A 57,671-nucleotide genomic window follows, 5' to 3' on the forward strand; every position below is an offset into this window, starting at 1 on the left:
CAGGGGGGACCCTGTGGGAGAGTAGGACGCCGCCGAACAATCATTGCGAAGAGCCCCGTGCCGGGGATACCGGTACGGGGCTTTTCTGCGTTTACGGGTCTGTGTTCACGGAGAGGTTACTGCGGACACTGCCCCTGCTCGCGAGCCTGCCGAGGCCAGACCGAGCCAGGAGTGCGGGTTGCCCTCCCAGCACCAACCGAGCTTGGGAGCGCCCTTGCTGATCCACAGCGCCGGCACGCGCTTGTCCTTCTCGCCGAGGCGGGTTCCGGAGAGGGAATAGCACTTGTTCTTGGCAAGGGAGGCGGGGAAGTGGGTGAGGAGGGCGATGCCTTCCTCCATGGTGAGGCCGGTGCGGTGGCGTGCGGCGACTGCTGCCATGGCGTCCAGCGGGACCACGCCGCAGAACTCCTCGCCACGGTCGACGTCGAAGACGACGTACACCGCCTCGTCGGGCAGGGAGAGTGACTTCAACGCGACGAACTGGTCCAGTTCGCCCGGCTTGTAGTAGCGCTCAATGACGCCGGGCTTTTGTTTCCCCGCGAGGGTGGTCAGGGGGACGGACTCCTCGATCGGTACGAGGGCGCGCGTGACGACCAGGACGAACGGAACCCGGTCCTCGGTCGGTGCGGTCATGGTCGACGCCCGCTCCAGCACCGGCTTGCGCAGCGGTTCCAGCAGCTCGCGGAACCGAAGACCGCTCTGGTCGGCCAGAGTGGAGTAGCCCTTGCTCAGCAGCGTCTGGACCTGGCGGTCGAACTCGGTGTCTGCGTCGAACTCGTTCACGTATGGACGGCCTCTCCCTCGAAAATTACTACCGACGTAACATAGCCTCGACAATTTATTTAGGTCAAGGGTAGTGTTACGTCGAGGGTAAAAATACCTGCGCTCGCGCGACACCACAGTCGAGCGGTCGTCGGACGCGGCCTGTGGACGAGTCGTCGACTCGATGAGTCAGAGAGAAGGGGATCGGGACAGTGACAGCAGTGGCGACGGGGCTGCGCGAGTCCAAGAAGCAGGAGACGCGGCAGCTCATCTCCGACCATGCGACCAGGCTCTTCATCGAGAACGGTTTCGAGGAGACCACCATCGCGGACATCGCGGCGGCCTCCCGCGTCGCGAAGAAGACGGTGACCAACTACTTCGCCCGCAAGGAGGACCTGGCGTTCGATCACCAGGAGGAGTTCGTCGAGGGGCTTGCCCGTACGGTCGCGGGGCGGCGGGAGGGCGAGTCCGCGCTGGAGGCGCTGCGGCGGGCGTTCCTGACCGGGGTGGAGCGGAAGGACCCGGTGATCGGGTTCGCGGGGGAGACGTTCACGCGGATGATCACGGAGAGTCCCACTCTCACGGCCCGGCTGCGGGACCTTCATGACCGGCGTGAGGAGGCGCTCTTCCGTGTGCTGGCGGCGGAGATGGGGGCGGCCGAGGGGGATCTCGGTCCGCGAGCCGTGGCGGCCCAGCTGGGTTCCACGGAGCGTGTGTTGTTCCAGCGGATCATGGAGCTGACGCTGGACGGCCAGCCGGACGACCGCATTGCCGCGATGATCGCCGACGACGCCCGGCAGGTGTTCGGGCTCCTGGAGAGGGCACTCGGCGACTACGCGGTCAGGTGCGGCCTACCGGCACGGGAGTAGCGCGGGACGAGCGGCAGGGCCATCGGACCGGACGTGTGTCCTGTCCGCACCGCTCGCCACGGGACGGCCGCCCGGCGTGGCCGCCGGAAACGACGTGGTCGGTCAGGCGGCCGAGTGCGGACTGCCTCGGGCTCGTGGGAGCGGCGCGCGCCGGTCACGAAGTGCACGGCGGACGGCAGAACCTGGTGCTGCTCGGCAGGCTGTTCTCCGGTTCGCGCGCATTCGGCTTATGGCGGTTCGTGTGCCACGGGGGCGGACGTGGTGTCGCGGCGACTCTCTGTTGCTGCCCGTACGGCGTTGCTGCCACCTCAAGTGCCGAACTCCGTCGGCCAGGCAACATCTCCGTCCCTCAGCTGGTGAGCACGAGGAAGACGGCGAGGGCGAGGAGGAGGGAGTCGATCCGGTCGAGCAGGCCTCCGGAACCGGCCAGCCACTGGCCGGAGTCCTTCGCCTTCGTGCCGCGCTTGACCATGGATTCGAAGAGGTCTCCGGCCGGTCCGCCGACCGCGACCGCGACGGCTGCGGGCCAGCTCAGTGCGGACAAGGCGGCCAGTACCCCGAGGCCCGCTCCGGCCCCGGCGATCGTGCCGCTCCACCGCTTGGCCGGGGAGAGCGGCGACAGCCCAGGCCCACCCAGCCGTTGACCGGCGAAGTACGCGGTGATGTCGGCCACCGACACCGCCAGGAACAGTACGAGCGCGGCCGTCCCGAGCGGCACCAGCGCGGCCAGGACGCCCAGCCAGACCAGACCCAGCAGCCCGGCCCCGAACCGCCGCAGTCCGTCCTCGGAGTCCCCTGTCAGGAGCGGCACCGCCGCCAGCGCGAGTGCAGCGACCGCGGCTGCCCGGAGCTCCTGGCCGGGCGCGAGCCAGGCGGTCAGTACCACCCCCGCCACCGCCAGGGCCAGCACCGTCCGGTCCGTCCTGCCCAGGCGCAGCAGGGCGCCGAACTCCACGACCGCGATCGCCGACACCACGAGCGCGAGGAGTGCGGTCCCGGGCCGCCCCCACCAGAACGCGGCGGTGACCAGGGGCACCCCGCACGCCCAGCAGCACCAGCGGAGCATCAGCTCACGCCGACGGGAGGCCGCCGCCGCGATGCCGCCGACGAGCAACGCACCGCCGAGAAGGGGCGCGAGGGACGCTACGGTGATCACCGGGCCGACTCGCCGGCAGGGGCTTCGCCGTGCGGAGGTGCCGGTACCAGAGCGGGCCGCGTCGGCCGCAGTGTTTCCAGGGCCGCCGCGTACGCGGCGACGATGCGCGCGTTCTCCGCCGCACCCCTGACCGCGATGCGCACGGTGCGCCCCTCGTACTGGGGCGACAGCGGGGACAGGTCGCGCAGGTAGACGTCGTGGCGGCGGCACTCGTGGACGAGCTGCGCTGCGCTCGGCCCGGAGGGCGGCAGCGTGACGTTGAGGAAGTTCGCCACCCCCTCCTCGATCGCCGCCCGCGCGTCCACCGCGCCCAGAGCGAGGGCCAGTTGATGACGGAGCGAGTGGGTGACGCGCCAGCTCTCCGCGTAGTGCGCGGGGTCGCGAAGCGCCGCGACGGCCGCGAGCTGGGCCGGGAGGCCGACCGTCCACGGCGGTGTCCATCTGCGCAACTCCGCGGCGGTGGCGGGCTCGGCCACCAGGTAGGCCGCCCGGACGCCGGACAGTGCGTACATCTTGGAAAGTGACGTGCAAACCACCACGCGTGGGTGCGAAGCGGCCAGAGGGGCCAGTGATTCGGTGAGGTCGACGTAACCGAGATAGGCCTCGTCGATCCACCAGCGGGTCCGGGCGGGCGCGGCGGCGATCAGCGCGCGCAGGACGGCGGCGGGTGCGTGCCGTCCGGTCGGGTTGTTCGGGTTGACGACCACCACCAGGTCGTAGGGGGCCGAGGCGACCGCGGCGGCGAGGAGGGCCGGATCGATCCGCCAGCCGTCCTGGCGGTGCAGCCGGAACCGGTCCACCCGGCAGCCGATGACCTTCTCGGTGACATGGGCGTATTCGCCGTAGCCCGGGTCGAGCAGCAGCACCCGGCTCGACGGGGTCAGCCACCGGCCGAACGCCCGGAAGATCAGGTCGGAGGAGCCCGCGCCCGTGACGACGGTGTCCTCCGGCAGTCCCCGTACCCGCGCGATCTCCGAGCGCAGCCCCTCCGCACCGGTCGGCGGCGAGGTCCGGGCGATCCAGCCGGGGTCCTCCGCGAGCACGGCCCGTACTCCGGGGGCGGGAGGGAACCAGGCGTCCAGCACGTCCGCCGCGACGACCTCGTGACGCCGGTGCAGGGTGCGGAAGTCCGTACCGATGGCGGTGAAGGACGCACCGCCGTGCTCGCAGCCGTCCGGGCCCGGCGCGAAGTCCGTGTCCAGCCGCCAGTCCACCTGCGCGCGCAGGCGCGCCAGTGCGGTGCCGTACCGGGTCGTCGCGGCCCTCGTCAGTGCGGACACCTCGCCGGACAGCACCTCGAAGGTGACGGCCCCGCTGCGGACCGTGCGCCCGACGGGACGCAGGCCGGCGGCCATGTACATGCCGAGCAGCTCGGTGCGACCCATCGCGACCACGCGTCGGCCGCCCCGGGAGGCGATCCAGCGCAGCGCCGCGTACATCAGCAGCGCCGCCGCGGCGCCGGACCGCGCGCGTGGTTCGACGGTGAGGATGCGGACCTCGAAGACGCCCCCCTCGTCCAGCATGGGCAACTGGTCGCGGGTCAGGTACTTGTCCAGTCCGTAGCGGCCGAGCCAGGGCGGCGTCAGGCTGACGAAACCGACGCGGTTCCGGCCGTGGGCCGCGACGAGGTAGACGTTGTCGCCGTCCAGCGCGTCGTGCAGCCGGCCGCCGGGCTGCGGCGCGTGCTGGCCGAGTTCCCCGGCGTAGACGCGGTGCCGCAGTTCATGGATCCAGTCGAGGTCCTCGGGCAGGGCGGGGCGCAGTTGCAGCCGGACGGCAGGGGCGGTTGGTGTCATGCACGCATCGTGCGCTGCGGCATGCGACGCGTGCATGAGTACGGCTACTCAACTGGCCCGGAGGTATCCACAGTTCGGCCCGGCGTTCCCTGGACGAGGCTCGGAGTGCCCTGCGCGGGCCCGGGAGCAGGCCGGCCTGCCCGAGCCGTCCGGTGCTTCCCGGACACCGCGCTCAGCGCCCCGGAGGACGCCTCGCGCACCCGCGGCCGGGGCTCTGCGCGAGGCGACGGGTGATTCCGCTTCTCAGCACTCGATGACGTTGACCGCCAGCCCGCCCCGCGCCGTCTCCTTGTACTTGACCTTCATGTCGGCGCCGGTCTCCTTCATGGTCTTGATGACCTTGTCGAGGGAGACCTTGTGGCTGCCGTCGCCGCGCATGGCCATCTTCGCCGCGGTGACGGCCTTGACCGCGGCCATGCCGTTGCGTTCGATGCAGGGGATCTGGACCAGGCCGCCGACGGGGTCGCAGGTGAGGCCGAGGTTGTGTTCCATGCCGATCTCGGCGGCGTTCTCGACCTGCTCCGGGGTGCCGCCGAGGACCTCGGCGAGCGCGCCGGCCGCCATGGAGCAGGCGGAGCCGACCTCGCCCTGGCAGCCGACCTCGGCGCCGGAGATGGAGGCGTTCTCCTTGAACAGCATGCCGATGGCACCCGCCGCGAGGAGGAAGCGGACGACGCCGTCCTCGTCGGCGTTGGGCACGAAGTTCATGTAGAAGTGCAGGACGGCGGGGATGATGCCGGCCGCGCCGTTGGTGGGGGCGGTGACGACCCGGCCGCCGGCGGCGTTCTCCTCGTTGACGGCCATGGCGTACAGGGTGACCCACTCCATGGCGTGGGTCTTGGGGTCGCCGTCGGCGCGGAGCTGGCGGGCGGAGTTGGCGGCGCGGCGGCGGACCTTGAGGCCGCCCGGCAGGATGCCCTCGCGGGACATGCCGCGCGAGACGCAGGCCTGCATGACGCGCCAGATTTCCAGGAGGCCCTCGCGGATCTCCTCCTCGGTGCGCCAGGCCTTCTCGTTCTCCAGCATCAGGGAGGAGATGGACAGGCCGGTGTCGTGCGCGAGGCGCAGCAGCTCGTCTCCGGTGCGGAAGGGGTACTTGAGGGCCGTGTCCTCGGGGACGATCGGGTTCTCGCCCGCGACCGCGTCCTCGTCGACGACGAAGCCGCCGCCGACCGAGTAGTAGGTCTTCTCCAGCAGGGGGGCACCGGCCGAGTCGTACGCGAAGAGGGTCATCCCGTTCGCGTGGTACGGCAGGGAGCGGCGGCGGTGCAGGATCAGCTGGCTGGGCTCGTCGAAGTCGATCTCGTGGGCCTGGCCGATCTCCGTGCCGAGCAGGCGCAGGCGGCCGGAGGTGCGGATCCTCTCGACCTCGGCGTCGGCGTTCTCGACGTCGACGGTGCGCGGGGAGTGGCCCTCCAGTCCGAGGAGCACGGCCTTGGGGGTGCCGTGGCCGTGGCCGGTGGCGCCGAGGGAGCCGAAGAGCTCGGCCCGTACGGACGTGGTCTGGGCGAGCAGGCCGTCCTTCTTCAGGCGTCCCACGAACATGCGGGCGGCCCGCATGGGGCCCACCGTGTGGGAGCTGGACGGGCCTATGCCGATCGAGAACAGGTCGAAGACCGAGATGGCCACAGCAGAACTCCTCAGAAGGGTGGCGGACGCCGTTGTCCGTCGGGCGGAACAGGTGCGCTCTTCGTGTTCCCCGCGCGCCTCGGACAATGAGGCGCAAGGGACGGGGCACCGCACTCACTGTCCAGTGTGCGCGGTGCCCCGTTTTTACGTATTGCTGGATTTGGGCGTACAGGTGAAGCCTACGGAACTGTTCCGTGCGGCTTCGGCCCGGGTTACTTCAGGCCCGGGTAGAGCGGGTGCTTGTCCGCCAGCGCGGAGACCCGGGCGGAGAGCGCCTTGACGTCGTACGAGGGCTTCAGCGCCTCCGCGATGATGTCGGCGACCTCGGTGAAGTCCTCGTTCCGGAAGCCGCGGGTGGCGAGGGCGGGGGTGCCGATGCGCAGGCCCGAGGTGACCATCGGGGGACGGGGGTCGTTCGGGATGGCGTTGCGGTTGACCGTGATGCCGACCTCGTGGAGGCGGTCCTCGGCCTGCTGGCCGTCCAGCTCCGAGTTGCGCAGGTCCACCAGGACCAGGTGCACGTCGGTGCCGCCGGACAGGACGGACACGCCGTGCTCGGTGACGTCCGGCTGCACCAGGCGTTCGGCGAGGATGCGGGCGCCGTCCAGGGTGCGCTGCTGGCGCTCCTTGAACTCGGGCGTGGCGGCGACCTTGAAGGAGACGGCCTTGGCCGCGATGACGTGCTCCAGCGGGCCGCCCTGCTGGCCGGGGAAGACCGCCGAGTTGATCTTCTTGGCGAGTTCCTGGGTGGAGAGGATCACGCCGCCGCGCGGGCCGCCGAGGGTCTTGTGCGTCGTGGTGGTGACCACGTGGGCGTGCGGGACCGGGTTCGGGTGCAGACCGGCCGCGACGAGGCCCGCGAAGTGCGCCATGTCGACCATCAGGTACGCGCCGACCTCGTCCGCGATCTCACGGAACCTGGCGAAGTCCAGCTGGCGCGGGTACGCGGACCAGCCGGCCACGATCAGCTTCGGCTGGTTCTCCTTGGCGAGGCGGGCGACCTCCTCCATGTCCACGACGCCGGACTCGTCGACGTGGTAGGGCACCACGTTGTAGAGCTTGCCGGAGAAGTTGATCTTCATGCCGTGGGTCAGGTGACCACCGTGGGCCAGGTTCAGGCCCATGATCGTGTCGCCCGGCTTGAGCAGTGCGAACATCGCGGCGGCGTTGGCCTGCGCACCCGAGTGCGGCTGGACGTTCGCGTGCTCGGCGCCGAAGAGCGCCTTGATGCGGTCGATGGCGATCTGCTCGACGACATCGACGTGCTCGCAGCCGCCGTAGTAGCGGCGGCCCGGATAGCCCTCGGCGTACTTGTTGGTGAGGACCGAGCCCTGGGCCTCCATGACCGCGACCGGGGCGAAGTTCTCCGAGGCGATCATTTCGAGGGTGGACTGCTGGCGGTGGAGCTCGGCGTCGACTGCGGCGGCGACGTCCGGGTCCAGCTCGTGGAGGGAGGAGTTCAGAAGCGACATCAGACGAGTCCCTAAGGGTTCGGGCGTTTCAGGTGCCGGCGTTCTCAGTTGCCGGAAAGCGCGGTGTACTCGTCGGCGGAGAGCAGGTCCTTGGGCTCCTCCGTGACGCGCACCTTGAACAGCCAGCCGCCCTCGAACGGGGCGGTGTTCACCAGCGACGGGTCGTCCACGACGTCCTGGTTGGCCTCCGTGACCTCGCCGGTCACCGGGGCGTACAGGTCGCTGACGGACTTCGTCGACTCCAGCTCGCCACAGGTCTCGCCCGCGGTGACCGTGTCGCCGACCTCGGGGAGCTGGGCGTAGACGACGTCACCGAGCGCGTTGGCCGCGAACTCCGTGATGCCGACCGTCGCGACGCCGTCCTCGGACGTCGCGACCCACTCGTGCTCCTTGCTGTAACGCAGCTGCTGGGGGTTGCTCATGGCTGAATTCTCCTGGATGCGGGGGGGTGCTGAGGAACAGGGTCTTACGTGATGAGACGGGCGTACGCCTCCGACGATGCGGCGTGCGTCACTTCTGGCGCTTGTAGAACGGCAGCGCCACGACCTCGTACGGCTCGTGCGTGCCACGGATGTCGACGCCGACGCCCGTCGTGCCGGGAGCCGCGTGCGCGGCGTCGACGTACGCCATCGCGATCGGCTTGCCCAGGGTCGGGGAGGGCGCGCCCGAGGTCACCTCGCCGACGACGCGGCCGTCGGCGACGACCTGGTAGCCGGAGCGCGGGACGCGGCGGCCCTCGGCGATCAGGCCCACCAGCTTGCGCGGCGGCGCGGACTCGGCCCGCTCGGCGGCCGCCTCCAGGGCGCCGCGGCCGACGAAGTCGCCGTCCTTCTCGAACTTGACGACCCGGCCCAGGCCCGCGTCGAAGGGGGTGAGCTTTGTCGTGAGTTCGTTGCCGTACAGCGGCATGCCCGCTTCCAGGCGCAGCGTGTCGCGGCAGGAGAGACCGCAGGGGATCAGGCCGGCGCCCGCGCCCGCCTCGGTCAGCGCCTGCCACAGCTTCTCCGCGTGCTGCGGCTCGACGAACAGCTCGAAGCCGTCCTCGCCGGTGTAGCCCGTACGGGCGATCAGCGCGGGGACGCCGGCCACGGTGCCGGGCAGGCCCGCGTAGTACTTGAGGCCGTCGAGGTCGGCGTCGGTGACGGACTTCAGGATCCCGGGGGACTCGGGTCCCTGGACGGCGAGCAGGGCGTACGCGTCGCGGTCGTCCCGTACGACGGCGTCGAAGCCCTCGGCGCGGGCCGTCAGGGCGTCCAGCACGATCTGGGCGTTGCCGGCGTTGGCGACGACCATGTACTCGGCGTCGGCGAGGCGGTAGACGATCAGGTCGTCGATGATGCCGCCGTCCTCCTGGCAGATCATCGTGTACCGGGCGCGGCCGGGGCCCACGGTGCCGATGTTGCCGACGAGGGCGAAGTTCAGCAGCTCGACGGCCTGCGCGCCGGTCACCGTGATCTCGCCCATGTGGGACAGGTCGAAGAGCCCGGCCTTGGTACGGACGGCGTTGTGCTCGTCGCGCTCCGAGGCGTACCGCAGCGGCATGTCCCAGCCCGCGAAGTCGGTCATGGTCGCACCCAGGGAGCGGTGCAGGGCGTCGAGGGCGGTCTTGCGAGGGGCAGCGGTGCTCATGAGGAAAGACTCCCAGGGCATGACGACGAGGACTGTCCTCCCCATCTGTCATCGGAACCTGAGAGGTTCGCCGCCGCATCCGCGTGCGTCCGGCTTGCACCTTGGGTGGGGCCGCCCGGGGCGGCCCGCTTTTCAGATCTGCCTCGCCCGCGCGGTACGGGGCCTGAGAGATTCAAGGGAGGAGCTTGCTCCTTCGGCGTCCGGGGCACTGCTGCCCCGAACTCTCCCGCGCGGGTTCATTCGGCCGTTGTGAAGTTGGGTGGTGCGCAGGGGGTGCCTGGCGCGCACATCATTGCACGCCCCCCCACGTCGGCAAATCGCTTGTCCCGCATTGCCTTTTCTTTACACTTCATGGGCAAGGGTGAGGGTGTACCCGGCAGGGGGAGGGGTGAGGGCGTTGCAGCAGTCCAGCGGTCTGGCATGCGGGGTCGCCACGGCGGGGGTGGAGGCCGGCCTGCCGGCGGGAGCGAGGACGGTGCGGCCGGGCCCGGCCCCGGTGGTCCGCGATCTCAGGGAACGGTCGGGGCGCAGCCCGCGCCGGCTGATGTTCACGACGGGTGACGTGGTGGTGGTGTCCGGGCTGCCAGGCAGCGGCAAGTCCACCCTGATCCGGCGCGCGGCGACCGGCGTGCGGACGATCGACTCGCAGGACGTGCGGGAGCGCTGGGCCGAGCGGGTGCCGGGACGGATTCCCTACGCCCTCTACCGGCCGCTGGTGCGGCTCGCGCACTACGCGGGGCTGCGGAGCGTGCTGCGCTCCGGTGCGAGCGTCGTCGTGCACGACTGCGGTACGCAGGCCTGGGTGCGGCGGTGGCTGGCGCGCGAGGCGCGGCGGCGGGGCCGCGGGCTGCGTCTGGTCCTGCTGGACGTGGCTCCCGAGGTGGCCAGGGACGGACAGCGCGAGCGCGGACGCGGAGTGTCCGGCTACGCCTTCGCCCGGCACCGCAAGGCCGTCGGCGCCCTGGTGCGCGACGCTGAGAGCCAACGGCTGCCCGCGGGGTGCGCCTCGGCCGTCCTGCTGGACCGGGAGGCGGCGGCAGCCCTGCGGGAGATCGGCTTCGAGGGGGCCTGAGGGGTGCGGGGCCGGGGGCGGCCGGGCCCCGGCTAGGCTCGTTCGCGCAGCATGGCAGCGGGTGGAAGCCGAGAAGGGGAACGGTCCGTGGAGATACCGGAGACGAACGGCGCGTACGACGGAGCGGGGACGGGCCCGTACGGCGCGTCCGGCCCGCACGGGACACCTGGCTCGTACGACGTGCCCGGCCCGTACGGGGCACCGGATCCGTACGGCGTGCCGGGGGCGGGCGGAGCACAGGACGCGCACCGTCCGGACGCGGGCCGGCCCGGCAACGAGCTCGAAGAGGTGCTCCTCGCCTCCCTGGGCAGTCCCACCGCCGGCGCCCGCATCGTCGAGGTCCTGGCCCGCAGCTCCCTGTGGGTCCCGCTGCCCAACGGCGGCGGTCCCGACAGCGGCCCCCTCGACCTGCCCACCACGGAACTCGACGGCCAGGCGTACGTCCCCGTCTTCAGCTCCGAGCAGCAGTTCCGCCAGGTCGCCGGCCCTCACATGCCGTTCGCGGTCGCGCCCGCCGTGCAGTTCGCCCGCGGGCTGCCGCCGCAGCTGGGCATCGTGGTGAACCCCGAGGGCGCCGTCGGCGTGCCGCTGCCACCGCCCGCCGTCGCCGAACTGTGCAGGGCGGGACGTACGCCGCTGGACGGGCCGGCCACCGGGGGCCGGGTGCGGCTCTTCGAACCGGACTGGCAGGACGAACCGGTCGACTTCCTGGCCGCCGCGGCCGGCGAGTTCCAGCAGAGTGGCACCGTCGTGACCGCGCGCCGGACGCTCGCCAGCGTGGAGGGCGGCGAGCCGGAGCTGTTCGTCGGCGTACAGCTGTCGTCGTGGGAGGCCGCGGACCGCAACGCGCCGATGGACGCGCTGGGCCGGGCGCTGGGACGCGAGTCCGTGCCGTGGCCCGTGCACCTGCTGCTGCTCGACATGGCGCAGGACCCGGTGGCCGACTGGATGCTGGAGCGGGTGCGGCCCTTCTACCAGAGGGAGAACTGAGCCGGGACCGGGAAAACGGCCGCCGGCGCGCGGAGAGCGCCGAGCCGGGGCCGGGGGGCCGCGTGCCGGCCGGGAAAGCACCGGGCCCGCCGCGCGGGAGCACCGCCTCCGCCCCGGTTCACGGAGAGGACCGAAGACTTCGGTGCGGACAACGGCCCGGTGTCAGCGCTGCCGCTTAAGCTGGTTGGATGACCTCGCCACACGGGGGCGATCCGTTCGAGTGTGGCCGGTGTCGACACGGTGAATCGAAGAGGGGCGGGACCCAGGGTGAGCGCGTCAGGCACCGCGGCGGCCGGACAGGTCGAGCACATGCTGCGCCAGGTGACCCCCGGGCGGTTCGACGCGTACGAGGCGCTGCTGCACGCCCTCGGTGACGGCAAGCTGTGGATGCTGCTCTGGCACGGCACCGCCGGATCCCCCGACGCCCAGTACGGGAACATGGAGGTCGACGGCTTCGGTTACGCGCCCTGCGTCACCTCCGCCCAGGAGCTCGCCGCGAGCGGCTGGAACCGGGCGTACGAAGTGTCCACCGGCATCGACCTGGCCCGCGCGCTCTACCCCGACCGCTGGGGCGTCTGGCTCAACCCGCATGCCCCCGGCGGCGGCGTCGGCATCCCCTGGCTCGACCTGCGGCGTATCGCCACCGGTCTCGACCGGATGCCCGCCGGCCCCCTGCGGATCTCCGAACCCGCCCTGGACATCCCGCAGTTCTACGCCCAGCTGTCGCAGCACGCCCATCGCACCCCGGCGGTCCGGGCGCTCAGCCGCGCCTGGGTGCAGCCGGCGCTCGGCGCCCCGTACCTCGCCATCGGCCTCGATCTGTACGACACCGGGCGGCAGTCGGTGGAGGCGGTGCGGGCGATGATGCAGCAGTCCATCGGCGTCGTCCCGGACGGGCTGCCGGTGTCCACCGTCGCGATGACCGACGAGCACGACCCGGTCGGCATGTGGCTGCGCGCCAACGCCCGCCCGTTCTACGACCGCGACGCGCACGCCCCGGCCCCGACCGGGGCGCCGGGGTACGGCTACCCGCCCGTACGCAACTACTGAGCCGCCGCAGCACGATGGCCGCCGGGCCGTCCGTACGGGACGGCGCCGTCACCCTCCGTGCACCACCGGGACCGGGCCAGTCGCAGCTCAACCCCGGTGCCTACCCAATCAGTTGGCGCGGATGTCCCGTATCGATGCGGTTTGGCGAGTGTCCGGGTCTCAGCTCGGTATCACCGCTATGCGGACTGTTCTCCCCCTAGTAAGTCGTCTGTAGTGTTCGGCCGGTCAAGACCTCTTCTCCATATGGCGGATCCCGGGGTGGGCCCATGCGAATAATGAATTCCCGAGGCGTTCGGACGATCACGGCGGCCGTTGCGGTCGCCCTGATCGCGACGGGTTGCTCCAGCGAACGCGGCAATACCGGTGACGACAAGGGCAAGAAGGACACCTTCGTGTTCGGTGCCCCCGGCGACCCTGCCTCCCTCGACCCGGCGCTCGCGTCCGACGGTGAGAGCTTCCGGGTCACCCGCCAGGCGTTCGAAGCGCTGCTGGAACACGAGTCGGGCGGCAGCAAGCTGGTCGGCGGCCTCGCCGAGAAGTGGGAGAGCGACGCGGACGGCAAGGTGTGGACCTTCAGCCTCCGCAAGGGCGTGAAGTTCCACGACGGCGAGGTGCTGAACGCCAAGGCGGTCTGCGCGAACTACGACCACTGGTTCAACTGGAAGGGCACCTACCAGTCGAGCGCGGTCACGTACTACTGGCAGACGATCATGGGCGGCTTCGCGAAGAACGAGGACAAGGAGACGCCGAAGCCGAACTACAAGTCCTGCACCGCGAAGGACGAGAACACCGCCGTCATCGAGGTCAACGAGCCCTCCGCACAGCTCCCCGGCGGCTTCTCCCTCCAGGCCCTCGCCATCCACTCCCCCAAGGCCATCGAGGCCTACAAGAGCCAGGAAGCAACCGCCAAGGGCGACGCGATCACCTACCCCAAGTACAGCCAGGAGGCCGGCACGGTCGCCGGTACCGGCCCGTACAAGATCACGAAGTGGAACAAGGGCAACAAGGAAGTCTCCCTCGAAGCCTTCGACGGCTACTGGGGTGAGAAGGCGAAGGTGAAGAACCTCGTCTTCCGTACGCTCGACACCGACGACGCGCGCCGCCAGGCGCTGCAGGCCGGTGACATCGACGGCTACGACCTGGTCGCACCCGCCGACATCAAGACGCTGGAGAGCGCGGGCTTCCAGGTGCCGACCCGTGACGTCTTCAACATCCTTTACCTGGGCATGAGTCAGGGCAAGAACCCGGCGCTCAAGAAGCCCGAGGTGCGCCAGGCCATCGCGCACGCCATCGACAGGGAGAACCTGGTCAAGACCCAGCTTCCCGAGGGCGGCAAGGCGGCGACCCAGTTCATGCCCGACACGGTGGCCGGATTCTCCGAGGGCGTGAAGAAGTATCCCAAGGACACCGCGAAGGCCAAGGAACTGCTGGCCAAGGCCGGTGCGAGCAACCTGAGCATCGAGTTCTGCTACCCGACCGAGGTCACCCGGCCGTACATGCCGAACCCGCAGGACCTCTTCGAGCTGATGAAGGCCGACCTCGAAAAGGTCGGCATGAAGATCACCCCGAAGCCGATGAAGTGGAACCCGGACTACACGGATGCCGTCGAGGCCGGCGGCTGCGCCCTCCACCTCTTCGGCTGGACCGGTGACTTCAACGACGGCTACAACTTCATCGGCACCTGGTTCGCCGAGCCCGACGCGCAGTGGGGCGTCAAGGAGGACAAGGTCTTCAGTGCGGTGAAGGCCGCCTCGCTGGAGCCGGACATCTCCAAGCGCTCGGACCTCTACAAGAAGGCCAACGAAGTGATCATGGACTACCTCCCGGGTGTCCCCATCGCCTCGTCCCCGCCGGCCATCGCGTTCGGCAAGAACGTCAACCCCCCGAAGGTCTCCCCGCTGACGCAGGAGAACTTCGCGGAGCTCTCCTTCAAGTAGCACTCTCCGCAGTTACGAAGATCCGCCCGGCCACAGCACCCAGGTGGCCGGGCGGACCCACCTCCCACGCAGTGCTCCCGCCCGCCGCGCGGTGACTCTCCGCGACCCGTCGGCCCCCACCACGGATCGCCGAGAACCACCGCGCCGGGCGGCGAGTGCTGCACCGACTCACGCAAGAAAGGGGCACGCGGGGTGCTGCGACTCGTCGTACGAAGACTGCTACAACTCATACCCACCCTGCTCGGCCTGTCGATTCTGCTGTTCATCTGGCTGAACCGACTGCCCGGCGGACCCGCCTCAGCGATCCTGGGCGAGCGGGCCACCGCTGCCGACGTGGCACGCATCAACAGAGCACTGGGACTCGACCAGCCGATCTACGTCCAGTACGGCCGCTTCATCAAGCGGCTCCTCGAACTCGACCTCGGTACGTCCGTACAGACCGGACAGCCGGTGTGGGACGAATTCGTACTGCGCTTCCCGGCCACCGTCGAACTCAGCGTCGCGGCGATGATCATCGCGATCCTGGTCGGCATCCCGCTCGGATATCTCGCCGCCCGCCGGCGCGGTGGCTGGCTCGACGTCGCCTCGGTCTCCGGATCCCTGATCGGCATCTGCGTTCCGGTCTTCTTCCTCGCACTGCTCCTCAAGGGCATCTTCGCGGTCAACCTCGGGATGTTCCCCAGCTACGGACGGCTGTCCACGGGGCTCGACGCCACCCACGTCACCGGATTCGCCGTTCTCGACGGCCTCCTCACCGGTGAACTGGACGCCAGCGGCGACGCGTTGATGCACCTGGTGCTGCCCGCGGTCACGCTCTCCTCCATCCCGCTCGCCATCATCGTCCGGATGACCCGCGCCAGCGTCCTGGAAGTGGTCGGCGAGGACTACATCCGTACCGCCGAGTCCAAGGGCCTGGAGCAGAAGACGGTCCGCGGCCGGCACATCCTGCGCAATGCCCTGCTGCCCGTGGTCACCGCCATCGGCCTGCTCACCGGCGGCCTGTTGTCGGGAGCGGTGCTCACGGAGTCGGTGTTCGCGTTCGGTGGCATCGGCTCCTTCATCCGTACCGCCATCGACGCCCGTGACTACCCGGTGCTCGTCGGCTTCATCCTGTTCATCGCGATGGTGTACGTCCTGATCAACCTGCTGGTCGACCTCGCGTACAGCGTCATCGACCCGAGAGTGCGGGTGCATTGATGAGCCTGCAAGCAACCACCAAGGCCAACAAGGTCGACCGGCTCGCGGAACTCACCGCCCAGTCCGAGACCAGTGCCGGTGTCAGCCTGTGGCGCGAGGCCTACCGGCGGCTCAAGCGAAGCAAGATGGCGATCATCGGCCTCGTGATCATCGCGTTGTTCGTGCTCGTCGCGGTGGTCGGCCCCTGGGTCGCGCCGCACTCGCCGTCCGCCCAGCTGTGGCGCGGCGAGGTCTTCCCCAACAAGGGCCTGTTCGTCGGCCCCCGCGCCGGGAACTGGTTCGGCCTGGACAACCTGGGCCGCGACGAGTTCTCCCGTGTCATCGTCGGTGCCCGTCAGACCCTGCTGGTCGGCGTCATCTCGATGCTGATCGGTCTCGTCATCGGCGCGGCGGTCGGCGCCCTGTCCGGCGCGGCCGCCACCCTCGGCGGCAAGGTCGGCCAGCGCGTCGACACCGTCATCATGCGCTTCACGGACATCATGCTGGCGCTGCCCTCGCTGCTGCTCGCCGTGTCCATCGCCGCGGTGATGGGACAGTCGCTCACCACCGTCATGGTCGCCGTCGGTGTCGTACAGATCCCCACCTTCGCCCGCCTGCTGCGCGGTTCGATGCTCGCCCAGGGCGGCAGCGACTACGTCCTGGCGGCCAAGGCGCTGGGCGTGCGCAAGCGGCGGATCGCGCTGACGCAGATCATGCCCAACTCGCTCAGCCCGGTGATCGTGCAGGCCACCCTCAGCCTCGCCACCGCCATCATCGAGGCCGCGGCACTGTCGTACCTCGGTCTCGGCAACCCGGACCCCTCCGTACCCGAATGGGGTGTCATGCTCGCCCAGGCGCAGAGGTTCTTCGACAACGCGCCGATGATGTCGGTCTATCCGGCGGTCGGGATCATCATCACCGCGCTCGGCTTCACCCTCCTCGGCGAGGCCATGCGCGAAGCGCTCGACCCGAAGCTGCGAGGTTGATGGCATGCCACTGCTCTCCGTGGACGAACTGACCGTCACCTTCGGCGGTCAGGGCCGCAAGTCCAACGCGGTCAACGGCGTCTCCTTCGACGTCGACCAGGGCCAGGTCATCGGCCTGGTCGGCGAGTCGGGCTGCGGCAAGTCCGTCACCTCGCTCGCCCTCATGGGGCTGCTGCCCCGCAAGGGCGTGGAGGTGGGCGGGCGCGCCGACTTCGACGGCGTCAACCTGCTCACCATGAGCCAGAACGAGATCCGCGACATGCGCGGCAGCCAGCTGGCGATGATCTTCCAGGACCCGCTGTCCTCGCTGAACCCGGTGATCCCCATCGGCATCCAGGTCACCGAGATCCTCCAGCGCCACCGCGGGCTCAAGGGCGAACCGGCCCGCAAGGAGGCCGCGGCCCTGCTGGAGAAGGTCGGCATCCCCGACCCGACCCGGCGGCTCAAGGAGTACCCGCACCAGATGTCCGGCGGCATGCGCCAGCGCGCGCTGATCGCCATGGCCGTGGCCTGCGCGCCCCGGCTGCTGATCGCCGACGAGCCGACCACCGCGCTCGACGTGACGATCCAGGCGCAGATCCTGGAGCTCCTCAAGGAGCTCGTCGACCAGGAGGGCACCGCCCTGCTGATGATCACCCACGACCTGGGCGTGGTCGCCGGACTCTGCGACCAGGTCAACGTGCTGTACGCGGGCAAGGTCGTCGAATCGGCCGGGCGGCGCGAGCTGTTCAAGCACCCCACGCACCCGTACACCCACGGCCTTCTCGGCTCCATCCCGCGGCTGGACGCCCCGCGCGGCGAGGCGCTCAGCCCCATCCGCGGGTCCATCAACGACCGGATCGCCTGGGCCGACGGCTGCGCGTTCGCCCCGCGCTGCGACCGGTACGAACTGGACTGCCTGTCCGGTCCGCCGGGCCTGTCCCACCCCCGCGCGGCGGACCACCAGGTGCGCTGCCTCCACCCCGTGCCGCAGAGCACGCAGCCCACCGAGGAGGTCCCGGCATGAGCCTGCTCGAAGTCGACGGGGTGAAGGTCCACTTCCCCGTCAAGAAGGGCATCCTCTTCGACCGCACGGTCGGGCACGTCTACGCCGTGGACGGCGTCTCCTTCCAGGTCGAGGCCGGTCAGACGTACGGCCTGGTCGGTGAGTCGGGCTGCGGCAAGACGACGCTCGGGCGGGCCGTGCTGCGGCTCGTGGACATCACCGAGGGCTCCGTCGTCCTGGACGGTACGGATCTGGCGAAGCTGCCGGAGGAGGAGATGCGGACGTTCCGGCGCCGCCTCCAGATGGTCTTCCAGGACCCGCTGGGCAGCCTGAACCCCCGGCAGAACATCGAGTCGATCCTCTCCGAGGGCATGGCCGCCCACGGCATCGGCAGCAACCAGGACGAGCGCCGGGAGAAGATCAAGACGATCCTCGCCAAGGTGGGACTGCCCGCCAACTCCCTCGCCCGCTACCCGCACGAGTTCTCCGGCGGCCAGCGCCAGCGCATCGGCATCGCCCGCGCGCTGGTCCTGGAACCCGACGTGATCATCTGCGACGAGCCGGTCTCCGCGCTCGACGTGTCGATCCAGGCCCAGGTCATCAACCTGCTGGAAGAACTCCAGGAGTCGCTGGGGCTCACCTACGTCGTCATCGCGCACGACCTCGCGGTGGTGCGCCACATCTCCGACGTCATCGGGGTCATGTACCTCGGCGCGCTGGTCGAGGAGGCGGCGAGCGACAAGCTGTACGAGGCGCCGCGGCACCCGTACACCAAGGCGCTGATGTCGGCGGTGCCGGTGCCCGACCCCGAGGTGGAGGACCTGCGGGCGCGCATCCTGCTCACCGGCGATCTGCCCTCGCCGGCCAACCCGCCCGCGGGCTGCCGCTTCCACACCCGCTGCCCGTGGAAGCAGGAGACCAGGTGCGCCACCGAGCGCCCCGAACTGACGGACGACGGCACCGGGCACAAGGTGGCCTGCCACTGGACGGCGGAGATCGAGGCCGGGACGGTCTCCCGTACCGGCGGCGAGGTCGTCGGGGCGGTCCGTGAGGAGCTGGACGACCGGCTGCCGGTGGAGCCGACGCTGTAGGTCGCGTGCGCGGGAGGGGAGGGGCACGCGCTCGGGCGCGTGCCCCTCCTTTTCTTCTCCCGCACGCCGCTTCCCCCTGCCCGGCACCGGACTTCTCCGCCTGCGCGCCGGTCCGGAGGTCTCGCTGTCCGGCCCGGGTGCGGGCGCGGGTAACAATGTCGGGTGCTCCAGGAACTCTTCAACCCTTCCGTCCAACACGTGACCGACCTCGTCGGGATCTTCGTCTTCGCGATTTCCGGCGCCCTGCTCGCCGTGCGGAAGAACTTCGACGTCTTCGGCATGGCGGTACTCGCCGAGGTCACCGCGCTCGGCGGCGGGCTGTTCCGCGACCTCATCATCGGCGCGGTGCCGCCCGCCGCCTTCACCAACCTCGGGTACTTCGTGACCCCGTTGGTGGCGACCGTGCTGGTCTTCTTCCTGCATCCGCAGGTCGAGCGGATCCAGCGCGGCGTGAACGTCTTCGACGCGGCAGGGCTGGGGCTGTTCTGCGTGACGGGCACGGCCAAGGCGTACGACTACGGGCTCGGGCTGACCGCGTCGGCGACGCTGGGGCTGGCCTCGGCGGTCGGTGGCGGCGTGCTGCGCGACGTACTCGCCAACGAGGTGCCTTCGCTGCTGCGCTGGGACCGGGACCTGTACGCGGTGCCGGCGATCGTCGGGGCGGCGATGGCGGCGCTGTGCATCCGCTTCGGGATACTGAATCCCCTCACCAGCACGCTGGCCGTGCTCACCGCACTCTCGCTGCGTCTGATGGCCCTGAAGTACCACTGGCGGGCACCCAGGGCCTGGCACCGGTCGTCGGTGACGACGGAGGAGCCGGAGCGGGTGATGCCGTAACGGCCGCCCGCGGTGGACCGTGCGGGGGGCCGGTGGTACTCAAAAATAAGCTACCGCTCAGTAATGAATCGGTGTAGCGTGCTGGCATGGCACAGACATCGAACGGGACCCTCGCGGAGGTGGCCGCGGCTTCCACCGCCGGTCCGGCGGGCCTGTCCGCCGGGACCATCGGGGACAGTGAATTCGACCGTGACACGGCGGTCGCGCGGCGCGCGGACGAGCCCGGTGTGTACGACGCCGAACTCTCCGCCGGCTGGACGATCATCAATGCTGTCAACGGGGGCTATCTGCTCGCCCTCCTGGGCCGCGCCCTCTCCGACGCGCTGCCGCACCCGGACCCGTTCACGGTCTCCGCGCACTACTTCACGCCGTCCCAGCCGGGACCGGCCGTCATCCGCACCGAGAGCGTGCGTTCCGGGCGCACCCTCTCCTCCGGCCAGGCGTCCCTCTTCCAGTACGACGCGGAGGGCCGCGAGGTCGAGCGGATCCGCGTACTGGCCTCGTACGGGGACCTCGGCGCCCTGACCGGCGAGGTGTGCACGACGGCCGAACCGCCCGTCATGCCGCCGCTCGCACACTGCCTGGGCGCAAGCGACGGCCCGGCGCCGAAGATTCCCGGGTCCAACGCCATCACCGACCGGCTCCACCTCAAGCTGGACCCGGCGACGGTCGGCTGGGCGCTGGGCGCCCCGTCGGGCAAGGGCGAGATGCGCGCCTGGTTCGGCCTCGCGGACGGCCGCGACGCGGATCCGCTGTCGCTCCTGCTCGTCGTCGACGCCCTGCCCCCGACCAGCTTCGAGCTGGGCCTCAAGGGCTGGACGCCGACCGTCGAACTGACCGTGCACGTACGGAGCCGGCCCGCGCCCGGACCTCTGCGGGTCTCCATCGTCACCCGCAACCTGGCGGGCGGCTTCCTGGAGGAGGACGCGGAGGTCTGGGACAGTGCGGACCGGCTGGTGGCGCAGTCGCGGCAGCTCGCGCGGGCCCCGCGGTCCTGAATTCCGCGCCGGGCGCGGGGCCCGGGTGCCGCGCCGGTTGTCAGCGACGGGTCCGGCCTCCGCCCCAACCGGACCCGATGCCGCCGACGTGCAGGGCGACCAGGGCGAGTCCGAGCAGCATCAGGCTGGTCGGCATGAAGATCTCGTGCGCCGAGATGTCCGCCGCGTTGATGATGAACGCGATGACGAAGAGTACGGCGCCCACAATTGCCAGCATCTGAATCCCCTTCCGTGCCTACCCGTTGATCCCATTTATGGAATCCTTATGTCCCTGGTGCCCGGTCCTCGGGCAGTCATGCGGACAGCGGGCGCCGGAGTGCGCGGAGACGCCTCCCACCTGGAGTGCGACGCCCCGGCCGGGGCGCGCGGCCGTCCCCGCGCTCCGGCTGCGGCCCGGCCCCGCACCCCGGCCCGCCGGTCCTCGTACAATCACCCACACCATGGCTTACCTCGACCACGCCGCGACCACGCCCATGCTGCCGGAGGCGGTCGAGGCGATGACCGCCCAGTTGACCGTCACCGGCAACGCCTCCTCCCTGCACGCCGCCGGCCGCCGGGCCCGCCGCACCGTCGAAGAATCACGCGAGGCCTTCGCCGATTCGCTCGGGGCGCGGCCCAGTGAGGTGGTCTTCACCGCGGGCGGCACCGAGGCCGACAACCTCGCCGTCAAGGGGCTGTACTGGGCGCGGCGGGCGGAGGATCCGCGCCGCACCCGGGTGCTGGCCAGCCCCGTCGAGCACCATGCCGTGCTGGACGCCGTGGACTGGCTCGCCACCCACGAGGGCGCGCGGGTCGAGTACCTCGCCGTCGACGCGTACGGCCGGGTGGACCCGGAGACCCTGCGCACCGCGATCGGCCGCGCACCGGACGAGGTCGCCCTGGCCACCGTCATGTGGGCGAACAACGAGATCGGCACGGTCATGCCGGTGCGTGAACTGGCCGACGTGGCAGCGGAGTTCGGGGTTCCGCTGCACGCGGACGCGGTCCAGGCATACGGGCAGCTGGAGGTCGACTTCGCCGCCTCCGGACTGGCCGCGATGACCGTCTCCGGGCACAAGATCGGCGGACCGTACGGGATCGGCGCACTGCTGCTCGGCCGCAGTCACGCCCCCGTGCCCGTGCTCCACGGCGGCGGGCAGGAGCGGCATGTGCGTTCCGGGACGCTCGACGTGCCCGCCATCGCCTCCTTCGCGGTGGCCGGTGTCCTCGCCGCCGAGCGCCGCGAGGACTTCGCACGGACCGTCGGCGGGCTCCGCGACGACCTGGTCGAGGCCGTCCGGGACGCCGTTCCCGACGCGATCCTCGGCGGTGACCCGGATCCCGGCGGGCGGCTGCCCGCCAACGCGCACTTCACCTTCCCCGGCTGCGAGGGGGATTCGCTGCTGCTGCTGCTCGACGCCCAGGGCATCGAGTGCTCCACCGGCTCCGCCTGCACGGCGGGCGTGGCCCAGCCCAGTCACGTCCTGCTCGCCACCGGGACCCCGCCCGACCTGGCCCGCGGCACCCTGCGCTTCACGCTCGGACATACGTCCACGGCGGCGGACGTGGACGCCGTCGCCGCGGCGATCGGACCGGCCGTGGAACGGGCGCGGACGGCCGGACTGTCCTAGCGGAGCCGGCCCGGAAACCGCGGGCGGAGGGGGACTCCGCTTTGTGTAACGCTAGTCACGGTCAACCCTGCGGGCCCACAATCGCTCTTTATACTTGTGGCCCCTGAAGTTTCTTCGAAATCCCACGAAATCCCCGTTCGATCAAGGAAGTCCGCGCCGCGCGTTTGGGCCGCACGACGACCCATGGAGTTCACGTTGAAGGCGACCCTCCGTTCCCGCATCACCGCGCGGGTCGGGCGCATGTACCTGGCCAGGATCCAGAAGCACGGCATCAGTTCCTCGCTGATCAACCGGCTGCCGGAGAACCTGCTGCTGCCCATGCGCCGCGACGGCCTCGACCCGGTGGCCAGACTGTCCGCCCGGCAGGCGCAGACGCCCCTGTACCAGGTGCCGCTGCCCTTCGGCATGGACGCGTGGGTGGTGACGGGATACGACGAGGTGAAGGCGGTCCTCGGGTCCACCGACGGCTTCAGCAGTGACTTCATCAACATCGCCGGAAACGCGGGCGTGGTCGCCGAGCACAATCCCGGCGGCCTCGGCTTCAGCGACCCGCCGGTCCATACGCATCTGCGGCGCATCCTCACTCCGGAATTCACCATGCGCCGGCTGCGCAGGCTCACGCCCCGCATCGAAGCCCTCGTCGAGGAGCAGCTGGACGCGATGGAGGCGGCGGGGGCGGCCGGCGGGCCGGTCGACCTCGTGCAGAACTTCGCCCTGCCGATTCCCTCGCTCACCATCTGCGAGCTGCTCGGCGTGCCGTACGAGGACCGGCACGACTTCCAGCAGCTGGCGATGGAGCGCTTCGACCTGTTCAGCGGGGCGACGGCACCGTTCGGCGCGATGTCGGAGTCGCTCGCGTACTTCCGTGACGTGGTGAAGAAACAGCGCGAGAACCCGGGGGACGGGCTGATCGGCATGATCATCCGGGATCACGGGGACACCGTCGGCGACGAGGAGCTGGCCGGGCTCGCCGACGGCGTCCTGACCGGCGGCTTCGAGACCACGGCGAGCATGCTGGCACTGGGTTCGCTGCTCCTGCTCCAGAACGAGGAGGCGTTCGGGCGGCTGCGCGACGACGACGCGGCGGCCGCGCCCTTCGTCGAGGAGGCGCTGCGGTACCTCACCGTCGTACAGGTGGCGTTCCCCCGGTTCGCTCGGGAGGACACCGAGATAGCCGGCGTCCGGATTCCCAAGGGGGATCTGGTGCTGTGCTCGCTGGCGGGGGGCAACCGGGACGCCTCGTACACGCCCGACAAGGGGGGCTTCGACCCGGACCGGAAGGCGACCGGACACCTCGCGTTCGGGTACGGGATCCACCGGTGCATCGGGGCTGAACTGGCGCGGATGGAGCTGCGGGCGGCCTACCCGGCCCTGGTGCGGCGGTTCCCGCGGATGCGGTTGGCGGTCCGGCCCGAGGAGCTCGACTTCCGGAAGCTCTCGATCGTCTACGGGGTGGACAGCCTGCCGGTGCACCTGCGCTGAGCACCCTCGTTGTCGCGTCCTGGTGCGGCCGGTGCGGCGCCCGCTCAGGTGCGGGACGTGGCGGCCGCGCGGACCAGGCGGAGATAGCGGTCCCAGTCCCAGTGGGGTCCCGGATCCGTGTGGTCGGTGCCGGGTATCTCGACGTGGCCGATGATGTGCTCGCGGTCGATGGGGATGCGGTAGCGGGCGCAGATCCCGGCCGCGAGGCGTGCCGAGGACCGGTACATCACCTCCGTGAGGGTGCCCTTGCGGTGGGCGTACGCCTCGTGCTCGATGCCGACGCTGCGTTCGTTGAAGCTGCGGTTGCCCGCGTGGTACGCGACGTCCAGCTCCCGCGCCATCTGTGTGATGTGGCCGTCCTTGGCGCGGATCACGTAGTGCGCCGCCGCCGCGTGCAGGGGGTCGCGGAAGACCCGTATCGCCGAGTCGTAACTGCCCTCCGTGGTGTGGATCACGATCCGGTCGATGGTGTAGTCGTCCGGCCGGTCGGCGGTCCGCAGGTTGCGCGCCGACGCGGCCATCCACCGCACGCCCGGCTGGTCCACCGCGCCGTCCGTGCGCTGCCTGTCGACCCCCGGCACCTTCCACCACAGCCGGGACGCCTCGTCGCCCCACACCACGGCGGCACCGGTCACCACCAGCCCCGTACCGATCAGAAAGCCACGTCTGCCGGGCTTCCCGCCGCCGGGTTTCTTCTTCGCCGTGCTGCTCACCCGCTGCTGCCCCTCTCCCGTTCCTGCCTGCCCGGGTAACGCTTGGGAGTCCCGGGATGGTTCCGATTACCCTGGACGAGCTATGACCGATACCCCGCGCCCCCGCCCCCTCCGTGTCCTCGCCGCCATGTCCGGCGGAGTGGACTCCGCCGTCGCCGCCGCCCGAGCAGTCGAGGCCGGCCACGACGTCACCGGCGTCCATCTCGCGCTCTCCGCCAACCCGCAGTCCTTCCGTACGGGAGCGCGCGGCTGCTGCACCATCGAGGACTCCCGGGACGCCCGCCGGGCGGCCGACGTCATCGGCATCCCGTTCTATGTCTGGGACCTCGCCGAGCGCTTCCGTGAGGACGTCGTCGAGGACTTCGTCGCGGAGTACGAGGCCGGCCGCACCCCCAACCCGTGCCTGCGCTGCAACGAGAAGATCAAGTTCGCCGCCCTGCTCGACAAGGCCCTGGCGCTGGGCTTCGACGCCGTGTGCACGGGCCACTACGCGACGGTCGTGGTGAACGAGGACGGCAGCCGGGAACTGCACCGCGCCTCCGACATGGCCAAGGACCAGTCGTACGTCCTGGGCGTACTCGACGAGCGGCAGCTCGCGCACGCGATGTTCCCGCTCGGCGACACCCTCACCACCAAGGAGGAGATCCGGGCCGAGGCCGAGCGCCGTGACCTGGCGGTGGCGAAGAAGCCCGACAGCCACGACATCTGCTTCATCGCCGACGGCGACACCCAGGGCTTCCTCGCCTCGCGTCTCGGCGGCAAGGCCGAGGGCGACATCCTCGACGAGGAGGGCGCCAAGCTCGGTACGCACGACGGCGCGTTCGGCTTCACCATCGGCCAGCGCAAGGGTCTGCGCATCGGCCACCCCGCGCCCGACGGCAAACCCCGCTACGTCCTGGACATCTCCCCGGTGAACAACACCGTCACCGTCGGCCCGGCCGAGGCCCTGGACGTCACGTCCCTGACGGCGATCCGCCCCCGCTGGTGCGGCACGGTTCCGGCCGCGCCCGGCACGTACACCGCCCAGCTCCGCGCCCACGGCGGCGAGACCGAGGTGCACGCGGAACTCGTCGACGGTGAGCTCCGTGTGAGCTTCCAGCAGCCGGTGCGCGGGGTCGCGCCCGGCCAGGCGATCGTCCTGTACGACGGCACGCGCGTGGTCGGCTCCGCCACGATCGCGACGACCTCGCGGCGCGCCGCCACGCAGGCCACGGCCTGATCCCGCTTCGCCGCCCCCCGCGAGGCCCCTCACACGGCGGCGAAGAACTCCGTCAGGACCGGGGCGAGCGTGCGCGGGTCCACGTCGTGGGTCTGCCGGGGCAGGGTGTGCGGCCGTCCGTCGGGGAGCGCCGCCGACGTCCGGCGTGCCGCGTCGCGCATCAGGGGCGGACTGGCGCCGCCGTCCACCACCAGGACCGGCTGGGTGATCCGCGCCAGCCGGTCGCAGGGGACCGTTCCGTCGCCCATCAGCGCGTCGTCGTACGCCAGGGTCGGCGCGAGGGACTCGAAGGAGCGCCACACCGGGGCCCTGCGCATCTGGGCGACGAACTCGGCGGGCATGCCCACCACGGACAGGAAGAGCTCCACCGCGTCGCCCCTGCGGCCGTCCTCCAGCGCCGCGTTCAGGCTCCGGGTGTACGCGGTCTTGTCGGCGCGGGTGTCCTCGCGGACCGTGAAGGGCGGCTCGTAGACCGCGAGCCGCGGCACCCGCAGACCGGCCGCCGCGGCACGCAGCACCAGCGCACCGCCCGACGACATGCCGTACAGGCAGGCACTGCCGCCGACCTCCTCGACGAGCGCCGCCAGATCCTCCACCTCGCGGGCCACCGCGTACGGGGACGTGTCGCCGCTGGCGCCGCGGCCCCTCCTGTCGTACGTGACGACGTCGAAGGCCGGGGCGAGGAGACCGGCGAGCGGGCCCTCCGCCGTACCCGTGCTGAAGGCGCCCCCCACCAGGATCAGCGGCTCGCCCGCACCCGTGCGCGTGTAGGCGATCGGGGTGCCGTCACGCGAAATCACTTTGCTCATACCGACTTGGACCGCGAGGGCGCACGGAACTCATCGGCCGGGCGGAAAAGTTTTCACCGGGGGCCGCGAATCTCCGCCACCGGTACCCCGGACGTAGGGTTTGTGCCCATGAACATCTGTGTCTTTCTCTCCGCGGCCGACCTCGACGAGCGCTACACCCGGCCCGCCCGGGAGTTCGCCGAACTCCTCGGCAAGGGCGGCCACACGCTGGTCTGGGGCGGTTCCGACGTCGGCCTGATGAAGGTCGTCGCCGACGGGGTGGCCGCGGCGGGCGGGAAGCTCGTCGGGATCTCCGTGGAGTTCCTGCACACCAAGGCGCGTGCCGCGGCCGACGAAATGGTCGTCGCGAAGGACCTGGCGGAGCGCAAGGCGCTTCTGCTGGGCAGGTCCGACGCCGTCGTGATCATGGTCGGCGGAACGGGGACGCTCGACGAGGCGACGGAGATCCTGGAGCTGAAGAAGCACGGACTGACGGACAAGCCGGTGGTGCTGCTCAACACCGACGGCTTCTACGACGGGCTCAAGCAGCAGTTCCAGCGCATGGAGGCGGAAGGGTTCCTGCCGGTACCCCTCACTGACCTGGTGTTCTTCGCGGAGGACGGAGTCGGGGCGCTCGCCTTCCTGGAGGAGTCCGCCGGGATCCGGTAGGGCGTGCGCCAGGGCGTCCGGGTGCGAGCATGGGACGCATGACTACTCATGTGATCACCGGGGCGGGTTCCGGTATCGGAGCCGCTGTCGCCCGCAGGCTCCACGCGCGCGGCGACGACGTCGTACTGCTGGCGCGCGACGCGGGACGGGCGAAGGAGCTCGCGGCGCGGCTTCCCGGCGCCCGCACCCTGGTCGGCGACCTGGCCGCCCCGGACCGCCTGTCCTGGGCCTTCTCCCACCAGCCGATGCCCGAGCGCGTCGACACACTGCTGCACATCGCGGGCGTCGTCGACCTCGGCAGGGTCGGCGACCTCGGCGTACGCGCCTGGCACAGCCAGCTCAACGCCAACCTGATCGCCCCCGCCGAGCTCACCCGGCTCTTCCTGCCCCAACTGCGCCTCGACAAGGGGCACGTGCTGTTCGTGAACTCGGGCGCGGGACTGAACGCGCACGCCGAGTGGGGGGCCTACGCCGCCAGCAAGCACGGCCTGAAGGCGCTCGCCGACTCGCTGCGCGCCGAGGAGCACCAGAACGGGGTGCGCGTCACCTCCGTCTACCCGGGGCGCACCGCCAGCCCCATGCAGGAGAAGGTGCACTCGCAGGAGGGCAAGGCCTACGACCCCGCGAAGTTCATCGACCCCGAGTCGGTGGCGACGACGATCCTGATGGCCCTGGACCTGCCGCGCGACGCCGAGGTCAACGACCTGACGGTGCGGCCCGGACGATGAGCGAGCAGACCGAGGAGAAGTGGTGGGGACCGGCCACCGGCATCGGCTCCATGCCGGGCGACGACGCCCGGGAGACCGCGAGGACCGTCACCGGCAGCTTCGAGGACTTCCCGTACCTCGCGGAACTGCCCGCGCGCGGGCCGGGCGCCGACATGATCGGCCGCACCGCCGGAATGCTCGCGGACATGTACGTCCACCTGGAACCCAGCGGCTGGCGCTTCAGCGACCGGCCGGGCCGGGACACCCGCCGCGCCCGCTCCTGGCTCGGCGAGGACCTGGACGCCCTGGAGGAGTTCACCCAGGGCTACCGGGGGCCGGTCAAGGTGCAGGCCGTCGGGCCGTGGACGCTCGCCGCCGCGCTCGAACTGCGGGGCGGCGAGGCGGCCGTGGGCGACCCCGGGGCCTGCCGTGACGTGGCCGCCTCGCTGGCCGAGGGGCTGCGCGAGCACCTCGCGGACGTGCAGCGCAGGATCCCCGGCGCGCGGCTGGTGCTCCAGCTCGACGAGCCGTCCCTGATGGCCGTACTGCGCGGGCAGGTCAGGAGCGCGAGCGGGTACCGCACGTACCGGGCCGTGGACCGGCAGGTCGTGGAGGGCGCGCTGCGTGACGTCATGGGCGTCCACGACGGGCCGGCCGTCGTGCACTCGTGCGCACCGGACGTGCCGTTCGCACTGCTGCGGCGGGCGGGTGCGGCCGGGATCTCCTTCGACTTCCATCTGCTCACCGAGCGTGACGACGACGAGATCGGTGAGGCGGCCGAGGCCGGTACGAAGCTGTTCGCGGGCGTGGTGCCGGGCGTGGACGGCCCATTGTCGGACCCGGGCGGTAGCGTCATGGGTGTCAGGTCGCTGTGGCGCAGGCTGGGGCTGAAACCAGGACTTCTGTGCGAGTCCGTGGTGATCACTCCGACGTGCGGGCTGGCGGGGGCTTCCCCGGCGTACGCCCGGGCGGCGCTCGCCCACAGCAACCGGGCGGCGAAGTCGCTCGCGGACAACCCTGAGTGACGGATCGGTAGTTCCCATACAGGGACAACGGGAGGTTGAGACGGTGGCTGGCGAACAGCACGCAGCGGTACCCGCAGAGGCACGGGAGAAGCACGCGCGGCTCGCTGAGCAGATCGAGGAGCACCGCTTCCGGTACTACGTCAAGGACCAGCCGGTCGTCAGCGACGCCGAGTTCGACCAGCTGCTGCGTGCGCTCGAAGCGCTGGAGGAGGAGTACTCCGAGCTGCGGACGCCGGACTCGCCCACGCAGAAGGTCGCCGGCGCCTACGAGACGGAGTTCACGGCCGTCCAGCACCGCGAGCGCATGCTCTCGCTCGACAACGCCTTCGACGACGAGGAACTGGCGGCCTGGGCGGAGCGGGTCGCCGGCGAGCTCAGCGGCATCGAGTACCACCTGCTGTGCGAGCTCAAGGTGGACGGCCTCGCCGTCAACCTCACCTACGAGAAGGGCCGGCTGACCCGGGCGGCGACCCGCGGCGACGGGCGCACCGGCGAGGACATCACGCCCAACGTGCGCACCATCCCGCAGATCCCGCAGCGCCTGGAGGGGGACCGCATCCCGGACCTGGTCGAGATCCGCGGCGAGGTCTACTTCCCGATGGAGGCCTTCGGCGAGCTGAATGCCCGGCTGGTGGAGGCGGGCGACAAGCCGTTCGCCAACCCGCGCAACGCGGCGGCCGGTTCGCTGCGCCAGAAGGACCCCAGAGTCACCGCGAGCCGTCCCCTGCGGATGGTGGTGCACGGCATCGGCGCCCGCGAGGGGTTCGCCATCGACCGCCTGTCGCACGCCTACGAGCTGCTCAGGGAGTGGGGCCTGCCGACCGCCGGACAGAACCGGGTGGTGGACTCCCTGGAAGGCGTACGGGAATTCATCGCACACATCGGCAGGAACCGGCACTCCGTCGTCGAGCACGAGATCGACGGGGTGGTCGTCAAACTGGACGAGATTCCGCTCCAGGGCCGGCTCGGCTCGACCTCGCGGGCGCCGCGCTGGGCGATCGCCTGGAAGTTCGCCCCCGAGGAGGTCAACTCCAAGCTCGTCAACATCCGCGTGGGCGTGGGACGCACCGGCCGCGTCACCCCGTACGCGCAGGTGGAACCGGTGACGGTGGCCGGCTCCGAGGTCGAGTTCGCCACCCTGCACAACCAGGAGGTGGTGAAGAAGAAGGGCGTGCTCATCGGTGACACCGTCGTGCTGCGCAAGGCTGGCGACGTCATCCCGGAGATCCTCGGCCCGGTCGTGGACCTGCGCGACGGCACCGAGCGGGAGTTCGTGATGCCCGCCGAGTGCCCCGAATGCGGGACGGAGCTGCGCCCCATGAAGGAGGGCGACATCGATCTGCGCTGTCCCAACGCGCAGACCTGCCCCGCCCAGTTGCGCGAGCGCCTGTTCTACCTCGGCGGCCGCAAGAGCCTCGACATCGAAAACTTCGGGTACGTCGCGGCGGCAGCCCTGACCAAACCGCTGGAGCCCGCCGAGCCGCCGCTGCTCGACGAGGGCGACCTCTTCGACCTCACCATCGAGCAGCTGCTGCCCATCAGGTCCTACGTCCTGGACCCCGACTCCGGGCTGCCCAGGAAGGACCCGAAGACCGGCGAGGACAAGACCGCCACCATCTTCGCCAACAAGGAGGGCGAGCCCCGCAAGAACGCCCTGGCGATGCTGGAGAACATCCGGGCGGCGAAGGAGATGCCGCTGGCCCGGATCCTCACCGGCCTCTCCATCCGGCACGTCGGGCCGGTCGCCGCCGAGGCGCTGGCCCGCGAGTTCCGCTCGATCGAGCGGATCGAGCAGGCGACAGAGGAGGAGCTGGCGGGCGTCGACGGCGTCGGCGGCATCATCGCGGCCTCCCTCAAGGAGTGGTTCGCCGTCGACTGGCACCAGGAGATCCTCCGCAAGTGGCGGGCCGCAGGGGTGCGCATGGAGGAGGAGGGCTCGGCCGAGGCCCAGGGACCGCGCCCGCTGGAGGGACTGACCGTCGTCGTCACCGGAACGCTGGAGAAGTACACCCGGGATGGCGCAAAAGAGTCCCTCCAGAACCTCGGAGCGAAGGTGACCGGTTCCGTTTCCAAGAAGACGTCCTTCGTCGTGGTCGGCGACAGCCCCGGTTCGAAGTACGACAAGGCCATGCAACTGAAGGTGCCGGTGCTCGACGAGGACGGCTTCGGGGTGCTGCTCGCACAAGGGCCGGAAGCCGCACGTGAAGCCGCGGTTCCGGTGGAGCAGTAACGGGAAGAACAGCGGCCTGAGGGCCACCCGTTCGGCGCATAGCAGACGTCTGCGGGTGGCTGGGTCGCATTCGGGCAACAGCGGAGGACCGCTGCCCGGGAGAGCCTGCTGCGGCCTACTGTTGGGATGTGCGCCTGTCGTGCACGGCTGGGGAACCGCTGCCCGGCCCTGAGGTGTCTGCCCTTGAGGAGGCCGCCTGGGGAGTCGGGCGACCGGGGGCGAGTCGTGATGGCATGACAACGGGGCCATCGCGCGTGACATGGGCACCGCCAGCTGTGAGAGGGACGGAATGAAACCGACCGAGAGTGCCGACCCGGCCTCGCGGCTGCGCGACCGGTCCGGGCTGTCCGGGATGTTCGGACCGTCCGGTCCTGGCCGGCTGTTCGCACTGTTCGGCCGTCGGGGCCACAGCCCCGCGTCACCGTCGGCCGCGCCACAGCCCGGCGCACCGACATCGGCCGCACCACGGCCCGTTGCGCCACCGTCGGCCGCACCACAGCCGGCCGCACCACAGCCGGTCGCGCCGCCGCCGGCCGGCGCGCAGCAGCCGAACCCCGCGCCTCCGGCACTGCCGGGCCGCCCGCAGCCGCCGAACGGGCCACGCCTCGCGAACGGCACCCCGGCCCCCCACGGCCAGACCGGTGCCCGCACCGCGTACAACCCGCCCGTCCCTCAGCACACGCAGACCACGTACGACCCGCAGGCCCCTCAGGTGGCTCGGACGGCGCACGGCCCGCACAGCCCCTTCAGCGATCCCGCACCGCTCGGCGCGCACACTCCCCAGGGCCCGCACACCCCGCACGGTGCTCACCTCGCGGCAGGTGCTCACACCTCGCACAGTGGCCACCCCGCGTACGGCCCGCCCGCCCCCCAAGGCGTGCGCCCCGGGTACGGCCCGCGGCCGGCGCAGGGCGCGTTGCCGTCGGCCGTGAGACACGGGGAGGTCCGGGGCGCCCGCTGGGGCCCCCTGCTGCCCGCCGCCCTCGCGGGAGCAGCCGCCCTCGTCCTCGCCGCCGGTGTCGTCCAGACCCTCGGCCAGCACCGCGCCCTGTTCCCCGGCGGCACCACCGGCTGGTCGCTCGCCCTGCTCACCGCGGCCATCGTCGGCTACCTCGTCGCGCTCGGCAGGGACAGGTGGTGGGGCGGCACGGGATCGGGGGCGGCACTCACCCTCGCCGTCCTGCTGCTGTACGGATGGGTTCCGGCCGGGCTGGTCAGCCTGGCCGTTGTCGTGCTGGTGGGCAGTGCGCGCAGACGCCGCTGGCGGCAGGGCGTGCTGCACGGCGCCGCCGACATTCTCGGCATCGCGGCGGCCGCCCTCACCCTGGGCGTCCTCGGCGAGGTCCCGACGGTGGAGCAGCCCTGGCAGCCGGTCGGCTGGGACTGGGGTGTGGTGCCGCAGGTGGTGCTGACGGCGACCGTGTACCTCGTGGTCACCCGGCTGCTGCTGTGGGCGGTGGCGGTCCCGCAGCCCGGCCGGATGCCGTCCGCCACCCGAACGGCTCTCGTGAGGCTGGGACTTGCGTGCGGCGCCCTGCTCGGCATCGCCCCGCTGATGTGCGTCGTCGCGCTCTCCCTGCCGGTGCTGCTGCCACTGTTCGCGGTACCCCTCATCGCCCTCGACTCCACGCTGTGGATAGCGCGGGCGCGGGCCGAGGAACAGTTGCGGGACCCGCTGACCGGACTGCCCAACCGGCAGTGGCTGCTGGAGCGCGCCCGCCCCGCGCTGGAGGAGGCCGAGGCGGTCGGGACGCGCTCCGCGCTGGTCCTCATCGACATGGACCGGTTCCGTTCCGTGAACGACACCCTCGGGCACCTCGCCGGTGACCGGCTGCTGCTGCAGATAGCCGACCGGCTGCGCAGGGCGCTGCCCCGGGGTGCGGAGGCGGCCCGGCTCGGCGGTGACGAGTTCGCCGTACTGCTGCCCCGGACCGAGTCCGCGACGAGTGCGCAGCGCATTGCCCGGCACCTGGTCGCGGAACTGGGGTCGCCCCTCGACCTCGACGGGCTGACGCTGGTGCTGGAGGCGAGCGCGGGAGTCGCCGTCTTCCCCGATCACGCGCTGGACGCGGAGGGGCTGCTGCGGCGGGCGGACGTGGCGATGTACCAGGCGAAGCGGGACCGCAGCGGCGTCGAGGTCTACGAGTCCAAGCGGGACTCCAACACCCCCGACCGGCTGGGCCTGCTGGGCGACCTGCGGCGGGCGCTGGACGCGGGGGACGTGGAGCTGCACTACCAGCCCAAGGTGCGCTTCGACGGGCAGGTCGCCGGCCTGGAGGCGCTGGTGCGGTGGGTGCATCCGGAGCGGGGGCGGGTCCCTCCCGACGAGTTCATCGCGATCGCCGAGTCGTCGGGGCTGATGCCGCACCTCACGGAGTACGTACTGGAGACGGCGCTCGCCCAGGTCGCCAGGTGGCGGGCACAGGGGCTCAACGTGCCGGTCGCGGTGAACGTCTCCCCGCGCGACGTGCACACGCCGGGCTTCGCGGGGGCGGTCGCCGGACGGCTGGCGCGGCACGGGGTGCCCGCCGGGTCCCTCCAGCTGGAGATCACCGAGCACGTGCTGCTGGAGGACCCGCAGCGGGCCGCGGACACTCTCGCCGCGCTGACCGGGCACGGCGTGAAGATGTCGCTCGACGACTTCGGCACGGGCTACTCGTCGCTGGTGCACCTGCGGCGGCTGCCGGTGAGCGAGCTGAAGATCGACCGGTCGTTCGTGGCACGGCTCGCCGTGGACACGGAGGACGCGGAGATCGTGCGCTGCACGATCGACCTGGCGCACTCGCTGGGGCTGCTGGTCGTCGCGGAGGGCGTCGAGGACGACGAGACGTGGGAGCGGCTGCGGGACCTGCGGTGCGATGCGGTGCAGGGCTGGCTGGTGGCCGCGGCGATGCCCCCGGAGGAGGCGACGGCGTGGCTGCTGGCGCGCGGGTCGCGGGGGTGGCAGCGCCCGGCGGAGCTGGCCGCCGCGGCCGCCGCGGATGCGGTGCGGGTGGAGCAGGAATAGGGGGCACAGGTGCGGCGGACGGCCCCGGCGGAACTGTTTCGCGGGCAGGGGGCCGCGACCCATAGGATTGGGCCGCCCACCACACGCACACCAACCCCTGAGGATCGCTGCATGCCTGGCATCACGCGCGAGGAGGTCGCACACCTCGCACGGCTGGCGCGTCTGGAGCTGAAGCCCGAAGAGCTTGAGCACTTCGCCGGTCAGCTCGACGACATCATCGGCGCGGTCGCCCGCGTCTCCGAGGTCGCCGACCAAGACGTACCGCCGACCTCCCACCCGCTGCCGCTGACCAACGTCATGCGCGCGGACGAGGTACGCCCGTCGCTCACCCCCGAGCAGGCGCTCTCCGGCGCCCCGGCCCAGGAGCAGCAGCGTTTCAAGGTGCCGCAGATCCTGGGGGAGGACTAATCAGCATGACGACCGACATCATCAAGCTCACCGCGGCCGCGACCGCCGGGAAGATCGCCTCGGGCGAGCTCACGGCCGTCGAGGTCACCGAGGCCCACCTGGCCCGGATCGACGCCGTCGACGAGAAGGTGCACGCCTTCCTGCACGTCGACCGCGAGGGTGCGCTCGCGCAGGCCCGCGCCGTCGACGCCAAGCGGGAGGCCGGCGAGAAGCTGGGCCCGCTGGCCGGCGTCCCGCTCGCGCTCAAGGACATCTTCACCACCGAGGGCATCCCGACCACCGTCGGCTCCAAGATCCTCGAAGGCTGGATCCCGCCGTACGACGCGACGCTGACCAAGCGCCTCAAGGCCGCCGACATCGTCATCCTCGGCAAGACCAACATGGACGAGTTCGCCATGGGGTCCTCCACCGAGAACAGCGCGTACGGCCCGACCGGCAACCCGTGGGACCTCACCAAGATCCCCGGCGGCTCCGGCGGCGGCTCCTCCGCCGCCCTCGCCTCCTACGAGGCCCCCCTGGCCATCGGCACGGACACCGGCGGCTCCATCCGCCAGCCCGCCGCCGTCACCGCCACCGTCGGCGTCAAGCCGACCTACGGGGCGGTCTCCCGCTACGGCATGGTCGCCTTCTCCTCCTCCCTCGACCAGGGCGGACCCTGCGCCCGTACGGTCCTGGACGCGGCGCTGCTCCACGAGGTCATCGCCGGGCACGACCCGCTCGACTCGACCTCCATCGACGCCCCGGTCCCGCCGGTCGTCGAGGCCGCCCGCAACGGCAGCGTCGAGGGCATGCGCGTCGGCGTCGTCAAGCAGTTCCGCGGCGAGCACTACCAGGCCGGCGTCCTGCAGCGCTTCGACGAGTCCGTCGAGCTGCTGACGAAGCTCGGCGCCGAGATCGTCGAGCTGGACTGCCCGTCCTTCGACCTGGCGCTCTCCGCGTACTACCTGATCGCCCCGTCCGAGTGCTCCTCCAACCTGGCCCGCTTCGACGCCATGCGCTACGGCCTGCGCGTCGGCGACGACGGCACCCGCTCCGCCGAGGACGTCACCGCCCTCACCCGCGAGGCCGGGTTCGGCGACGAGGTCAAGCGCCGCATCATCCTCGGCACGTACGCCCTGTCGAGCGGCTACTACGACGCGTACTACGGCAGCGCCCAGAAGGTCCGTACGCTCATCACGCAGGACTTCGAGAAGGCCTTCGAGCAGGTCGACGTCATCGTCTCGCCGACGACGCCCACCACCGCCTTCCCGATCGGCGAGCGCGCCGACGACCCGATGGCGATGTACCTCGCCGACCTGTGCACCATCCCGACGAACATGGCGGGCAACGCCGCCATGTCGCTGCCCTGCGGCCTCGCGCCGGAGGACAACATGCCGGTCGGGCTCCAGATCATCGCCCCCGCCCTGAAGGACGACCGTCTTTACAAGGTCGGCGCTGCTGTCGAGGCCGCCTTCGTGGAAAAGTGGGGGCACCCGCTGCTTGAGGAGGCACCGTCGCTATGAGCCCCATGCCCATCAAGGCCAAGGGATTCAAGAATTCCAAGGCTGCTACGTACCTGTCGATCGGCTCCACCGCCTTCGGCGCGATCAGTGTCGCCAAGCAGGCCCGGATGGCCCGCAAGGACAATGACACGCTCCGTCTCGTCGACGCCGTTGTCTCCGCCGCCGCCATCGTCACCGGCCTCGCTCTGCTCTACCGCGAGCTGAAGAAGCTCGGCGACGACGACGTCCTGCTGGGCTGAGAGGGAAAGTTTCACCGTGACCGTCACTGAACTGGTGTCGTACGAGGACGCCCTCGCGACCTACGACCCCGTCATGGGCCTGGAGGTCCATGTCGAGCTCGGCACAAAGACCAAGATGTTCTGCGGCTGCTCCACCGAGCTCGGCCAGGACGCCAACACCCAGACCTGCCCCACCTGTCTCGGACTGCCCGGCGCGCTGCCGGTCGTCAACGAGATCGGCGTGGAGTCGGCCATCAAGATCGGTCTCGCGCTGAACTGCGAGATCGCCGAGTGGTGCCGCTTCGCCCGGAAGAACTACTTCTATCCGGACATGCCGAAGAACTTCCAGACCTCCCAGTACGACGAGCCCATCGCCTTCAACGGCTACCTCGACGTGCAGCTGGAGGACGGCGAGATCTTCCGCGTGGAGATCGAGCGCGCCCACATGGAGGAGGACACCGGCAAGTCCACGCACGTCGGTGGCGCGACGGGCCGCATCCACGGCGCCTCGCACTCGCTGCTGGACTACAACCGCGCGGGCATCCCGCTCATCGAGATCGTCACCAAGCCGATCGAGGGCGCGGGCGAGCGGGCCCCCGAGGTCGCCAAGGCGTACGTGGCCGAGCTGCGCGAGGTCATCAAGGCGCTCGGCGTCTCCGAGGCCCGGATGGACAAGGGCCAGATGCGCTGCGACGTCAACCTCTCGCTGCGCCCGCACGGGCGCGAGGAGTTCGGCACCCGCAGCGAGACGAAGAACGTCAACTCGCTGCGCTCGGTGGAGCGCGCCGCCCGGTTCGAGATCCAGCGGCACGCCGCGGTGCTCAACGGCGGCGGCACGATCATCCAGGAGACCCGGCACTTCCACGAGGAAGACGGCTCGACGACGTCCGGTCGCATCAAGGACAACGCCGAGGACTACCGCTACTTCCCCGAGCCGGACCTGGTTCCGGTCGCCCCGGCCCGTTCCTGGGTCGAGGAACTGCGGGCGGGGCTCCCCGAGATGCCGCGGGTGCGCCGCAACCGTCTCCGCGAGGAGTGGGGGGTCAACGAGCACGACATGCAGTCGATCCTCAACGCGGGCGCGGTCGACCCGATCGTCGCCACCATCGAGGCGGGCGCCGACTCGGCGTCCGCACGCAAGTGGTGGATGGGCGAACTGGCGCGCAACGCCAACGAGACCGGCCGGGCACTCGACGAACTGCCGATCACCCCGGCGCAGGTGGCCCGGGTCGCCGCCCTGGTCGCCGCCGGCGATCTGAACGACAAGCTGGCCCGCCAGGTCATTGAGGGCGTCCTCGCAGGTGAGGGCGGTCCCGACGAGGTCGTCGAGAAGCGCGGCCTGAAGGTCGTCTCGGACGACGGCGCGCTCGGCGCGGCGGTCGACGAGGCCATCGCGGCCAACGCGGCCATCGCCGACAAGATCCGCGGCGGCAAGGTCGCGGCCGCGGGCGCGCTGGTCGGCGCGGTCATGAAGACCACCCGGGGCCAGGCGGACGCGGCGCGCGTGCGCGAGCTGATTCTCGAACGGCTGGCCGTGAGCGAATGATCGGGTACAGCCTGGAGAGGCTGGGCGTCGAGGACTGACGTTCCGTTGTACGAGTCGAGGGGCCCCGGTCGGAATTCCGCGTCCGGGGCCCCTCGGCGTACGCGGGGCCGGTGCGGGCCGATGAACCACGGGCCCCGCGCGCGGCGTCCTCACCCGGAACGGTGCACGGAGCGACGGGGGAACGGTGGCCGGAACGCGCAGGTACGACCAGGACGAGCGCCGGAACACGGACGGGAGCGGCCCGGACGGCGAACGGAGCGCGCACGACGCCTGGGCACCGTACGACGCCGAAGGGCCGTACAGGAGCCGTGCCGCCCGCCTCCCGGGCGGCAGCCGTGACCGCAACGACAGCCGCGGCCCCGGCGATCCCGGCCCTCCGTACGGCCGAGGGCGGGAGCCGGCCGGCATCCGGTACCGCGAGGAGGACTGCACGCCCGCGCCGACCCGGATGCGTACCTGGCCCGACGGCCGTCACTGGGGCGAGGACGGGCGGGGGCGCGGCGCCTGGCAGCGGGGGCGAATCGTCGCGCTGTGCGCGGTGGCGCTCGGACTCCTGCCCGTGCTCCACCCCCTCGTTCCCGACGCCCGTGGTCTCGGCAGTCTCCTGGAGACCTTGCTGCCCTGGCTCGGGCTGCTCGTCCTGCCGGTGCTGGTGTGCGCCTGGCGGCGGAGGTCGGCGTTCGCGGTGCTGGCTCTGCTGGTGCCCGTCGGTGCGTGGGGCGGGATGATCGGCGGCGCCGCCTTCGCGTTCGGCGCCGATCCGCAGCACTCCTTCGGCGTCGTCCAGCACAACATCGCCGACGACAACCCCGACCCCGTCGGCGCGGTGCGGGCGCTGGCGGCGTCCGGGCCCGGGCTGATCGCCCTGGAGGAGGTCACGGCCGGGGCGGCGGCGAAGATCGACCGCGAGCTGGCCGCGGCGTACCCGCACCACGCGGTGCGGGGCACGGTCGGCCTCTGGTCGCGGTACCCGCTCAGTGACGTACGCCCGGTGGACATCAAGCCGGAGGGCATCACCGAGCCGTGGCAGCGCGCCCTGCGGGCCACGGCGCTGACACCGCGGGGGTTCGTGGCGGTGTACGTCGTGCACCTGCCGTCGGTACGGGCGGCCTGGCCGCAGGGCCTGAAGACCGGGTGGCGCAACGAGGCCGCCCGGCGGCTGGGGGAGGCGCTGGCTGCGGAGACCGTGGACCGGGTGATCCTGCTCGGCGATCTGAACGGGTCGGCGGAGGACCGGGGACTCCATCCGGTGGCGTCCCGGTTCGACGACAACGGGCGGGGATTCGGCTTCAGCTGGCCGCGGAGTTTCCCGGTGGTGCGGCTCGACCATGTGATGGTGCGGGGCGGGGAGATCGTCCGCTTCGAGACGTCGGCGACGACCGGGAGCGACCACGTACCGGTGCTGGCCAGGGTGAAGTTCTAGCCGGGGGACACCCGGGGCTGCCCGCGGGCCACTTCCGCTTCCCGGTGGCCGCCCGGACGTTCACCGCCGGTCCTGTCATGGGACTTCTCCCCGTCACCGGGGCTCAGTAGTTTCCCGGCATCACCACTGACTCGGGAGGTTCCCTTGGCCACTGACCTCACTCGGCGCCGGCTCTTCGCGATCGGCGGCGGGGCGCTCGGAACCGCTGCGGCGGGCTCGCTGCTGCCGCCGTCCCTGCAAGCGGCGATCGCGGCGGGGCGCCCTCCGGAGGGCGGGTTGCGGGCGATCAGGCATGTGGTCGTGCTCATGCAGGAGAACCGTTCCTTCGACCACTACTTCGGGACCCTGCGCGGCGTGCGCGGCTTCGGCGACCGCAACGCGATCGAACTGCCGGGCGGCAAGCCGGTGTACGAGCAGCCGGGCCCGCTGACCACCGTTCTGCCCTTCCCGGTGCGCGACGCGGCGGACGCGCAGAAGAAGGACCTCCAGTACATCGGCGACCTCGACCACTCCTGGGGCGGCGGCGCGAAGGCCTGGAACCAGGGCTGGATGAACGGCTGGGTGACCGCCAAGACCGGCGCCACCATGGCGTACTACGACCGCCGCGATCTTCCCCTGCACTACGAGCTCGCCGACACCTTCACCATCTGCGACGCCTACCACTCCTCCATCCACACCTCCACCAGCCCCAACCGCAACCACCTGTGGAGCGGCTGGACGGGGTACGAGGCCGACGGCAGCCGCGCGGTCACCAACGCCGCGTACTCCGAGGGCACCCACCCCGGCTACCCCTGGCCGACGTACGCGGAGCGGCTCCAGAAGGCGGGCCGCAGCTGGCAGACGTACCAGGAGTGGGAGAACTTCACCGACAACAACGCCGAGTTCTTCACCTCGTTCAAGAACGTCGCGCGCAAGGCCCTCGCGAAAACCGGCGGGTTCACCTTCATGGAGGGCTTCTACGCGAAGGTGCGCGGGACCCAGGACGCCGCCGAAAGGGCGCGGCTGCTGGCCCTGTTGGAGGAGGGCGTCGCCACGCTCACCGCCCAGGAACGGCAGCTCTTCGAGCGGGGGCTGCGACGCGGCGAGACCGGCAGCCTGGCCAGGAACTTCCGCGCCGACGTCGCCGCCGGCAAGCTCCCCGACGTGTCCTACCTGGTGCCCTCGGCCGTCGACTCCGAGCACCCCGGCTCGTCCTCGCCGATCGCCAGCGCCTCCCTCGTCTACCAGGTCCTCGACGCGCTCGCCTCGCACCCCGAGGTGTGGCGGCACACCGCCGTGCTCATCAACTACGACGAGAACGACGGGTTCTTCGACCACGTGCCGCCGCCCGTACCGCCCGCCGACAACACCGACGAGCGCTGGAAGGGCCTGCCCACCGGGCTCGGTATCCGTGTCCCGATGCTGGTCGTCTCCCCGTGGACGGTCGGCGGCTACGTCTGCTCCGAGACCTTCGACCACACCTCGGTGATCCGCTTCCTGGAGCGCTGGACCGGCATCCGCGAACCCAACATCACCCCCTGGCGCCGCCAGGTCACCGGCGACCTCACCTCCGCCTTCGACTTCCACCGCGCCCACCGGCAGCCCGCCGTGGACCGGCCGGGTGAGATCCCGCCGTTCAGCGGGCGGTGGCGTCCGGTGCCGCCCGCCGTCCAGCAGATGCCCGTGCAGGAGCCCGGCAGGCGGCGTGCGCGGGCCCTGCCGTACCAGCCGGACGTGGACGGGAGGCTGTCCGAGGGGAAGGCGGTGCGGCTGTCCGTACGCAACTCCGGGCGCGCCAGCGCGCACTTCGCGCTCTACCCGTACGCGGGCGAGTTCGCCGTGCCGCAGCACCTGGACGTACGGGAGGAGGAGAAGTGGACCGTGCCGCTGGCCGGGGAGGCGTACCGCTTCACCGTCACCGGGCCCAACGGCTTCCGGCGCGAGTTCGCGGGCGCCGCGGCCGGGACCGCGGAGCTGACCAGCCGCATCGAGGCCCGCGACCGGGACCTGCACCTGACGCTCACCAACCGGGGGCGGCGGCCGGTCACCTTCACCGTGCAGCCGCTCGCGTACGCCGACGAGGAGGACCTCGACGTACGGCACCCCCGCCGCGTCACGGTGCGCCCGGGGCGCAGCCGACGCGTCGTCCACTCGGCGGCCGACGCGCACGGCTGGTACGACCTGGCGGTCACCGTCGACGCCGAACCGGGCTTCCGGCGGCGCTTGATGGGGCACATCGAGAACGGGCGGACCAGCATCTCGGGGTGAGACGCGGCCCGTCGGACGGCTGTGCGAAGATCCCGTGACCTGAGTGGGCACCACCGGCATGGGGAGCGGGATGTTCGGCACAGACCTGAACGGCGGCGACGGCTCGGCGGTACTGGGGCCGCTGGAACCGTGGCAGGCGGAGGAGTTCCTGGCCCACGTCGACCGGGGCCGCGAGTACATCGGGCAGTACGTCGGCCTGCCGGACGTCAACAAGGACCTCCCGGCCGCGCGCGCCTTCCTCCAGCGGTACGCGGACAAGGCCGCCGCCGACGCGGGCCGGATCTTCGGCATCCGGCTCGACGGGACGCTCGTCGGCGGCGTCATGTTCCGGCTCTTCGACGCGACCGCGGGCACCTGCGAACTCGGCTGCTGGCTGGAACCGACCGCCGCCGGACGCGGACTGGTCACCCAGGCGTGCCGGGTGCTGATCGACTGGGCGGTGGACGTACGGGGCATCCACCGCGTCGAGTGGATCGCCGACGCCGGGAACACCGCGAGCATCAACGTCGCCAAGCGGCTCGGCATGCGCAAGGACGGGGTGCTGCGGGAGGCGTACCTCTACCGGGGAGCCCGCCGCGACGAGGAGATCTGGTCCGTGCTCGCGCCCGAGTGGCGGGCGCACCGGGCGGACGAAGCGGCTCGTTAAGAGGTTACTCAGACGCGCCGCCTGGCGTGCGGCGCATGAAGGCCACCACCCGTACTGAGACCGCGCCCGCGAACGACAACAAGAACGAGAACGAGACGCCGCCCGGCACCGGGGCCAGGGCTGCCACGGCGGCGGCGCACACCCCCGCGGACGCCGCGGCCACGGACGAGCCCGACGGCACGGACGGCGCGAAGGAGACGCCCACCGGGGAGGTACCGGCGGGGACCGGAGAGGAACCGGCGGGGGCCGGGCCCGGGGAGCAGGCCGCCCGGCCGGGATCCGCCGGGACCGCTGCGGGCGTTGCCGGGGTCGTCTCCGGCGGCCTCGGCCTGGTCGCCCTCGTCGGCGGCTGGCCCAGCAGGGTACTCGCCGAACGCCGGTGCCTCCGGCGGCACAGGGTAGGGCGGCCGGGCGGGGCCTTAGCGGCGGCGGCGCGGTTCTAAGGCCCCGCCCCGCCCCTAAGCCCCCACCTCACCCCTGCTCCTAAGCCCCGCACCCCCCGTGCACCCCCGGCACCTTCCCGATGTGCCGGCACCCCCTGGGAAGCGAGAGTCGAGGTATCGCAAGGCGCAACCGTCTTGTCGTGCAGGAGCGACGCAACGCCCAGGAGACCCGGATGTTCGAGTACGAGATCCACCAGAACCGCAGCGCCGAACTCATCGAGCAGGCCGCCCGCGCCCGGCTCGCCCGGCAGGCCCTGCGGAAGGAGAACAAGAACCACAAGAGCCGTACGCAGCAGGGGAGTTCGTTCCGAAGTCACTTCACCCGCGCGGCTTGACGGGCCGCACCCGTGCCCGCCATGCGGACAATGGGTGATCCCGCGTCGAAGCCCTGTGCGATGCTCGGCGTCGTGGAGACCAGGTCTGTCAGTCCCGTGTTCGTCGGCCGTACCGGCGAACTGAGCACACTCACCGATGCGCTCGCCCGCGCCACCGCGGGCGAGCCACAGGCGTTGCTGCTCGGCGGGGAGGCGGGAGTCGGCAAGACGCGGCTCGTGGAGGAGTTTCTCGACCAACTGCACGGCGACCAGCACCCCGAGCGCGACCACGGCCACACCGAAGAAGGCGCCACCGCCGCCGCCCCCACACCTGCTCCCGCCCCGGTCGTCGCCCTCGGCGCCTGCGTGGAGATCGGTGCCGAGGGCCTTCCCTTCGCCCCCTTCTCCGCCGCCCTGCGCGCCCTGCACCGGCTCCTGCCCGATGAGCTGGCCGCCGCCGCTGCCGGACAGGAGGACGAACTGGCCCGGCTGCTGCCCGAGTTGTACGAAGGTCCCACGTACGCCGCGCACACGCCACGCGCCGCCGCCCCCGCCGAGGACGCCACCGCCCGCCTCTTCGAGCTCGCCGTCCGGCTGCTGGAACGGCTGGCCGCCGAGCGGACCGTCGTCCTCGTCCTGGAGGACCTGCACTGGGCCGACGCCTCCACCCGCAACCTCCTCGCCTATCTCTTCCGCACCCTGCGCACCGGCCGTCTTCTCGTCCTGGGCACCTACCGCGCCGACGACATCCACCGCCGCCACCCGCTGCGCCCCCTCCTCGCCGAACTCGACCGGCTGCGCACCGTCCGGCGCATCGACCTGCCCCGGTTCACCCGCGACGAGGTCGACCGCCAGCTGGCCGGCATCCTCGCCTCCGTACCCCAGCCCGCGGTCGTGGACGAGGTGTTCGGGCGGTCCGACGGCAACGCCTTCTTCGTCGAGGAACTGGCCGTGTCGATGGGTGCCGGCTGCCGCACCGGCCTCACCGACTCCCTGCGCGACCTCCTCCTCGTGCGGGTCGAAGCGCTGCCCGAGGACGCCCAGAAAGTGGTGCGGATCGTCGCGGAGGGCGGCTCCACCGTCGAGTACCGGCTGCTGCTGGCCGTCGCGGGGCTCGACGAGGACGAGCTGATCGGGGCGCTGCGCGCCGCCGTCGGCGCCAACCTCCTCCAGGCCGCCCCGGACGGTGACAGCTACCGCTTCCGGCACTCCCTCGTACGGGAGGCCGTCAGCGACGACCTGCTGCCGGGGGAGCGGTCGCGGCTCAACCGGCGCTTCGCCCAGGCACTGGAGGCCAACCCCTCGCTCGTGCGGAGCGGGGAGCGGTCCACCCGGCTCGCGAGCTACTGGTACGCCGCCCACGACCCGGCCAAGGCGCTGCCCGCCGTGCTCGTCGCCGCCGTGGAGGCCCGCAAGCGGCACGCCCGGGTGGAGCAACTGCGGTTGCTGGAACGGGCGTTGGAGCTGTGGGACGACGTGCCGCAGGAGGTGCGGGCGAAGCTGCGCCCCATCGACTTCGCCGAGGTGTACCCGCCCTGCGGCTGCGACCCGGCCACCACCCCGCTGCGCTATCTCGACCTGATGGCCGAGGCCGCCGTGGCCGCCCGCCTCGGCGGCGAACGCGAACGCGCCCTCAAGCTCGCCAAGCGCGCCCTGCGCCTCCTGGACGAGGAGTCGGGACCCGAGCGCACGGAGGCGGACGCCCTGCGCGCCGCCTGGTTCTGGATCCAGCGCTCCAAGGTGGTGCTCGGACTGGCCAGGGGCGACGGGCGCGCCGAACTCGGCACCGCCCAGGAGCTGGTGCGTGGGCTGCCGCCGTCCGCCGTGCACGCCGACATCCTCGCCCAGGTCGCGGGCTGGCAGATGCTGTACGAGCCGGGCCCCGAAGCCATCACGATCGCCGAGCAGGCCGTCTCGTACGCACGGATGGTCGGCGCCGAGGACACCGAGCTGAACGCCCGGATCACCCTCGGCGGCCTGATGATCGACTCCGGTGACGTCGAAGCGGGTCTCGCCGACCTGCGGGCGGTGCGCGACCGCGCCCGGGAACTCAACCTGATCACCGTCGTCAACCGCTGCTACACCAACCTCCCCTCCCACCTGGAGTCCGTCGGCCGGTCCCGGGAGTCCGCCGAGATCTGCACCGAAGGAGTGGCGTACGCCCGCGCGCACGGCTTCGCCGACGCGGAGCACTGGGTACTCGGCAACCAGGCGGAGTCCTTCTTCGCGCTCGGCCGCTGGAGCGACATCGCGGCGAACCTCCGGCTTGCCGAGCGTGCCACCCCCAGTGCGAGACCGCGCGGCCTGATCGCCGTCCGGCAAGCCGAACTCGCCCTCGGCACAGGTGATTTCACGGTCGCCGCCGAGCAGCTGACCGTCGCGACGAACTGCTTCGGCCCGTACGACGTGATGCCCCAGCACATGCTGCCGCTGCACCGCATCGCCCTCGCGCTCGCCGCCCACGAGGGCCGCATCCTCGACGTCCGCGCCGAATTCGCCCGCGCGGCCGACGGCGGCTTCCGGCTCGGCACCCACCGCTTCGCCTGGCCCGTCCTCCTCGAAGCGGCGACCGCGGAGGCCGACGCGCGAACCGTGCCCGCCGCGGAACCCGGCCGTTCCGAGGCCCTGGCCCTGATCCGCTCGCACGCGAAGCGACTGGCCACCGGAGTGCCCCTGTGGCGCGCGCACGAGCTGTGGGTACGGGGCGAACTCCGACGCGCGGAAGGCACCGACACCCCCGACGACTGGTCGGAGGCGGTCACCGCCTTCGAGGCGCTGGAGCGTCCGTACGACCTGGCGCGCGTCCGGCTGCGCTGGGCGCACTCCCTCCTCGTGGCGGGCGGACGGGCCGCCGACCGCGACCGGGCCGCCGAGCTGCTCCGGCTCGCCGGGGCGGTCGCCGGCCACCTGGGCGCCAGGCCCCTCGCCGAGCAGGTCACGGCGCTGGCCCGGCGCACCCGGGCAGTGAAGGCCCCCGCCCTCACCCACGAGACCCCCGGCACGCGGACCCCGGCCTTCCGGCTCACCCCGCGCGAGCGCGACGTACTGCGGCTGGTCGCCGCGGGCCGCAGCAACCGGCAGATCGCCGAAGAGCTGTACATCTCGCCCAAGACCGCGAGCGTCCACGTCTCCAACATCCTGGCCAAGCTGGAGGTGACCGGGCGGGGCGAGGCGGCGGCGCTCGCCCACCGGCTCGACCTGTTCAAGGAGGAGGAGCCGGCGACTCCGTGAGCGGAATGTCCGGGCGAGGGCGCCGGCACGGAGGGGAGCCGCCGACTCGGTGCGCCATGCGGCCGGGCGGGAGTGCCGGCTACTTGACGGTGACCTTGAGGACCCGGTCGTCGCCCGGCTCCGGCGTCCCCCGCGAGTCCGTCTCGCTGGTGACGAGGAGGAGCTGATCGCCGCCGACGGCCAGCACCGTGCGCAGCCGCCCGTACTTCTCCGTGAGGAAGGCCTGCGGTGCGGCCACCGGCTTCGCCCCGGCCAGCGGCACCCGCCACAGCCGTTCGCCGCGCAGCCCGGCCACCCACACCGACCCCTCGGCGAACGCGATCCCGCTCGGTGAGGCCTCGGAGGTCCTCCACTGGGCGACCGGGTCGACGAACCCCTCCTTGCCGCCCTTGCCCTCCACCGTCGGCCACCCGTAGTTCCGGCCCGGCTCGATCAGGTTCAGCTCGTCCCAGGTGTCCTGGCCGAATTCCGCCGCCCACAGCCGGCGGTCGGCGTCCCAGGCGAGGCCCTGGACGTTGCGGTGGCCCAGGGAGTACACCACCGAATCCGCGGACGGATTGCCGTGCACGGGCTGCCCGTCGGGCGTCATCCGCAGGATCTTCCCGGCGAGCGACTTCGGGTCCTGCGAGAGACCGCGCTCGCCGGTCTCGCCGGTGCCCGCGTACAACATCTTGTCGGGGCCGAACGCGATCCGACCGCCGTTGTGCGTCACCCCCTTGGGGATGCCCTTGAACACCGTGTCCGGGGCGCCGAGCTGCTGGCCGGGAGGGCGCTTGTCGTCGTAGCGCATGCGGGCGATGCGGTTGTCCGACGCGGTGGTGAAGTACGCGTAGACCTGCTGGTCCTTCGCGTACGAGGGGGACAGCGCGAGCCCCATCAGGCCGCCCTCGCCGTCCGGGGACGCCCCGCCGACCCTGCCCACCGGGGTGAGCTTGCCGGTCTCGGCGTCGACCCGGGTGAGGGTGGTCTCGTCGCGGGACGAGACCAGGAGGTCGCCGTCGGGCAACGCGGCGACGCCCCAGGGGGACTTGAGGCCCTCGGCGAGCGTGCCGGTCACGGAGGCGGAGCCTTGGGCGGGGGCACCGGACGGGGAGGCGGGGGCGGGGGTGACGGGGCCGGACGCGGACCCGGACGCGGAACTCGTGCTCGGGCCGGGGGATGCGGCGGGGCCGCCGGGGCCCTGGCCGGAACACGCGGCCAGGCACAGGAGCGCTCCGGCCGTGACACCGGCCACCATCTGGGGATGTCGCACGATGAATTCCCTCCACTCAGCGGATCCCCCATGTTCCTACAACCCCACCCCACCACCACCCCACGCAACACACCCGCCGCAGCGCCCTTGGGCGGCGGGGCCGCCGCCGCCCCAGGGGGCGGAACGGGCGGGCAAAGGGGCGGCCCCCGCGGAGCGTCCGGCCCCGCGCCTGCGCCCACCCCGCCCCTGCGCCCGCCCCGCCCCTGCGCCCACTCCCGGTCCCGCTCGCCCCCGCCCCCAAAGTCCCGTCCCCTCAGTCCCACGACCCCCGCGCCCCCGGCAACCCCGCGATCTCCTCCAAGTCCCCCTCCGTCAGCACCAGCGCGGACGCCCCCGCGTTCTCCCGCACCCACTTCTCCCTCTTGGTCCCCGGCACCGGAATCACCCCCCGCCCCCGCGACAGCACCCACGCCAGCGCCACCTGCGCCGGGCTCACCTCCGGCCCGTGCCGCCGGGCCACCCGGCGAAGGCCCGCCACCACCGGCTGGTTCGCGGCCATCATCTCCGCGGTGAAGCGGGGGTGCCGGGCCCGCACGTCGTCCGGTTCGAAACCCCCGCCCGTCGTCAGCGTCCCGGTCAGGTAGCCGTTGCCCAGCGGCATCGCGGCCAGCAGACCGACGCCGCGCGCCTCGCACCACGGCAGGAGCCGCTCCAGCGCCTCGGGCGACCACACCGAGAGCTCCGCCTGCACCGCGCTCACCGGGAAGACCTGCTGCACGCGGTCCAGTTGGCGGATCGTTCCGTCGTGCAGCCCGCCGCGCACCGGCCTTCCGACGCCCGTGCCGGACCGCCGGGAGGCCCGTGCGCCCACCGCGCACAGCCCCAACGCCCGCACCTTGCCCGCCCGTACGAGATCCGCCATCGCGCCCCAGGTCTCCTCGATGGGGACCTCGGGGTCGGCCCGGTGCAGCTGGTAGAGGTCGATCACGTCGGTCTGGAGGCGGCGGAGCGAGGCGTCGCAGGCCCGCCGCACGTACGCCGGACGGCCGTTGGCGACGACGTGCTGATCCCCGACGAGCAGACCGACCTTCGTCGACACGAAGGCCTCCGCCCGCCGCTGGCGCAACACCCGCCCCAGCAGGAGTTCGTTGGTGAACGGGCCGTACATGTCGGCGGTGTCGAGCAGGTTCGTGCCCCGGTCGAGCGCCGCGTGCAGGGCTCGCACCGATTCCTCGCCGCGCTGCTGCGAGCCGGTGTAGGCCCAGCTCATCGGCATGCAGCCGAGCCCGATCGCGCCCACTTCGAGCGCCGTTGCCCCGATTGTCCTGCGCTCCACGTTGGCCCGTACCCCTCCGTCTGCACCCCCCGACCGCACCTCCCCAAACTAACCGTTGCTGGTCAGGGCGGTTCGCATAGCCTCCTGAGCATGACGAACAACATGACCGGCAAGCCTGCCGCCGACGTGTGGCTGCCCATGGAACCCGCCGGGATCAGCGGTCTCCCCGACGCGGCCGCCTGCGGCCTCACCTACCGGGTCTGGGACGGCCTCCAGGACTTCCCGGCCGACCCCGCCGACTGTGCCTTCTACGTCGTCCCGTACATGAAGGGACCCGAGATAGCGATGCGGCCGCTGCCGCTGATGAGCCGCCTGCGGGCCGTGCAGACGCTGTCCGCGGGCGTCGATCACGTCCAGGGCGGCCTGCGGGCCGGCCTCCACTCGGGCGTACGGCTGTGCAACGCCCGCGGGGTGCACGAGGCGAGCACCGCGGAGCTGACCCTCGCGCTCGTCCTGGCCTCGCTGCGCGGCATCCCCGGCTTCGTGGAGGGGCAGCGCAAGGAGGAGTGGCGGTCGGGGTTCTACCCGGCGCTGGCCGACAAGTCCGTACTGATCGTCGGGTACGGGTCCATCGGCGCGGCCATCGAGGACCGGCTCGCTCCCTTCGAGTGCGCGCGGGTGGCGCGGGTGGCGCGCTCCGCGCGCACCACCGCGCGCGGCGACGTGCACGCGTTCACCGAACTGCCGGCGCTGCTGCCGGACGCGGACGTGGTGATACTGTCGACCCCGCTCACCGACGCCACGACCGGCATGGCCGACGCCGCCTTCCTGGAGCGGATGAAGGACGGCGCGCTGCTCGTGAACGTCTCGCGCGGGCCCGTCGTCGACACCAAGGCCCTCCTCGTGGAACTGGAGGCGGGGCGGCTGCGGGCCGCGCTCGACGTCACGGACCCGGAGCCGCTGCCGCCGGGCCACCCGCTGTGGCACGCGCCGGGCGTCCTGATCAGTCCGCACGTCGGCGGCAGCACCTCCGCGTTCATGCCCCGCGCCAAGCGCCTGCTGGCCGCCCAGTTGACCAGGTACGCGGCCGGGGAGCCGCTCGACAACGTCGTCCAGACCGTCGGCTGACCCTCCGCGCGGCCCTGTGAGCCCCCGCGCCCGGATCGCTGCGCACTGCCGAGAACTCCCCTCTTCGAACACTCTCCGGAGCCGTCCGGGCGCAGCCGGTTTCCGTATTCCCGCTGGTAGTTACGGAGCGTAGAGGGACTATGTCCCTGAGTGACGAGACTGGTGTATCGTCCCGACCTAGGGGCCGCGCCGTGGACCACACCCACGGCGCTGGGGAGCACGACGGACAGGGCAAGGGGGGCGACGGACGATGCACGGCCAATGGAGAGACGATCCGACGCGGCGGAGCCACCGGCAGCGGTGCCGCCCGAAACCCCCGTCCGGGGAGGCCCGGTGAGCACCCCCGGAGCCTTGATGGCCCACCCTCCCGCCCCCGACGGAACGGGCGGCGGCGAGCGGACCGACCCGGACGGCGGGGTGGAGAGGGGCGGTGCCGGATTCAGCCTGCTGACCCAGCTCGGGCTCGCCGTGCTCTGCGGAGGATACGCCGCCGGCTCGGCGCTCGGCTGGGGCTCGCCGCAACTCGCGCTGATCATGGGCGACTTCGGCCTCGCCGCAGCCGCCCTGGTCGCCGCCGTCTCCTGTTTCCTGTACGCACGTTCCAGGGAGAGCCGCTTCCGCCCCGCCTGGCTGCTGTTCGCGCTCTCCTCCCTGATGGCGGCCGGCGGGAACGCGGTCTGGGGCTGGTACGAGGTGGTGCTCAGGCGCCCGGTGCCGGCCCCTTCGCTCGCCGACTTCTTCTTCCTCTGCTTCGGGCCGCCCGCCATCATCGGCCTGCTCGTGCTCGCCAAACGACCCGTCACCAGGGCCGGCTGGATCTGCCTGGCGCTCGACGCCTGGCTGATCGCCGGCTCCCTGCTGACGCTCTCCTGGAGCCTGGCGCTCGCGCACACCGCGGACCTCAAGGGCGCGAACACGGCGCACGCCGCGCTCTCACTGGCGTACCCGCTGCTGGACATCGCGCTCGTCAGCATGGTCCTGGCGCTGCACTTCCGGCGTTCCTCGGCCAACCGGACCGCCATCAACACGGCGATCGCGGCGCTCGCGATGACCGTGCTGTGCGACGCCCTGTTCACCTCGCCGCTGTTGCGCGAGAACTACCACTCCGGTCAGATCCTCGACGCGGGCTGGTTCGCCGGGTCGCTGCTCCTCGCGTACGCCCCGTGGGGAGTGCGCAGGACCGCCCCGCGGTGGTCCGAGCCGCCGTCGCACGGACCCGCCCACGGCCCGCAGAGCCACCCGCGTGCGCACGGCCCGCACACCTCCCGCGCCCCGCACGCGCGGGCCGTGCGCGGCAACCTCAGCCGTCCCATCGCCGGTTCGCTCGCCGCGCTCACCCCCTACCTCGCGGCCGCCGTCTGCGTCCTGGGCATCCTCTACAACGTCATGGACGGCCACCGGCTCGACCGGGTGGTCCTCTTCACGGCCTGCACGGTCGTACTGGCCCTGGTGGTCCGCCAGGGCATCATGCTCGTCGACAACATCTCCCTCACCCAGGAGCTGGCCCAGAAGGAGAGCCACTTCCGCTCCCTGGTGCAGGGCTCCAGCGACGTCATCATGATCGCCGCCCCGACGGGGATACTGCGCTACGTCAGTCCCGCCGCCAACGGTGTCTACGGCCGTGACGCGGAGGAACTCGTCGGTTCCGAGCTGGCGTCGATCATCCATCCCGAAGACCTCGGCTCCGTTGTCCACGAGGTGCGGCGCTTCCTCGCCGCCTCCCCCGTGGAAGAGCCCACCACCCGTATCGAATGCCGCTTCAAGTCCGGTTCGGGGGACTGGCTCAACGTCGAGTCCACCGTCAACCGGCACCAGGGCGGCCTCATCTTCAACAGCCGCGACGTCACCGAACGGGTACGCCTCCAGGCCCAGTTGCAGCACAACGCCGAGCACGACCCGCTCACCGACCTCCCCAACCGGGCCCTGTTCACCAAACGGGTCCGGCAGGCGCTGACCGGGCGCCGGGCCACCGACCCCGGCACCGCCGTCCTGTTCATCGACCTCGACGGCTTCAAGGCGGTGAACGACCGACTGGGTCATCAGGCCGGTGACGAGCTGCTGATCCAGGCGGCCCACCGGCTCCAGGACTCGGTACGGATCGGGGACACCGCCGCCCGGCTCGGCGGCGACGAGTTCGCCGCGCTCATCCTCGGCGACGGCACCCGCGACCAGACCGCCCGCGAGTACCAGGTGTGCGAGATCGCCGACCGCCTGCGCCTCACGCTTTCCCAGCCGTACAAGGTGGACGGCAACGATGTCCGGGTCGCCGCCTCCATCGGCGTCGCCTTCGCCGAGCCCGGCATCACCCCCACCGACCTCATGCGCAACGCGGACCTCGCCATGTACCGCGCCAAGGCGGGCGGCAAGGACCGCGTCGAGCTGTACGCCCCGCAGATGCAGGCCGAGGTGGTACGGCGCACGGAACTCGCCACGCGGCTGCGCTCCGCACTGCACGACGGCGAGTTCGCGCTCCTGCACCAGCCCGTCGTCAGCCTCGCCACCGGACGGGTCGCCGCCGTCGCCGCCCAGGCCCGCTGGCGCTCGGCGCAGGGCATCCTCTTCACCCCGGCCGAATTCCTCCGCGTCGCCGACGACAGCGACCGCACCGCCGAACTCGGCCGCTGGCTGCTGCAGGAAGCCGTGGAACAGGCCGCCGAACGCAACCGGGCCGGACACCCCGTTCCGGTCTCCGTCCGCCTCACCGCCCGTCGGCTCGTCGACCGGTCCATGCCGCTGGGCTCCGTCGAAGCCCTCCTCACCCGGCACGGGCTGCCCTCCGGCGCCCTGGTCATCGAGATCGCCGACAGCGACCCCCGGGTCTCCTTCGACGACCTGGAGCAGCGCCTGTCCGCGCTGCGCCGGCTCGGCGTACGGATCGCACTCGACGGCTTCGGCAGCGGGTGCGGGGCCATCAACGCGCTCCGCCGACTGCCCGTCGACGTACTGAAGCTCGACCGGAGCCTGGTGGAAGGGGTCGTGGAATCGGCCCGGCTGTACAAGATCACCAGTGGTCTGCTGCGCATCGCCGACGACCTCGGGATGCAGTCCGTCGCGGACGGCGTGGACCTCCCCGAACAGGTGACCGCCCTGCGGGCGATGGGGTGCACACACGGACAGGGCATGGCCTTCTCCGGCCCGCTGGACGAGTACCGGCTGCGTCGCGCCCTGGTGCGCGGCGCCTACCCGGTGCCCGGCGCCCCGGGAGGGCACGGTGCTCCCGGCACGCCCGGGGGTCACGGTGCTCCGGGCGCGCCCGGTGGGCTCGGCGGGCTCCGGGTGCCCGGCGGTGCGGGCATCGGCAAGGGGGCCCCGCTGCCGGTCCTGACCGGCGGCCCGCTTCCCGTACGGCATGCGGGAGCGTCGGCCGTGGACTCGTTCACCCATCCGCCATTGCGCTCAAATACTGAGACGTCCGTCCCACCCACTTGACACACCCCGTGCGCCGGAGGGAGGGTCAATGCCATGCGCACCCGAATTCTCGTACTTGGAAAGCGCGTCGGCTGAAGCACGGTTCACCACTGAACCTGCTTGTCCCGCCCCGACGCGCTCCCCTCGCTTGCCTCACGGCACGGGGGGTTTTTTGTTGCACCAGTGCCGCCCGAACCGCCGCCCGAAACCTCTCAAAAGACTCGTCTCCCACCCTCAGCTCACACCCTCAGCTTCGAGAAGAGAACGCCGATGACCGAGCAGGCCACCGGGGCCCACCATCCGCAGCCCCGACCCCGAAACAGCGGACCCCACACCAGCCCGATCGAGCACGTGACGGGCGCGCAGTCGCTCATCCGGGCGCTCGAAGAGGTCGGGGCCGACACGGTATTCGGCATCCCGGGCGGCACGATCCTGCCGGCGTACGACCCGATGATGGACTCCACCCGGGTCCGTCACGTCCTGGTCCGCCACGAGCAGGGCGCGGGTCACGCGGCCACCGGCTACGCCCAGGCCACCGGCAAGGTCGGCGTCTGCATGGCGACGAGCGGCCCCGGCGCGACGAACCTGGTCACCCCGATCGCGGACGCGATGATGGACTCGGTGCCGATGGTGGCGATCACCGGCCAGGTCGTCTCCAAGGCAATCGGCACCGACGCCTTCCAGGAGGCGGACATCTGCGGCATCACGATGCCCATCACCAAGCACAACTTCCTGGTCACCGCCGCGGCCGACATCCCGCGCGCCATCGCCGAGGCCTTCCACATCGCCTCCACCGGCCGCCCGGGCCCCGTCCTCGTCGACATCCCCAAGGACCTTCTCCAGGCGCAGACCACCTTCTCCTGGCCGCCCGTCGCCGATCTGCCCGGCTACCGGCCCGTCACCAAGCCGCACGCCAAGCAGATCCGCGAGGCCGCCAAGCTGATCACCGCCGCCAAGCGGCCCGTCCTGTACGTCGGCGGAGGCGTCCTCAAGGCGCAGGCCACCGCCGAACTGAAGGTCCTCGCAGAGCTCACCGGAGCGCCCGTCACCACCACACTGATGGCGCTCGGCGCATTCCCCGACAGCCACCCGCTGCACGTCGGAATGCCGGGCATGCACGGTGCGGTCACCGCCGTCACCGCGCTCCAGAAGGCCGACCTGATCGTCGCCCTCGGCGCCCGCTTCGACGACCGCGTCACCGGCAAGCTGGACAGCTTCGCGCCCTTCGCGAAGATCGTCCACGCCGACATCGACCCGGCCGAGATCGGCAAGAACCGCGCCGCCGACGTGCCGATCGTCGGCGACGCCCGCGAGGTCATCGCCGACCTGGTCCAGGCCGTCCAGGCCGAGCACACCGAGGGCAACACCGGCGACTACAGCGCCTGGTGGAAGGACCTGAGCCGCTGGCGGGACACCTACCCGCTGGGGTACGACCAGCCCGACGACGGTTCGCTGTCGCCGCAGCAGGTCATCCAGCGGATCGGTGAACTCGCCCCCGACGACACCATCTACGCGGCGGGCGTCGGCCAGCACCAGATGTGGGCCTCGCACTTCATCCAGTACGAGCAGCCCGCGACCTGGCTCAACTCCGGCGGCGCCGGAACGATGGGCTACGCGGTCCCGGCCGCGATGGGGGCCAAGGCCGGCATGCCGCACCGTACGGTCTGGGCGATCGACGGCGACGGCTGCTTCCAGATGACCAACCAGGAACTCACCACCTGCGCCCTGAACAACATCCCCATCAAGGTCGCCATCATCAACAACGGCGCCCTCGGCATGGTCCGGCAGTGGCAGACCCTGTTCTACAACCAGCGCTACTCCAACACCGTGCTGCACAGCGGTCAGGACTGCGAGGGCAACGCGGCCAAGGGCACCCGCGTCCCGGACTTCGTCAAGCTGTCCGAGGCGATGGGCTGCCACGCGATCCGCTGCGAGCGTCCCGAGGACCTCGACAAGTGCATCGAAGAGGCCAACTCCATCAACGACCGCCCGGTCGTCGTCGACTTCATCGTCCACGAGGACGCCATGGTCTGGCCGATGGTCGCCGCCGGCACCTCCAACGACGAGGTCATGGCCGCCCGGGGCGTCCGCCCCGACTTCGGCGACAACGAAGACGACTAGAGCCAGACAAGAGCAGAGAGAGAATCATGTCCAAGCACACGCTCTCCGTCCTGGTGGAGAACAAGCCCGGCGTCCTCGCCCGGATCACCGCCCTCTTCTCCCGGCGCGGATTCAACATCGACTCCCTCGCGGTGGGGACCACCGAGCACCCCGAGATCTCGCGCATCACCATCGTGGTCAACGTGATCGAGGCGCTGCCGCTGGAGCAGGTGACCAAGCAGCTCAACAAGCTCGTCAACGTCCTGAAGATCGTCGAGCTGGAACCCGCCGCCGCGATCCAGCGCGAACTCGTCCTGGTGAAGGTCCGCGCCGACAACGAGACCCGCTCCCAGGTCACCGAGATCGTCCAGCTGTTCCGCGCCAAGACCGTCGACGTGTCGCCCGACGCGGTGACCATCGAGGCCACGGGCGGCGCCGACAAGCTCGAAGCGATGCTGAAGATGCTGGAGCAGTACGGCATCAAGGAGCTCGTCCAGTCCGGCACGATCGCCATAGGGCGCGGTGCACGGTCCATCACGGACCGCTCGCTGCGCGCCCTCGACCGCTCCGCGTAAATCCCCGGCCTCTCGGATACCGAGACCCGAAGACCTTCCTTCCGAAGCCCGCCGTACGGTGGGTCGCACAACCCGCACACATAGGAGAAACCCAGTGGCCGAGCTGTTCTACGACGCCGACGCAGACCTTTCCGTCATCCAGGGCCGCAAGGTCGCGGTTCTCGGTTACGGCAGCCAGGGCCACGCCCACGCGCTGTCGCTCCGTGACTCGGGCGTCGACGTGCGCGTCGGTCTGCACGAGGGCTCCAAGTCCAGGGCGAAGGCCGAGGAGCAGGGCCTGCGCGTCGTCACCCCGGCGGAGGCGTCCGCCGAGGCCGACGTCATCATGATCCTCGTCCCGGACCCGATCCAGGCCCAGGTCTACGAGGAGTCCGTCAAGGACAACCTCAAGGACGGCGACGCCCTCTTCTTCGGCCACGGTCTGAACATCCGCTTCGGCTTCATCAAGCCGCCGGCCGGCGTCGACGTCGCCATGGTCGCCCCGAAGGGTCCCGGCCACCTGGTCCGCCGTCAGTACGAGGAGGGCCGCGGTGTTCCCTGCATCGCCGCCGTCGAGCAGGACGCCACCGGCAAGGGCTTCGAGCTGGCCCTCTCGTACGCGAAGGCGATCGGCGGCACCCGCGCCGGCGTCATCAAGACGACCTTCACCGAGGAGACCGAGACCGACCTGTTCGGCGAGCAGGCCGTCCTCTGCGGTGGCACCGCCGCCCTGGTCAAGGCCGGTTTCGAGACCCTGACCGAGGCCGGCTACCAGCCGGAGATCGCCTACTTCGAGTGCCTCCACGAGCTGAAGCTCATCGTCGACCTGATGTACGAGGGCGGCCTGGAGAAGATGCGCTGGTCGGTCTCCGAGACCGCCGAGTGGGGCGACTACATCACCGGTCCGCGCATCATCACCGCCGACACCAAGGCCGAGATGAAGAAGGTCCTGACCGAGATCCAGGACGGCACCTTCGCCAAGCAGTGGATGGACGAGTACCACGGCGGCCTGAAGAAGTACTCCGAGTACAAGAAGGCCGACGAGGACCACCTGCTGGAGACCACGGGCAAGGAGCTCCGCAAGCTCATGAGCTGGGTCAACGACGAAGAGGCGTAAGCCCTGAGGGGTGGGGGCCGCGGCGCGGGAGCGCGCGCCCCCACCCCGTTCCCGCCGCTCCGGACACCCCGCCCCTTCACGGACGGGTGATCGTTGCGCACGGGCGGCGAATGCGGGCGCCCGCACCACTACACTTCTGAACCAATACACGCGTCAGGCCCACAGCGTCGTGCGTCTTCCACGCGGCTAGCCCCCTCCACGCCTGCGGCCGTCGGGACGGCCGTCCGCAAAGGACCAGTGAGGACTCACGTGAGCACTGCCAAGCCTGTCGTACTCATCGCTGAAGAGCTGTCGCCCGCCACCGTCGACGCCCTCGGGCCGGACTTCGAGATCCGGCACTGCAACGGAGCCGACCGCGACGAACTCCTGCCCGCCATCGCCGACGTGGACGCGATCCTCGTCCGCTCGGCGACCAAGGTCGACGCGGAGGCCATCGCCGCTGCGAAGAAACTGCGGGTCGTCGCCCGCGCCGGTGTGGGCCTCGACAACGTCGACGTCTCCGCCGCCACCAAATCCGGCGTCATGGTCGTCAACGCGCCGACCTCAAACATCGTCACCGCCGCCGAACTCGCCTGCGGCCTCATCCTCGCCACGGCCCGCAACATCCCGCAGGCCAACTCCGCACTGAAGAACGGCGAGTGGAAGCGCTCGAAGTACAGCGGCGTCGAGCTGGCCGAGAAGACCCTCGGCGTCGTCGGCCTCGGCCGCATCGGCGCGCTGGTCGCCCAGCGGATGTCGGCGTTCGGCATGAAGGTCGTCGCCTACGACCCGTACGTACAGCCCGCCCGCGCCGCCCAGATGGGCGTCAAGGTCCTCACCCTCGACGAGCTGCTCGAAGTCTCCGACTTCATCACCGTGCACCTCCCCAAGACCCCCGAGACCCTGGGTCTGATCGGCGACGAGGCCCTGCACAAGGTCAAGCCGGCCGTCCGTATCGTCAACGCCGCGCGCGGCGGGATCGTCGACGAGGCCGCGCTGTACTCGGCGCTCAAGGAGGGCCGCGTCGCCGGAGCGGGCCTCGACGTGTACGCGA

General features: G+C 71.4%; 47 protein-coding genes and 2 riboswitches (1 of these 49 running past the window's edge). Of the genes, 35 read left to right on the top strand and 12 right to left on the bottom strand.

Annotated elements, in window-relative coordinates:
• Positions 1-105 precede the first annotated feature (105 nt).
• Entirely contained in the window at positions 106-783 is a 678-nt protein-coding gene (locus tag HNQ79_RS23275) for a DUF5701 family protein (RefSeq protein ID WP_185034205.1), read from the bottom strand.
• A gap of 191 nt (positions 784-974) precedes the next feature.
• Between HNQ79_RS23275 and HNQ79_RS23280 the strand changes: the two genes are divergently transcribed.
• On the top strand, positions 975-1,631 hold the full coding sequence (locus HNQ79_RS23280; protein WP_185034207.1) for a TetR/AcrR family transcriptional regulator: 657 nt from the start codon (positions 975-977) through the stop codon (positions 1,629-1,631).
• A gap of 349 nt (positions 1,632-1,980) precedes the next feature.
• On the opposite strand, the gene HNQ79_RS23285 is transcribed toward HNQ79_RS23280, so the two are convergent.
• The 6 genes from HNQ79_RS23285 to gcvT all read right to left on the bottom strand — a co-directional run bounded on the left by HNQ79_RS23285 (position 1,981) and on the right by gcvT (position 9,313).
• Complete coding sequence (locus HNQ79_RS23285; RefSeq protein WP_185034209.1) at positions 1,981-2,787, bottom strand: phosphatidate cytidylyltransferase; 807 nt, start codon at positions 2,785-2,787, stop codon at positions 1,981-1,983.
• Positions 2,784-4,583 carry a histidinol-phosphate aminotransferase family protein gene (locus HNQ79_RS23290; protein ID WP_185034210.1) on the bottom strand — a complete coding sequence of 600 codons (1,800 nt, stop codon included), beginning with the start codon at positions 4,581-4,583 and terminating at the stop codon, positions 2,784-2,786. The genes HNQ79_RS23285 and HNQ79_RS23290 overlap by 4 nt, the downstream gene beginning before the upstream one ends.
• A 243-nt stretch (positions 4,584-4,826) precedes the next feature.
• On the bottom strand, positions 4,827-6,212 hold the full coding sequence (locus tag HNQ79_RS23295; RefSeq protein ID WP_185034211.1) for an L-serine ammonia-lyase: 1,386 nt from the start codon (positions 6,210-6,212) through the stop codon (positions 4,827-4,829).
• A gap of 212 nt (positions 6,213-6,424) precedes the next feature.
• Entirely contained in the window at positions 6,425-7,684 is a 1,260-nt protein-coding gene (gene glyA / locus HNQ79_RS23300; protein ID WP_185034213.1) for a serine hydroxymethyltransferase, read from the bottom strand.
• A gap of 44 nt (positions 7,685-7,728) precedes the next feature.
• Positions 7,729-8,106, bottom strand: a complete 378-nt coding sequence (gene gcvH, locus HNQ79_RS23305) for a glycine cleavage system protein GcvH (protein ID WP_185034214.1) — start codon at positions 8,104-8,106, stop codon at positions 7,729-7,731.
• Positions 8,107-8,194: 88 nt separating this feature from the next.
• Complete coding sequence (gene gcvT / locus HNQ79_RS23310) at positions 8,195-9,313, bottom strand: glycine cleavage system aminomethyltransferase GcvT (protein ID WP_185034216.1); 1,119 nt, start codon at positions 9,311-9,313, stop codon at positions 8,195-8,197.
• Between the two features lie 35 nt (positions 9,314-9,348).
• A riboswitch (glycine riboswitch) is annotated at positions 9,349-9,455 on the bottom strand.
• Positions 9,456-9,552: riboswitch (glycine riboswitch) on the bottom strand.
• A gap of 158 nt (positions 9,553-9,710) precedes the next feature.
• Here gcvT and HNQ79_RS23315 point away from each other — a divergent pair.
• From HNQ79_RS23315 to HNQ79_RS23360, 10 genes are all read left to right on the top strand, one after another.
• Complete coding sequence (locus HNQ79_RS23315) at positions 9,711-10,385, top strand: AAA family ATPase (protein ID WP_373312602.1); 675 nt, start codon at positions 9,711-9,713, stop codon at positions 10,383-10,385.
• 216 nt (positions 10,386-10,601) lie between these two features.
• Positions 10,602-11,375 (top strand): enhanced serine sensitivity protein SseB, encoded by a 774-nt coding sequence (locus tag HNQ79_RS23320; RefSeq protein WP_229923657.1) that lies wholly within the window; start codon positions 10,602-10,604, stop codon positions 11,373-11,375.
• A gap of 267 nt (positions 11,376-11,642) precedes the next feature.
• Entirely contained in the window at positions 11,643-12,425 is a 783-nt protein-coding gene (locus HNQ79_RS23325) for an enhanced serine sensitivity protein SseB C-terminal domain-containing protein (protein WP_185034219.1), read from the top strand.
• 266 nt (positions 12,426-12,691) lie between these two features.
• Positions 12,692-14,362, top strand: a complete 1,671-nt coding sequence (locus HNQ79_RS23330; RefSeq protein WP_185034221.1) for an ABC transporter substrate-binding protein — start codon at positions 12,692-12,694, stop codon at positions 14,360-14,362.
• A gap of 192 nt (positions 14,363-14,554) precedes the next feature.
• The gene (locus tag HNQ79_RS23335) at positions 14,555-15,559 is read left to right on the top strand and encodes an ABC transporter permease (protein ID WP_185034223.1); all 1,005 of its coding nucleotides are present in this window, start codon (positions 14,555-14,557) and stop codon (positions 15,557-15,559) included.
• Positions 15,559-16,524 (top strand): ABC transporter permease, encoded by a 966-nt coding sequence (locus HNQ79_RS23340; RefSeq protein WP_185034225.1) that lies wholly within the window; start codon positions 15,559-15,561, stop codon positions 16,522-16,524. Before HNQ79_RS23335 ends, HNQ79_RS23340 begins: the two co-directional genes overlap by 1 nt.
• Positions 16,525-16,528: 4 nt before the next feature.
• The gene (locus HNQ79_RS23345; protein WP_185034227.1) at positions 16,529-17,530 is read left to right on the top strand and encodes an ABC transporter ATP-binding protein; all 1,002 of its coding nucleotides are present in this window, start codon (positions 16,529-16,531) and stop codon (positions 17,528-17,530) included.
• Positions 17,527-18,600, top strand: coding sequence for an ABC transporter ATP-binding protein (locus HNQ79_RS23350; RefSeq protein WP_185034229.1), 1,074 nt, complete (start codon positions 17,527-17,529; stop codon positions 18,598-18,600). The genes HNQ79_RS23345 and HNQ79_RS23350 overlap by 4 nt, the downstream gene beginning before the upstream one ends.
• A 162-nt stretch (positions 18,601-18,762) precedes the next feature.
• Positions 18,763-19,437: a trimeric intracellular cation channel family protein gene (locus tag HNQ79_RS23355; RefSeq protein WP_185034231.1), complete on the top strand. Its 675-nt coding sequence runs from the start codon at positions 18,763-18,765 to the stop codon at positions 19,435-19,437.
• A 152-nt stretch (positions 19,438-19,589) separates the two neighbouring features.
• Positions 19,590-20,435, top strand: coding sequence for a thioesterase family protein (locus tag HNQ79_RS23360; protein WP_229923658.1), 846 nt, complete (start codon positions 19,590-19,592; stop codon positions 20,433-20,435).
• Between the two features lie 40 nt (positions 20,436-20,475).
• Here HNQ79_RS23360 and HNQ79_RS23365 read toward each other — a convergent pair whose 3' ends face one another.
• The gene (locus HNQ79_RS23365) at positions 20,476-20,652 is read right to left on the bottom strand and encodes a hypothetical protein (protein ID WP_185034235.1); all 177 of its coding nucleotides are present in this window, start codon (positions 20,650-20,652) and stop codon (positions 20,476-20,478) included.
• Between the two features lie 223 nt (positions 20,653-20,875).
• On the opposite strand from HNQ79_RS23365, the gene HNQ79_RS23370 reads away from it, so the two are divergent.
• Together HNQ79_RS23370 and HNQ79_RS23375 are read left to right on the top strand one after the other, a co-directional pair.
• Positions 20,876-22,045: a cysteine desulfurase family protein gene (locus tag HNQ79_RS23370; protein ID WP_185034237.1), complete on the top strand. Its 1,170-nt coding sequence runs from the start codon at positions 20,876-20,878 to the stop codon at positions 22,043-22,045.
• 240 nt (positions 22,046-22,285) lie between these two features.
• On the top strand, positions 22,286-23,527 hold the full coding sequence (locus HNQ79_RS23375) for a cytochrome P450 (RefSeq protein ID WP_229923659.1): 1,242 nt from the start codon (positions 22,286-22,288) through the stop codon (positions 23,525-23,527).
• 44 nt (positions 23,528-23,571) lie between these two features.
• On the opposite strand, the gene HNQ79_RS23380 is transcribed toward HNQ79_RS23375, so the two are convergent.
• Entirely contained in the window at positions 23,572-24,240 is a 669-nt protein-coding gene (locus HNQ79_RS23380; RefSeq protein WP_185034240.1) for an N-acetylmuramoyl-L-alanine amidase, read from the bottom strand.
• An 82-nt stretch (positions 24,241-24,322) separates the two neighbouring features.
• Between HNQ79_RS23380 and mnmA the strand changes: the two genes are divergently transcribed.
• Entirely contained in the window at positions 24,323-25,459 is a 1,137-nt protein-coding gene (gene mnmA / locus HNQ79_RS23385) for a tRNA 2-thiouridine(34) synthase MnmA (protein ID WP_185034242.1), read from the top strand.
• 29 nt (positions 25,460-25,488) lie between these two features.
• Here the strand turns inward: mnmA and HNQ79_RS23390 are convergent, their stop codons facing one another.
• The gene (locus HNQ79_RS23390) at positions 25,489-26,268 is read right to left on the bottom strand and encodes an alpha/beta fold hydrolase (protein WP_185034244.1); all 780 of its coding nucleotides are present in this window, start codon (positions 26,266-26,268) and stop codon (positions 25,489-25,491) included.
• A 108-nt stretch (positions 26,269-26,376) separates the two neighbouring features.
• Here HNQ79_RS23390 and HNQ79_RS23395 point away from each other — a divergent pair, with 108 nt between their 5' ends.
• The 15 genes from HNQ79_RS23395 to HNQ79_RS23465 all read left to right on the top strand — a co-directional run bounded on the left by HNQ79_RS23395 (position 26,377) and on the right by HNQ79_RS23465 (position 45,863).
• Positions 26,377-26,916 carry an LOG family protein gene (locus HNQ79_RS23395; protein WP_185034246.1) on the top strand — a complete coding sequence of 180 codons (540 nt, stop codon included), beginning with the start codon at positions 26,377-26,379 and terminating at the stop codon, positions 26,914-26,916.
• A gap of 29 nt (positions 26,917-26,945) precedes the next feature.
• Positions 26,946-27,644: an SDR family oxidoreductase gene (locus HNQ79_RS23400; protein WP_229923643.1), complete on the top strand. Its 699-nt coding sequence runs from the start codon at positions 26,946-26,948 to the stop codon at positions 27,642-27,644.
• Complete coding sequence (locus tag HNQ79_RS23405; RefSeq protein WP_185034250.1) at positions 27,641-28,648, top strand: methionine synthase; 1,008 nt, start codon at positions 27,641-27,643, stop codon at positions 28,646-28,648. The genes HNQ79_RS23400 and HNQ79_RS23405 overlap by 4 nt, the downstream gene beginning before the upstream one ends.
• Positions 28,649-28,691: 43 nt before the next feature.
• On the top strand, positions 28,692-30,878 hold the full coding sequence (gene ligA, locus HNQ79_RS23410) for an NAD-dependent DNA ligase LigA (protein WP_185034252.1): 2,187 nt from the start codon (positions 28,692-28,694) through the stop codon (positions 30,876-30,878).
• A gap of 928 nt (positions 30,879-31,806) precedes the next feature.
• Positions 31,807-33,885 carry a putative bifunctional diguanylate cyclase/phosphodiesterase gene (locus HNQ79_RS23415; protein ID WP_229923644.1) on the top strand — a complete coding sequence of 693 codons (2,079 nt, stop codon included), beginning with the start codon at positions 31,807-31,809 and terminating at the stop codon, positions 33,883-33,885.
• Positions 33,886-33,996: 111 nt separating this feature from the next.
• Positions 33,997-34,293, top strand: a complete 297-nt coding sequence (gene gatC, locus HNQ79_RS23420) for an Asp-tRNA(Asn)/Glu-tRNA(Gln) amidotransferase subunit GatC (RefSeq protein WP_007384860.1) — start codon at positions 33,997-33,999, stop codon at positions 34,291-34,293.
• A gap of 5 nt (positions 34,294-34,298) precedes the next feature.
• On the top strand, positions 34,299-35,795 hold the full coding sequence (gene gatA / locus HNQ79_RS23425; RefSeq protein ID WP_185034254.1) for an Asp-tRNA(Asn)/Glu-tRNA(Gln) amidotransferase subunit GatA: 1,497 nt from the start codon (positions 34,299-34,301) through the stop codon (positions 35,793-35,795).
• Complete coding sequence (locus tag HNQ79_RS23430; RefSeq protein WP_185034256.1) at positions 35,792-36,034, top strand: hypothetical protein; 243 nt, start codon at positions 35,792-35,794, stop codon at positions 36,032-36,034. The genes gatA and HNQ79_RS23430 overlap by 4 nt, the downstream gene beginning before the upstream one ends.
• Before the next feature lie 16 nt (positions 36,035-36,050).
• Positions 36,051-37,559, top strand: a complete 1,509-nt coding sequence (gene gatB, locus HNQ79_RS23435) for an Asp-tRNA(Asn)/Glu-tRNA(Gln) amidotransferase subunit GatB (protein ID WP_185034258.1) — start codon at positions 36,051-36,053, stop codon at positions 37,557-37,559.
• 184 nt (positions 37,560-37,743) lie between these two features.
• Positions 37,744-38,982, top strand: coding sequence for an endonuclease/exonuclease/phosphatase family protein (locus HNQ79_RS23440; protein WP_308437358.1), 1,239 nt, complete (start codon positions 37,744-37,746; stop codon positions 38,980-38,982).
• A gap of 144 nt (positions 38,983-39,126) precedes the next feature.
• Positions 39,127-41,229 carry a phosphocholine-specific phospholipase C gene (locus HNQ79_RS23445; RefSeq protein WP_185034260.1) on the top strand — a complete coding sequence of 701 codons (2,103 nt, stop codon included), beginning with the start codon at positions 39,127-39,129 and terminating at the stop codon, positions 41,227-41,229.
• Between the two features lie 70 nt (positions 41,230-41,299).
• Positions 41,300-41,875, top strand: coding sequence for a GNAT family N-acetyltransferase (locus tag HNQ79_RS23450; protein ID WP_185034263.1), 576 nt, complete (start codon positions 41,300-41,302; stop codon positions 41,873-41,875).
• 35 nt (positions 41,876-41,910) lie between these two features.
• Positions 41,911-42,318, top strand: a complete 408-nt coding sequence (locus HNQ79_RS23455) for a hypothetical protein (RefSeq protein ID WP_185034264.1) — start codon at positions 41,911-41,913, stop codon at positions 42,316-42,318.
• A gap of 140 nt (positions 42,319-42,458) precedes the next feature.
• Positions 42,459-42,653: a hypothetical protein gene (locus HNQ79_RS23460; RefSeq protein WP_185034266.1), complete on the top strand. Its 195-nt coding sequence runs from the start codon at positions 42,459-42,461 to the stop codon at positions 42,651-42,653.
• Positions 42,654-42,713: 60 nt separating this feature from the next.
• A complete protein-coding gene (locus HNQ79_RS23465) occupies positions 42,714-45,863 on the top strand; it encodes a helix-turn-helix transcriptional regulator (RefSeq protein WP_185034572.1) in 3,150 nt (1,049 codons plus the stop codon).
• Between the two features lie 79 nt (positions 45,864-45,942).
• On the opposite strand, the gene HNQ79_RS23470 is transcribed toward HNQ79_RS23465, so the two are convergent.
• Both HNQ79_RS23470 and HNQ79_RS23475 read right to left on the bottom strand, forming a co-directional pair.
• Entirely contained in the window at positions 45,943-47,100 is a 1,158-nt protein-coding gene (locus HNQ79_RS23470) for a PQQ-dependent sugar dehydrogenase (protein ID WP_185034573.1), read from the bottom strand.
• A 268-nt stretch (positions 47,101-47,368) separates the two neighbouring features.
• Entirely contained in the window at positions 47,369-48,391 is a 1,023-nt protein-coding gene (locus HNQ79_RS23475) for an aldo/keto reductase (RefSeq protein WP_185034268.1), read from the bottom strand.
• A gap of 90 nt (positions 48,392-48,481) precedes the next feature.
• On the opposite strand from HNQ79_RS23475, the gene HNQ79_RS23480 reads away from it, so the two are divergent.
• From HNQ79_RS23480 to serA, 6 genes are all read left to right on the top strand, one after another.
• Positions 48,482-49,459 carry a 2-hydroxyacid dehydrogenase gene (locus HNQ79_RS23480; protein WP_373312603.1) on the top strand — a complete coding sequence of 326 codons (978 nt, stop codon included), beginning with the start codon at positions 48,482-48,484 and terminating at the stop codon, positions 49,457-49,459.
• A gap of 354 nt (positions 49,460-49,813) precedes the next feature.
• A complete protein-coding gene (locus HNQ79_RS23485) occupies positions 49,814-52,888 on the top strand; it encodes an EAL domain-containing protein (RefSeq protein ID WP_185034270.1) in 3,075 nt (1,024 codons plus the stop codon).
• Between the two features lie 249 nt (positions 52,889-53,137).
• Positions 53,138-54,988 (top strand): acetolactate synthase large subunit, encoded by a 1,851-nt coding sequence (locus HNQ79_RS23490; RefSeq protein WP_185034272.1) that lies wholly within the window; start codon positions 53,138-53,140, stop codon positions 54,986-54,988.
• Positions 54,989-55,014: 26 nt separating this feature from the next.
• A complete protein-coding gene (gene ilvN, locus HNQ79_RS23495) occupies positions 55,015-55,542 on the top strand; it encodes an acetolactate synthase small subunit (RefSeq protein WP_185034274.1) in 528 nt (175 codons plus the stop codon).
• Between the two features lie 94 nt (positions 55,543-55,636).
• Positions 55,637-56,638, top strand: a complete 1,002-nt coding sequence (ilvC, locus tag HNQ79_RS23500; protein ID WP_185034275.1) for a ketol-acid reductoisomerase — start codon at positions 55,637-55,639, stop codon at positions 56,636-56,638.
• Between the two features lie 249 nt (positions 56,639-56,887).
• A protein-coding gene (gene serA / locus HNQ79_RS23505) for a phosphoglycerate dehydrogenase (RefSeq protein ID WP_185034277.1) crosses the window boundary here: on the top strand, positions 56,888-57,671 show its 5' end (the start). The gene runs 812 nt beyond the window's last position; 784 of the gene's 1,596 nt are visible here — the first part of the coding sequence; the start codon lies at positions 56,888-56,890; its stop codon lies off the right edge, out of view.

This window comes from Streptomyces candidus (assembly GCF_014207445.1).
Lineage (GTDB): Bacteria > Actinomycetota > Actinomycetes > Streptomycetales > Streptomycetaceae > Streptomyces > Streptomyces candidus.

Excerpts from the sequence above, each read along its gene's own strand:
- HNQ79_RS23345 (WP_185034227.1), top strand. The coding sequence starts at position 16,529 with ATGCCACTGCTCTCCGTGGACGAACTGACCGTCACCTTCGGCGGTCAG.
- HNQ79_RS23365 (WP_185034235.1), bottom strand. The coding sequence starts at position 20,652 with ATGCTGGCAATTGTGGGCGCCGTACTCTTCGTCATCGCGTTCATCATC.
- HNQ79_RS23340 (WP_185034225.1), top strand. The coding sequence starts at position 15,559 with ATGAGCCTGCAAGCAACCACCAAGGCCAACAAGGTCGACCGGCTCGCG.
- HNQ79_RS23455 (WP_185034264.1), top strand. The coding sequence starts at position 41,911 with ATGAAGGCCACCACCCGTACTGAGACCGCGCCCGCGAACGACAACAAG.
- HNQ79_RS23400 (WP_229923643.1), top strand. The coding sequence starts at position 26,946 with ATGGGACGCATGACTACTCATGTGATCACCGGGGCGGGTTCCGGTATC.
- gcvH (WP_185034214.1), bottom strand. The coding sequence starts at position 8,106 with ATGAGCAACCCCCAGCAGCTGCGTTACAGCAAGGAGCACGAGTGGGTC.
- HNQ79_RS23405 (WP_185034250.1), top strand. The coding sequence starts at position 27,641 with ATGAGCGAGCAGACCGAGGAGAAGTGGTGGGGACCGGCCACCGGCATC.
- HNQ79_RS23430 (WP_185034256.1), top strand. The coding sequence starts at position 35,792 with ATGAGCCCCATGCCCATCAAGGCCAAGGGATTCAAGAATTCCAAGGCT.
- HNQ79_RS23375 (WP_229923659.1), top strand. The coding sequence starts at position 22,286 with ATGTACCTGGCCAGGATCCAGAAGCACGGCATCAGTTCCTCGCTGATC.
- ilvN (WP_185034274.1), top strand. The coding sequence starts at position 55,015 with ATGTCCAAGCACACGCTCTCCGTCCTGGTGGAGAACAAGCCCGGCGTC.
- HNQ79_RS23370 (WP_185034237.1), top strand. The coding sequence starts at position 20,876 with ATGGCTTACCTCGACCACGCCGCGACCACGCCCATGCTGCCGGAGGCG.
- HNQ79_RS23290 (WP_185034210.1), bottom strand. The coding sequence starts at position 4,583 with ATGACACCAACCGCCCCTGCCGTCCGGCTGCAACTGCGCCCCGCCCTG.
- HNQ79_RS23390 (WP_185034244.1), bottom strand. The coding sequence starts at position 26,268 with ATGAGCAAAGTGATTTCGCGTGACGGCACCCCGATCGCCTACACGCGC.
- HNQ79_RS23350 (WP_185034229.1), top strand. The coding sequence starts at position 17,527 with ATGAGCCTGCTCGAAGTCGACGGGGTGAAGGTCCACTTCCCCGTCAAG.
- gcvT (WP_185034216.1), bottom strand. The coding sequence starts at position 9,313 with ATGAGCACCGCTGCCCCTCGCAAGACCGCCCTCGACGCCCTGCACCGC.
- HNQ79_RS23480 (WP_373312603.1), top strand. The coding sequence starts at position 48,482 with ATGACGAACAACATGACCGGCAAGCCTGCCGCCGACGTGTGGCTGCCC.
- gatC (WP_007384860.1), top strand. The coding sequence starts at position 33,997 with ATGCCTGGCATCACGCGCGAGGAGGTCGCACACCTCGCACGGCTGGCG.
- HNQ79_RS23465 (WP_185034572.1), top strand. The coding sequence starts at position 42,714 with ATGCTCGGCGTCGTGGAGACCAGGTCTGTCAGTCCCGTGTTCGTCGGC.
- mnmA (WP_185034242.1), top strand. The coding sequence starts at position 24,323 with ATGACCGATACCCCGCGCCCCCGCCCCCTCCGTGTCCTCGCCGCCATG.
- HNQ79_RS23450 (WP_185034263.1), top strand. The coding sequence starts at position 41,300 with ATGTTCGGCACAGACCTGAACGGCGGCGACGGCTCGGCGGTACTGGGG.
- HNQ79_RS23395 (WP_185034246.1), top strand. The coding sequence starts at position 26,377 with ATGAACATCTGTGTCTTTCTCTCCGCGGCCGACCTCGACGAGCGCTAC.
- HNQ79_RS23330 (WP_185034221.1), top strand. The coding sequence starts at position 12,692 with ATGCGAATAATGAATTCCCGAGGCGTTCGGACGATCACGGCGGCCGTT.
- gatA (WP_185034254.1), top strand. The coding sequence starts at position 34,299 with ATGACGACCGACATCATCAAGCTCACCGCGGCCGCGACCGCCGGGAAG.
- HNQ79_RS23490 (WP_185034272.1), top strand. The coding sequence starts at position 53,138 with ATGACCGAGCAGGCCACCGGGGCCCACCATCCGCAGCCCCGACCCCGA.
- HNQ79_RS23470 (WP_185034573.1), bottom strand. The coding sequence starts at position 47,100 with ATGGTGGCCGGTGTCACGGCCGGAGCGCTCCTGTGCCTGGCCGCGTGT.
- HNQ79_RS23485 (WP_185034270.1), top strand. The coding sequence starts at position 49,814 with ATGGCCCACCCTCCCGCCCCCGACGGAACGGGCGGCGGCGAGCGGACC.
- glyA (WP_185034213.1), bottom strand. The coding sequence starts at position 7,684 with ATGTCGCTTCTGAACTCCTCCCTCCACGAGCTGGACCCGGACGTCGCC.